Source organism: Paenibacillus helianthi (assembly GCF_001909055.1).
Lineage (GTDB): Bacteria > Bacillota > Bacilli > Paenibacillales > Paenibacillaceae > Paenibacillus_AQ > Paenibacillus_AQ helianthi.
In genome coordinates this window covers 461372-519042 of sequence record NZ_LVWI01000002.1, presented here as the reverse complement: position 1 = coordinate 519042, position 57671 = coordinate 461372, and the positions used below count along the sequence as shown (strand labels likewise).

The window sequence follows — 57671 nt, the reverse complement described above, 5'->3', positions numbered from 1 at the left end:
TGCTGCTGCAGCTTTTGACAAGAATACTGAGGGAATAAAAGCAGCTACCGTGAATCCAATCGACCACCAAAAGGCTGCATGAAATGCGTCTGCAACCGTCCGGGCATCTGGTGCTGAATGGCCCGAAAGCTGATGTGCGATGACAGTTGCCAGTATGGCCGCTCCAAATGCTCCCCCGATGGTCTGGAAAATCCGTATTGAAATACTTGCATGTGGAACCTGATCCTTGCGTAATCCGTTATAGGCCGAAACCATAACGGGAATCAGGAGTCCGTTCAGAGCCGCGCCCCTTACCAGCAGCGCCGCTGAGAGCAGAAGCTGATTGGTGTCGGGACCCGCGAAGGCAAACGGCAGTGTTGCCGCTACTGTAACAAGTAGACTTAGGATCACGATGATCCGCGAGCCCATTTGGTCGGACAGCCTCCCTATCCAGCTTCTGGTCAGCAGCATGCCAATCCCCTGAGGGATTAGCAGTACACCCGTATAGAGCACACTTTCACCACGTACCTGCTGATAGTATAATGGCAAGAGGAGCAAAGCTCCGTTCATGACCATGCCTGCAAGGAACACTGTAGCATTCGAAGCGGAAAAAATGCGTGATTTGAAGAGACGCAGGTCAAGCAGCGGTGCTTTTTTGGTACGTAAAGCGTAGATGATAAAGGCCGTCATAAGGACGAGACTTGTCACCAGGGGAAGGATTACCCGGCTGCCCTTCAAACCGCCATAATTACTGATCTGGGCAATGCTGTAAATGAGCGTGGCGAAGGCTGGTGACAAGAGAAGAAGACCGGCTATGTCGAGTGACTGTTTGCTTGGGGACGGCTTGTCAGACGGTATTCCCCGCCAGGCCAGCAAAAGGGCAATTATAGTAATGGGAATATTCACATAGAATATCCAGCGCCAGCTTAAGGCGTTAATCATGATTCCGCCCAGGACAGGACCGAGAATGGGGCCCAGTAAGGTTGGCACACTGATAATCGACATCACCCTTCCGAGATTTCGGCCACCCGTGGTCTGGACAAGCACTGTTTGCAAGGTAGGAATCAATATCCCTGCGCCGACTCCCTGCAGAAGCCTGAAGCCGATCAGACTGCCAGGATTCCACGCCAGAGAGCAGAGAACGGAGCCTGCAAAAAATACAACGAGTGCAAACATATATACCTTTTTGCCGCCAAAACGATTGACAGCCCAGCCGGAAACCGGTACTGCCATGCCCATGGTCAGAATATATCCGGTAATTACCCATTGAATGACCGAAACAGTGCTGTTCAGATCATATCTGAGTGTGTCTATCGCCACATTGACCATCGTTGAATCAAACAGCGGCGCTAGAGCACCGAATACCAGTACAAGGGCTACTTTAAGTACAGCAGGATCGAGCTTTTCAATCTGTGCTTTTTGAGGTTTGGCTTGAATATCTGACATGTAAAGACTCCTTCCACGCACCTTTTAAGGTACGGTACGTACCGTACCTTATTGATAATAAGGTATACTATCTTTACCTGAAATGCAATGAAAAAATGGTGAATATATATGAAAGAAGGAATAGCTATGGATCAAACACAAAATGATCTGTTATCTCCACCTGAGCAATCAAAGGGGGAGGAGGATCAGCCCAAGGGCGCACGCCGCCGTGGCGATGTCCTGGAGAATGCTATTTTGCAGGCTGCCTGGGAGGAGCTTGAAGAGGTTGGATATGCCCAACTGACGATGGAGAATATTGCGGTACGGGCAAAAACAAACAAAACCGCCATATACCGCCGCTGGCCGAACAAAGTCAAGATTGTGGTTGCGGCCATCGTCAAGCATGTGCCCCAACCGGATATTTTTGCCCCGGCAACAGGGGACCTTCGCAAGGATGTGATTAATCTGCTTCAGGGAATCTCGAAGCCCATGCAAAAGATTGGCGCGGAAACCATGCATGCTCTGATGGTGGAGTACCACGGCAATGACCTGTCCTCGCAGCTGATGCGTCCAAAAACTGAAGATAAGTTGAACATCGCCATGAAGAACATTTTAAAAAACGCGCAGAAGCGTGGTGAGGTCAGACTGGAACAAATCAATGAGCGGGTGATTTCTCTTCCTGCTGATTTATTGCGCTATGAAATCCTCACCACCCATGAACCGGTATCGGATTCAACGATTTTGGAGATCGTGGATGATATTTTTTTGCCGCTGGTTCGTCAATAGTTGCTGCCGATAAGCTGTATATTTGAGCGGGAGCCTATTTTGGCAATAATTGTTAGGTAACAACCATCATAGAGGACAACCAAACTCCATATGCATAACTGTAGATGATTCCATTTATGCAAGGGAGGAATAGCCATTGGATGAATTTGTGGCCCGGTCGCTAGATGAAATACGTTTTTGGTCCAGGATCATGAAGGAGCATTCCTTTTTTTTGGGTTTGGGGTTTAGGGCTGAGGATACGCAGCTCAAGAATGAAGCCAACCAGTTTTACGCTATTTTTGAGGAGATCGAGCGCAGGTCCTATGAATTCCAGATTGGGGTTGATCCCCACACCATTCAGGCTTTTAATACGGAGGTTCGTATTGCGGCGACCAATATCTGGGCGTTCAAAAGAAAGGTGCTGGGCCTGATCCTGCAATGCAAGCTCCCGGGACAAACGAATTTTCCTTTACTGGTGGATCATGTTAGCCGGGAGGCTAATTATTTCAGAAACCGCTTGGAGGAGCTGAATTCGGGAAGACTCGAACCGCTGCCTGATGCCATAATTGATGAGAATGTCTTTTTCCTGAAGATCATGGCCGATCATGCCAAATTCATTGGTCATTTGCTGGACCCATCAGAACGGAAACTGGTCGATCAAGCACGGGAATTCAGTAATGATTTTGATAAGCTACTGTTTCAGGCCATGGATTTGAGCCACATGCGACCGCAATCTCAAACACCTCCGCTCCTCAGCCAGTTCGTGGACGAAAATCGGGTATCTGTAAAATCATTGCGTGATTTCAAGAAAACCGCACGTGATCTAATCGATGAATGCCGGATCAAAAGCATCATTCACCCTTTACTGGCGGATCATGTATTCCGTGAAGCAGAACGCTTTCTCTTTATTCTCGATATGTTTGATCAATCGTTATCCGGTGTTAAAGTGAACAAACGGGAAATCCTGCATTAATATTCCGAATGAAATTAGCTGCAAAGGCTCAAAACCGCCGGCAAAAAGTCTGCGGTTTTTTTGTTTTTTGTGGAGGAAGTATAAAATTGTTTTTTTACCGTAACGATTTATGGAACAATTTCTTCATTTTTGTAATCCAAAGCTCTGATTTAACCGTTAATATGAAAAAGGGATAAAGTGAAAATTTGAAGTTCGCAGGATCATAAATTTGAGTGTTACGGGGAGAAGTCATTATGGAGAATGTATCGGCCCAGGAAGTTACAGATGCCCTCGTTATTAGAGCTTTGGAAAAAAACCTCGCCTTGATCCGCTTTAATCTTGAGCGCAAAGTGGCCTATGTCAATGAGGTTTTCGCCAACTCAATGAAGTACAGATCACAGGATATGTACGGAATGCAGCACCGTGAATTTTGTTTTCCTGAATTCGTGAATAGTCCGGATTATGAAATGTTCTGGCAGGATTTACTCTCCGGCAAGAGCTTTCAGGATAAAATCGAACGGATGGACTCCGAGGGCAATCCGGTATGGCTGGAGGCTACGTATATGCCTATTTTTGATGAGACAGACAAACTGGTCATCGGTGTGACCAAGGTCGCAACTAATATTACCTCTAGGCAAATCAACATTAGCGATGTAGTGGAGCGAATGCAGGAGATGGCCGACAGTCTGAATCAGCGTGCAGAAAAAGGGATTGAGCGGAGCCAGGAGCTGCTGCTGAGCATTGACAAAATCGCCGGAGTCTCGAGTGAGAATACCGTGACGCTGGTCAATCTGCAACATAAAGCTGGAGAAATTCAAGGTGTGGTGCAGACGATCCGGGATATTGCCTCGCAGACCCATCTGCTCGCGCTTAACGCGGCAATTGAAGCTGCACACGCCGGTGAATTCGGGCGCGGGTTCGATGTGGTGGCCAAAGAAGTCCGGAAGCTGTCGGCTATGGTTCAGGATTCTATCACTGAGGTACGTGACAGCGTAAAAGGCATTACAGAGGAGATTGGCAGAATGTCCTCAGGAATAGATCAGGTTCAAAATAGTGTAGAAGAAAGCCAGCGGCAGGTTGAGGTCGCCCTGCAGGAGTTCACAGGGATCGCCACCTCAGCGCAGGAACTGGATACCCAAGCCCGTGAAGTGCTGAATATTATCTGACCGGAGTACTATATAAGCAGCATGGACCTTTTAATGAAAGAGGTCCATGCTGTTTTTTTTGATTAATACTCCAGAAGTGAACCTTTTACGGGGCTGGTTTGTTGAATACATAGGGTAAGAAGAAAGGAGGCGCATGAGTTGGAGAGCAACCGGGAAGTGTTCGAAACCTACAATAAGGATGTGTACCGGACCTGCTATTACATGGTGCATGATGCGGCGGATGCTGAGGACCTGTGCCAGGAGGTTTTTATTACGGTTTTTCGCAGCAATTGGCAGAGTATTGATTATCTCAAAACCTGGATCATGAAAATCACGGTGAATGCCTGCCTGAATCATCTGAAGCGCAGGCGCAGCCTGCAGCACAAGTTGGCGGACAATCTTCATCTGTTTCAGGGAAGAGGTATGGCGAAATCAGTAGAAGGGCTGATCGAGCAAAAAGAAACCTCGCAGGAGTGGGTGGTTCATCTCTCTCGGCTTCCTGTGAAGATCCGGGCGGTGCTGACCTTGAGGTACATGCACGACTTCAGCCTGGCTGAAGTGTCGGAGGCGCTGTCCATTCCGCTCGGAACAACCAAATCAAGACTGCACAAGGGCCTGAAGCTGATGAAGAACGTGCTGCTGGAAGCTGGAATGCCGGAAGAGGCGTGGAAAGGAGAACCTTATGAAGCAACTGGAAGATGCACTCAAGCGTCAATTAAATGAAGACCAAGCCATAACTTATCCTGATTTCGATGAGATGTGGACACACATAGAGCAAGCAGAAAGCGACTCCTCCTGGTTACAGGCAGGCAGAGCTTCTGCTATTCCCCGCCGTCCAAGAAGCTGGAGCAAAATTGCTGCTGTAGTTTCGCTTAGTGTGCTTGTGGCTGCGGCTCCTGTATATGCGGCGATTCACTATGATTGGGGTAACCTTTTACGCAGCAATGAGGGGATTCAGGCGGCATTAGATCAGAACCTTGGACAGCATTTGGGCCAATCCATAACCAAGGATGGGGTGACGCTTACGCTTCAGACAGCCATTGTGGATGAGAACCGAACGGTCATACTTTATAGTCTAGATGTTGGGAAGCATAGAGAAACCGATTTCTGGAATGTGAAGGGTATGACCTTAAAGGGAACGAATAGCAGCTACAAGGAAGGTGAATATAACTACGAGCAGTGGGATGAGGAAAATCAGCGGTATAACGGTTATTTTGAGAGTGATTGGACACCGGGTCAGGATACAGCGAAGATTATTTTAACTGCAGACGCAATTGATTTGAAGACAGTGCAGTCCAAGGAGCTTCCCTTGAATCCCGCATCACCGGAAGTGCAGAGCTTTAACATCGGCCGGGAAGGCATGAGAAAAATAGATGTTCAGCCGTTGGTTCAAAACAAGGATAAACTGCTGCTCTTAGGGGAAGTTACCTTCGATGATCCGTTGGCCAAAGCTTGGGTCTATCCGCAGATTGCCGCATACAACGGTACAACTATGGTGAAAGAGCTGCCTGGAGGCACCTTCGGTGAGCCGGGCGATCATGGGGAATACAAATTGAAGCATTTTTTAAAGGCGGATGAAATTACCCCAGGACAAACCCGCTTTAAGCTGCAATACTGGAAGCAGGAGCGCAGCATTCCCGGGCCGTGGTCCTTTGAGCTGGAATTAAGCAAAAAGCAGATGGAGAGTGGAACGATTATTAAGAAGCTGGATGTACCGGTGGAGCCTGGAGATACCAGCAACACGATAGAGAAAATGGTGATTACTCCTACACAGATCCGTCTTTCCATAAGATATAAAGGGAATGGTGCTCAGGAGCAGATGCCCTATAAGAAATCCTTCCTGCTGGTGGATGGCAGAACACTTAAAAGTGGCTTTTACTATGGATACTCCACAGAGGATCCTAATCTGATCACGATTCGTTTTGAGCGTCCTGCAGGACTGTTGGTTGACGAGGGCACACCGATCACTTTTGTTGGAAAATATAAAGTGACGATTCATACCGAAGATAAAGCTCCGACACTTTTAAAGAATATATCCACTGAGAAACAGACCTTGATCCGCGATGTTGGCGGTTATCCTGTGGAGTGGACGTATTACATGCAGGGAAAAGACCTGTACATTGAAACTGGCAGTGACGACCCTCATTTTGGCGGGATCAACCAGACCAATATGGGGGGGAAATACAACGATCCGCTAGGCAAACCTGTAACCACTAACTTTAGAGAAGACGGAAATAATAAAGCGATTGATGTCTATAAGAATTTCAAAGGGACTGAGGCTTCTGTCTATATGTACTTCTACACGACGGACGATCCGGATAAAGAGACACGGGTACAGCTGCAGCCTTAAATCCGCCGTGAGTATTAGGGAAAATACGTAAATGGTTTTTAGCATTGGAGGTGTCCAGACCCATTGGGGGGTGAGGGCACCTCTTTACTTTTGCAACGAATCCCCGCTGACTACGTATGGTAAGGGAGGCTTTTTACTGGAAAAAATAAGGAGGAGCCCCCTATGAGCAACACCCCTTTTGCCGGCCCTGAGGTGCAGGGAGAGATCAAGTTTTCTATCTTAATTCCCGCACATAATGAAGAGAAATACATAACCAAATGCCTTCAGTCCATTGCGGCGGCGGCGGAGTCTTTTCCGGATCAGGTGGAGGAAATTGTCATTCTTAACCGCTGTACAGATACAACCGAAGAGATAGCGAAGTCTTATAACTGTATAGTTATTCACGATGACCGCAAAAATCTCTCACAGATCCGAAATGCAGGTGCCGCAGCCGCCAGAGGAGAAATACTGGTCACGATTGATGCGGATAGCCAAATGACTGCGGGTATGCTGACCGAGATGGACAGACTGCTCTCGCTGGGAACTTATATCATGAGGGGGCACAACGGCCAGATTCGAGCGAATGTCTCTGGGGATTGTGGTGTCAACGCTCATGTTGATGATCCCGCTCGTTTTTAAATACGGGGCTATATCTGTAGGGATCTTCTGGTGCTACAAGTCTGATTTTGAGGCTATTGGGGGATTTAATGAAGAGCTGCTGATGACCGAGGATGCCGATTTCGCCTTGCGTCTGAAGAAGTGGGGGAAGCGGAATGGCAAGAAATTTGGTACGATTACCAAAGCCCATATGATTACCTCCTGCCGTAAATTTGACCAAGCGGGCGATTGGGTGCTGGTGAAGCGTCCAGGGCTGCTATTGGCTTATTTAAAAGGAACGGACCCCAAATATGCCGATGAGGCTTATTACGAGAATTATGAAAGATAACTGTCTGAGCAGAAGAAGGAGAGAGCCTGATTGTGAATATTACACGCTGTGGATGGGTCAATGAAGACCCGCTGTATATGGCTTATCATGATGAGGAATGGGGCAAACCCCTGTACGATGACCGGAAAATGTTTGAGCTGCTGATGCTGGAAGGGATGCAGGCCGGATTGAGCTGGTATACGGTTCTGAAGAAGCGGGAGCACTTCCGTGAAGTGTTCGACGAATTCGATCCGCAGAAGATTGTGCTGTATGACGAAGCCAAAATCGAAGCACTGATGCAGGATACGGGAATCATCCGCAACCGGCTAAAAATTTATGCAATTATTCAGAATGCGGTAGTGTATCAGCAGATTTGCCGGGAAGAGGGGAGTTTCGCTAAATATCTCTGGACTTTTACCGGCGGAGAGCCAGTGATTAACGGGTGGGAAACACGGTCTGAAGTTCCGGCTACCAGTCCTCAGTCCGACCAGATGAGCAAAGCGCTGAAGAAGAAGGGAATGAAGTTTGTGGGCTCTACCATCTGTTATGCGTTTATGCAGGCCTCCGGCATGGTGGATGATCATACGACAGATTGTTTTTGTCACCAAAAAGGCCTGATGTCCGGGAGATAATCCGCAGTTTGGCGCTACGTGGGGAAGAAATGGTATACTGTTAAATATTCAATTGTTACAAAACTTTTAGGAGGACCCACACACATGTTATGGCACGAACTGACGGTACATACAACAGAAGAAGCACAGGAGATGATATCCAATCTGCTGTATGAAGCCGGAGCAGGCGGTGTTTCCATTGAAGAATCAGGAACGCTGAATAAGGTACGGGACACCCGTTACGGTGAACTATATGATGAACCGCTCAATGATATCCCTGAAGGGGAAGCGGTGATTAAGGGCTATTATGCCGAAACTGTCTCCATGGACGATATTATCCAAGAACTGGCTCCAAGAGTTGCGGAGCTGCGCGAGTTCGGGATTGACCCCGGCAAAGCGCTGATTTCCTGGAAAACGGTAGATGAAGATGAATGGGCCCATGCCTGGAAGCAGTATTTCAAGCCACTTCGTGTATCGGAACGGTTGACCATTAAGCCGACCTGGGAGGAATACACGCCTCAAGGCCCGGATGAAAAGATTATTGAACTGGATCCCGGCATGGCCTTCGGAACCGGAACACATCCAACCACGGCACTCTGCCTGCGCGCACTGGAAAAGCATATCCAAGGCGGCGAAGAGGTGATCGATGTGGGTACTGGCTCCGGCATTCTTGCCGTAGGTGCGATGCTGCTGGGTGCAAAATCGGTGCTGGCGCTGGATCTGGACCCGGTAGCGGTAGAAAGTGCGCGGGAGAATGTGGCGCTGAACCGGATGCAGCAAGAGATTACGGTAAAGGAAAGCGATCTTCTGTCGCTCTTGGGCGGCGAGCGGGCTTTGGATTCGGCGGCCGGAGAGATGTGGCCTTCAGCCAGACCCGGCCATGTGGCGGAACCTGAGGCTGCTTCTGCTGCTCCGTCTAACGAAGTGGGCCTTGGTGTTACCTTGCCGGTCAAAATTGTGGTCGCCAATATTTTGGCAGAGATTATTGTATTATTCACGGATGATGTCTACCGTGCACTTCAGCCGGGCGGAATCTATATTACCTCCGGCATCTATAAGGATAAGGAAGCGCTTGTTGCTGGAGCGCTGGCAGCTTCCGGTTTTGAGATTAGGGAAGTATCCCGTGAAGAAGATTGGGTGGCGTTTACAGCCGGAAAGAGGTAAAGATGGATTTCTTGCAAAGTATTATACGTATTCCGCTGCAGCAACTCCCGTTCTTTCTGATTACAATTGTAATTGCATTTACGGTGCATGAGTTCAGTCACGCTTATTTTGCCAATAAATTTGGCGATCCTACCGCACGGATGCTGGGCCGGATGACGCTCAATCCTGCGGTTCACTTTGATCTGTTCGGAATTATTCTGCTGCTCATCGCCGGCTTCGGCTGGGCCCGTCCGGTTCCCGTGAACCGCGACAACTTCAGCCGTCCCCGCCTGATGGGCGTGATCGTCTCAGCAGCCGGCCCGATTAGTAATCTGCTGCTGGGAATCTTGGGTTCCTTCATCTATGCCATATTGCTGGGAACCGGAATCATTGATTCCATTACAAACGAACAATTGCTTCGGGCGGTTGTCTGGTTTTTCGGGATTTTTATCCAGTTCAATTTCTTTCTTTTTTTGTTTAACCTGATTCCGCTGCCGCCACTGGACGGGTACCGCATTGTGGAGGATGTGGCGCCCCGTACTATCCGCGGAAGTTTGCAGCAATACGAACAGTGGTTGTCCTTTGTTTTTCTGCTGGTTATTTTCATTCCCGGGCTGCGTAACTATACAATTACCCCAATGAACAATTGGTCTATACAGATTGGGAATGATTTCCTCAAGCTGTTCCTGAAGCTGTTCGGAATGTGAAGCCTGTAACTGGGACTATTCACAGCCAGGCAAACGTTGTATGATGTAATGTGGCATTTTTAGAGGAATATAGGTGTACAGAGCGGCGGCAGGGAACCTGAGAAGCAGGAACGCTGCCGCTTTTATGCTGAATAAAGACAGGATGATGAGAAGATGCAGCGTTATTTCGTTACACCGGAGCAATTTCATCCGGAAACGGTGGTCATTAGCGGCGAAGACGCCCGTCATATCGCGAAGGTGATGCGCGGCAAGGCCGGGGACAAGCTGATTGTCAGCGATGGAGTGTCCCGTGAGGCGCTGGTGGAAATTGCCGGGATTGAAATAGGTGAAGTGAACGTCAATATACTGGAAATGCTGGATATGACGCATGAGCCGAGGATCAAGATTACCGTGGCCCAGAGTTTGCCTAAGGGAGACAAGCTAGAGACCGTGATTCAGAAATGCACCGAAATTGGTGCGGTGGGTTTTGTTCCCTTTCTCTCCGAGCGCACGATTGTTCAGTATGATGAGCGTAAGGAGAGCAAACGGCTGGAGCGATGGCGCAAAATCTGCAAAGAGGCTGCCGAGCAGGCACACCGGAACATCGTTCCGGAAGTGCACTCACCGCTCAGCTGGAAGCTGCTCTTGAAGAGCTTCAGTGAGTATGACGCCGTGTATTTCTGTTATGAAAAAGAAGAAGGCCTGCAGCTCCGAAGCGCTGCTGCTCCCTGGCTCTCCGGACTACCTCAGCAGTCGTCCGGCAAGGTGATGGTAGTCGTCGGCCCAGAGGGTGGTTTTAGTCCTGAAGAATGCCGTGCTGCCGAAGAGGCTGGAGCGGTTTCAGTCGGGCTTGGACGGCGTATTCTGCGCTGCGAGACGGCAGGCATGGTTGCCGCAGCCTGTATACTTTATGAATCCGGAGAAATGGGGGGAGTTTGAACAATGCCATCCGTAGCATTTTATACTTTAGGTTGTAAAGTGAATTTCTATGACACTGAAGCCATCTGGCAGCTTTTCAAAAATGAAGGTTACGAGCAGGTTGATTTCGAAGGGCCCGCCGATGTCTATTTGATCAACACCTGTACGGTAACCAATACGGGCGACAAAAAAAGCCGCCAAATGATCCGCCGTGCTGTGCGCCGCAATCCGGAAGCGATTGTTGCCGTTACCGGCTGCTATGCACAGACCTCGCCTGGCGAGATCCTTGATATTCCCGGTGTCGATCTTGTGATCGGCAACCAGGACCGTGAGCATATCATGACTCATGTGAAGAATATTCAGGAGTCCCGCGTGCCGGTGAACGCTGTCCGCAACATTATGAAGACGCGGGAATTCGAGGAGCTGGATGTGCCTGGCTTTGCCGACCGTACGCGGGCTTTTATGAAAATTCAGGATGGCTGCAACAACTTCTGCACCTTCTGCATCATCCCCTGGTCGCGCGGATTGTCGCGCAGCCGTGATCCGAAGTCGATCGTTGCCCAGGCGCATCAACTTGTGGAAGCCGGATACAAGGAGTTTGTGCTCACCGGCATTCATACCGGAGGCTATGGTGATGATCTGGACAACTACCGTCTCGCTGACCTGCTCTGGGAGCTGGACAAGGTAGACGGGCTGGAACGGGTTCGCATCAGCTCTATCGAGGCCAGTCAGATTGACGGGAAGCTGCTTGAGGTCCTGAACCGCAGCTCCAAAATGTGCCGACATCTGCATATTCCGCTCCAAGCCGGACATAACGAAGTGCTGAAGGCGATGCGCCGTAAATATACAACAGAAGAGTATTACGCCAAAATGGAGCTGATCCGCCAGGCGATGCCGGATGTAGGCATAACCACTGACGTCATTGTCGGCTTCCCGGGTGAAACCGAGGAAATGTTCCGCGCCGGTTATGACTTCATGAAGGCTGTCAACTACTCCGAAATGCACGTATTCCCTTATTCCAAACGGACGGGTACGCCGGCAGCACGGATGCTGAACCAGGTGGACGAAGAGATTAAGAACGCCCGCGTACAGCAGCTGATTGACCTCTCCGAAGAAATGCAGCTGGCATACGCCCGCAAGTTCGTAGGCAAGACAGTTTCCGTTATTGCTGAAAGATCAGCCAAAGACGCTCCAGAACGCAGCACCCAGCATGGCTTCAGCGATAACTATCTGCAGGTTTTCTTTGGCGGCGATGATTCGCTGCAGGGAGAGCTCTGCCAGGTGAAGATTACGGAAGCCGGAGTGAATGAATGCCGCGGTGAGCTGGTCAGTGTAAGCCGGAGCGGGCTTAGTCAGATCGTGTAGAGGGATTAGATTATGAACGGACATAGAAGAGTTCCGGTTAGTGTTACTTTTTCCAGCTTAGCTGCAGTTTAACTCTACGCCCCACTTTGTGGGGCTGTTTTTCTATTTGGGTAATAAAATCAGAGGGGCATATGCTTACGAAGTAAGTTTTGCCTGAAGCAATTCGCTGAAGTAATGCTGGCAAAACTAAGTTAATGCTTACGAAGTAAGTTTTGCCTGAAGCACAATCATGAAGTAATGCAGGCAAAACTTTTAGGAGGATGAATATGGCGTACAAGCAGATTTCAGCGGGCGGGGTAGTCTACCGGACAGGGGCTGCCGGTCTGGAAATTCAGCTTATTGTGGACCGTTATGGTAAAATTTCGCTGCCCAAAGGTAAGATGGAGCAAGGCGAGACCGTGGAGGAGACGGCACTGCGTGAGATTTGTGAAGAGACAGGGACGGTCGGAGTGATCAGAGCACCGATTGATGTTATTAAATACACGTTTCAGCATCCGGTTCACGGCATAGTGAATAAGGAGGTTCATTACTTTCTTGTAGAAGCTGTAGGCGGAGAGACCAAGGCTCAGACCGAAGAGATTAACGCTGTAGAATGGCATGAACCGGCGGTGGCCTGGACCCGTGGAACCGGGAATTCATACTCCAATAATATCCGTATTTTACGCAAAGCATTATCGATGTTAGGGATAAAGACAATATAGTTAGAAAGTCCTGAATTTGGCTTGAACTCAAAATAAAAGGAACTAAGGGTAAAGACTCGGGCTCTAATTGTCGATATAGTGGAAGAGTGTGGAAATCAAGCACTAATAATTTCAATGCCTAAGGAGAGAACAAATGACTGTGTACAGGAAAATGACGAAAATGCTCCTCATTATGATATTGCTGACTGTTGTAGCTCTTCCGGTAAACGTCTTCGCAGCTACTGGTGACATCAATTCCATTGAATTCGACAGCTCTGCAAAAATAGAGCTTACCGTAGGCCAGACACCTAAGCAGCTTAAGGTATATGCCAACGTGGAAGGCTCCTCCTCCAAAAGAGATGTGACGGCTGCGGCCACGTGGACTTCCTCCAATACGAGTGCAGTAAGTGTACTCTACGGACTATTGAAGCCCGAAGGTGCAGGTACGGCAATCATAAGAGCAACCTACAACAATGCAGTTGCTACGATTGAAGTATCTGTAAGCTATCCCTATAAGGAATTAACACTGGAGCGCAGCTCCGATGGCAACTATAAGCTGGGCGACACCCCAGAGACACTGCTGGTCAAAGCCAAAGTCGTTGGCGGAGATTCGGCCACTTCTGTAAAAGATGTGACTGCTGATGCGGACTGGACCAGCTCCAGTACCAATGTACTGACCATTGATGATGGCAAGATTACCCTTGTGGGTGAAGGATCGTCAACCATCACAGCGAAATACAAAGGCTTGACTGCCACCTTCAAAGCCGTGGTACAGCTGCCCTATTCGGCTATTGTCTTGAAGGCTAAAGACGCAGCTGTGAAAGAGCTAGAACTAGTCGTTGGAGATTCTCCGCTGCAATTGAGTGCAATGACCAAAGCCACAGAGAGCAGCCCGGAGAAAGATATTGCTAAAGATGCCAACTGGACAACCTCTAGCGAGAGCATTGCCAAGGTAGACAAAGGTATGATTACAGTACTCGGTCCTGGTAAGGCTGTTATTACAGCCAGCTTCCTGGGCGTGTCCAAATCGGTTGATGTCTATGTGCGTTCGCCGTATGAGGCGCTGCAGCTCACGCCGGATGGAGATCAATTCCTGTTCCTTGGGGAAAGTCTGAAGGTTAAATCATTTGTGCGGGATGCCGTGAATTCAACCAAAAATCAAACAGCAGGCACAATCTGGACTTCTGACAACCAACTGACAGCGACAGTAACGGCCGACACGGTAGCTTCTGAAAATGCTGTGGCAACACTAACAGCCAAAGCAGTCGGAACGGCTGTTATCAAAGGGGATTATCTGGGTGTCAATAAGTCGTTCAAGTTGACTGTATACCCGAATCTTACAGATATGACTGTAGAAAAAACTGAGCAGGAGCTCTACACGGCGGATACTGTAAGCCTGCCAAAAGTAAGCGGAACGAAATATGACGGAACGAAGCTCGACATCAGTGATCAAATAGAGTGGACTTCCGCCAACGAAGAAATTGCTCAGATCAAGGACGGAAAGCTTGTCGGCGGTAAAGCCGGTACGGTAACCCTTACAGGCAAGATTAAGGGGAATTCAGTAACTGCTCCTTCTTCTGCGATCCGGAGCAAGAGTGTTGAAGTCAAAGTGACCGTTCTGAATAAAGTGCTTGTATTGATCGGACCAGAGGAAGCACTGGGACTGGTTATTGGTGAAGAGGAGCCGCTGCCTGCAGTTCAGGCAGTGCTTGAGAACGGGGATGAGCTGGATGTTTCCGCGACGGTAAAATGGGAGCTTAGCGGCAGCAATGCTGTAATCAAGCAGACTACTGCAGGCAAAACCCTTAAGGGATTGGCCAAAGGATCTGCCACATTGAAGGGAACCTATTCCAACAAGACAATCAGTATTCCTGTAATAATTGAGCAGAAGGTCGTCAAACTGCTCATAGAGCCAAGCACACTTGAAATGAATCTCAAGTCCTCCAAAGCAATTAAAGTGACTGGAACCTTCTCTAACGGAAAAACAGCGAATTTCTCCGGTGCTATGGATTGGGTCTCCTCCAATCTCGAAGTGGCTACGGTTAAAGGAACATCTGTAAAAGCTGTTGGCGAAGGTACAGCAACACTTACCGGGTCTTACCAGGGAATCACGGCAACTGTCAAAATTACCGTGGTACCTAAGCTGACCAAGATTACCATCAGTGAAACCAGGCTGTATCTGGCAGCAGGTGCTTCCCAAGCTGTGGTAGTGACTGCTCTGTATGATACCGGCAAGACAGCCATTGTCACTGGAAGCACGGTTTGGACAAGCTCCAAGCCTTCCGTGGCCAAGGTGAACGATTCCGGAATGATCACTGCAGTTAGCAAAGGAACAACCTCTATCAAAGGCAAGTTCAACAATAAAACAGTAACAGTATCTGTTACAGTAAAATAGGATGTTTATCCGGTACAACCGGATCTTCTGACGCAGAACATCAAGACCTGTTAATCCGCCTTTATGAGGGGATACAGGTCTTTTTTCTTAGCGCTTAAACAAGCATTAGAACTGTAGGGCTGATTGAAGTATAATGGTACAGCGATAATGCATTCTGGACAGTTATCCCTGTAGCCGTTGCTCTAGCCGGGTCCATACCGGCAGGTAGCACAGCGGCAGCACGCCAAGTGAACAGACGACATTGAAGATCGTCTGGGCATGGGCGAGCTGAGCGGCAGGACCGCCGCCGATCCAGGCAGATAAGGATTGCAGCGGTTGAATGAAGGGCAGGAACAGCAGGGCGCCGCCGACATTCAGCACGACATGTGACCCGGCGACGAACTTGCCGGAAGCCGAGCCGCCGATAGCTGCGATGACGGCGGTGACGCAGGTGCCGATGTTGGCCCCCAGCACGACGGCGATGCCAAGCGCCGGCGGCATTACCCCGGAGCTTGCAAGGCCCATCGCCATGCCGATGACCACTGCACTGCTGTGCAGCATCGCGGTCAGGCAGGCTCCGGCAGCCAAGCCCCAGAGCGCACTGGTTGCCGCATGGTCCAGGAACCAGCGGAACAGGCCGCTGGCCTGAAGTGCGGGACCGACAGACTGCATGACCGCAATGCCCCATAGGACCATCGCGAACCCGGCCACTGCCAGGCAGATGAACTGCAGGGGGGTGGAAATCCTGCGTACGGCGTCCGCCAACCTTGAGCCTTGGGACGGCCGCTCGCTGAGCATAACGGCTACCGCCCACATACAGAGTGATACGACCAGCAGCGGCGCAGCCATCGAGCTAAACTGCAGGCCGATCAGCTCTGTGGTCAGGCAGGTGCCGATGTTGCTGCCCAGGATGATACCCAGCGTCCGGGCATACGTCAGCAGTCCGGCGTTAACCATGCCGATGGTGAGCACCGTTACGGCAGTGCTGCTCTGCAGTAGTGCTGACAGCAGGCTGCTGGCAATCAGGCCTTTTAGGGGCGTGGAAGTTGCTTTGTGCAGACTTCTCGTAAGCAGAGGGCCGGCGAGCCTCGCCAGCGCAGCCTCCATCAGTTTCATGCCGGCGAGGAAAATGACAAGACCATATATGACAGGGAACAGCAGATCACGGATCATAGGGACAAGCTCCTTTGAACGGGGTTGTACACCAATATATGAATGCAATGAAGTGGACATGTATACAAATCAATAACAAGAACAGGGAGTTGAAGGTATTGGCATCGGTTATTCTGGAACGCAGCCGTAAAAAAAGACTGGAGCAGGGCCATCCGTGGGTCTATGCGAGTGAAGTCGCATCCGTAGACGGAGATCCGCAGGCAGGCGGATTGGTAGATGTACTTAATCATCAAGGCAGATTTCTCGGGACAGGGTATTACAATCCTGCTTCGCAGATCCGGGTAAGAATTCTATCTCAGGGTCCGCTGGCGGCAATGGATACCGCTTTTTTTGCCGAGCGGTTTGCGAGCTGTCTGCACCATAGAGAACGGTTTCTGCCTGGAGCAGATGCGTACCGTCTGGTATACGGGGAAGCTGATTTTCTGCCCGGGCTGATCATCGACCGCTTCGGTGATGTCCTGGTAGTGCAGCTGCTGACGCTGGGCATGGACAAGTGCCGCGACCAGATTGTACAGGCGCTTGTAGAAGTTGTAGCGCCGCGGGGTATTTATGAGCGCAGTGATGTAAGTGTACGCGAGCTTGAAGGATTGGAACAGAGAACTGGCGTGCTGTACGGGGAGTGTCCGCGCCATATCACTGTGAGTGAGAACGGCCTCAAGGTGATTGTAGATATAGAAGAAGGTCAGAAGACCGGATACTTTTTTGACCAGCGGGAAAACAGGGCTTCCATTGCTCCACTGATCCAAGGCTGGGGAGGACGAAGCGGCATTACCCTCCAGGAGGTTACGGCAGAAGACGGGACGCTTCAGACTCTTCCGGTTAACAAAAGCGGCAAACCGGTCACTTTCCCTTACTGGGACGGTGCAACAGTACTGGAATGCTTCGCACATACCGGCAGCTTCACTCTCCATGCGTGCAAATACGGGGCCAAGAAGGTCACCTGCCTTGATGTATCTGCCCATGCGATTGAGAGCGCCAAAGCTAACGTGGAGCTGAACGGCTTCACCGATCGTGTGGAATTTGTGGTCGACGATGCTTTTGCTTTCCTGCGCAACCAGGTCAAAGGCGTGGAGGAACGCTCTGAGCGGGCCACCGGCAAAACGGATGCCAAGCCGGGCGCTAAAGCTGCGGCCAAAGCGGATACTGCCAAACCCATGACCGCCGGGGGCGGGCGCACCTGGGATGTTGTTATCCTGGACCCGCCTGCTTTTGCCAAGACCAAGAGTGCGGTTGCAGGCGCTTGCCGCGGTTACAAGGACATCAACCTGCACGGTATGAAGCTCGTCAACGAGGGCGGCTATCTCGTAACGGCAAGCTGTTCCTATCACATGCAGCCGCAGCTGTTCCTAGACACTATCGCGGAGGCCGCCAAGGATGCGGGTAAAGTGCTGCGTCTGATCGAGTGGCGGGCCGCAGGCAAAGACCATCCGCAAATTCTCGGTGTGGACGAAGGCCATTACTTGAAATTTGCCATTTTTGAAGTACGCAGCAAATAGATCTGTATAGAAGAGCCTCTCCGGCAGCCGGAGGGGCTCTTTCTGTAAAAAGGAGAAACCAGAATATCCTAGGTGGAGATATGCAAAGAATGGCAAACGTATGTTCTTGCTGGAAGAGGTATGCTATAATATTGGGACGGATTCACTTGAATATTTTCGGATTATAGATTGGAATATGAACAGAACCTGCTTGCATTCCTATACGCAGGTAGCACCTATAAAACTCGTAAATGATGGTATAGCATCATGTTATAGCTTTAACTATTTCTCCGCTACGGAAGGGGTTTACTGTGATGGCAGTACACTTTTTGATTGGCCGCTCAGGTAGCGGCAAGACTACGAAAATATGGGAGGATATCTCCTCCCGTCTCGAAGCGGAACCACTGGGTGTGCCGATTATTGTGCTTGTCCCGGAGCAGGGTTCCTTCGGTGCAGAGCAAGGGCTGCTGAAGACGGGCAAGACGAAGGGCAGCATCCGTGCCCAGACGCTGAGCTTCTCGCGGCTGGCCTACCGGGTGAAGCAGGAGACCGGAGGCAGCGCGAGTCTGCCGATCAGCGAGGAAGGCAAGAAGATGCTGATCTACAAGATCATCAGCCGCCGCAAGGAAGAGCTGAAGCTGTTTGGTCAATCAAGCGACAGACCGGGCTTTGTAGAACGGCTTAGCCAACTGCATACGGAGCTGAAGCGCTGCTGCCTGGGCACTGCTGATCTGGAGGAGCAGATCGCCCGAATGCGGGACTCCATAGGGCGAAGTCCCATTCTCGCAAGCAAGCTGGATGATGTACATATGGTGTTCCGAGAGTTGGAACAGGAAATGTCCCGGCTGTACATCGATGAGGAGGATCGGCTGGCTGAGCTGGCTGAACATATTCAGGAGTCTTCTTATATTCGCGGTGCGGAAATCTGGGTGGACGGTTTTCACGGCTTCACAACACAGGAATTTGTCGTGCTGCGGGAGCTGATGCAATATGCCGCTAAAGTCACGGTCGCTTTGACACTGGACCGGATATATCCTGCGGGCATGCAGCCTCATGAGCTGGAGCTGTTTCATCCCGCAGCAGTAACCTGTATCAAGCTTCGCGGAATGGCAGAGGAAATGGGCCTGACGGTATGGGATGAACTTCTGGCACCACCGGTGCTGCCGCGTTTTGCCGGAAGTCCTGTCCTTGCCCATTTGGAGAAGGGGTTTGGCCGGCGAATCCGCTGGAACGGTGCCGCTTCAGAGGTTGCAGATGCGATTACCCTTACTGCGGCAGCCTCGCGCAGAGCCGAAGTAGAAGGAAGCCTGAGGGAGATGCTCCGTCTTGCTCGTGAGGAAGGTGCAAAATACGGGGAGATGGCAGTATTTATGCGCAATATTGCCGACTATGAACAGCTTGTGGTTCCCCTGTTCCAGGACTACGGAATCCCATTCTTCCTTGATCAAAAGATGAATGAGCTGCATCATCCGCTAGTAGAATTTATCCGCTCTGCCTTTGATGTGGTACGCAGACGGTGGCGGTATGAGGATGTGTTCCGCTGTGTGAAGACGGAGCTGTTGCTGCCGATGGACTACAGTGTGACGCGCGCCGATATGGATGCACTGGAGAATTATGTGCTGGCTTGCGGTATTCAGGGCCACCGCTGGACGAATGGCCGGTCCTGGAAGGGGATTCCGAGTCTGTCGCTGGAAGGCGAGAGAGTCGTGGATGAAGTGCTCCTGGCAAGAATGGAAGCATGCCGGGAGATTATTACAGGTCCGCTTCAGGCTTTTGAGAAGCGGGTCAAAACAAGCCGCAGCGGACTGGAACTGTGCAAGGCGGTCTATTTTCTTCTGCAGGACACGGACGCCGCACGCAAGCTGGAACAGATGAGTGCCAAGGCGTTAGGGCTGGGGCAGCCTGAAGCGGCCCGCGAGCATACCCAGCTATGGGGAGCGGTACTGGACCTGCTGGATCAGATTGCCGAGATGATGGGTAACGAAAGAATGGAGTTTGACGTTTTTGCCGGGGTACTGGAGACAGGCTTGGCTGAACTGAAGATGGGGCTGGTGCCGCCTGCGCTGGATCAGGTGCTGGTGGGAACTATGGACCGCACCCGGGTATCGGGAGTCAAGTATGCCTTTTTACTGGGATTCAATGAAGGGGTTGTTCCCGCCCAATTCAAGGAAGACGGCATCCTCTCGGAAGGGGAACGTATGCTGCTGGAGAATGCCGGGATGGAGCTTGCTCCAGGTTCTTCCCGCAAGCTGCTGGATGAGCGTTTTCTGATTTACAATACACTAACTACAGCAAGCCGTAAGCTTTGGATCAGTTATGCGACAGCGGATGAAGAAGGCAAGGCCCTGCTGCCATCCGAAATGATCCGCCATTTGCACGGCATGTTTCCAGGGGCACTGAAAGAGCAGTTTGTTTCCGGATTTCCATCAGCTGCGGCTGGATCGGCAGACGAAATTGAGGCGCTTGAAGCGCTGCATACGGGTTTTGTGGGTCACCCGGAACAGACGCTGCGCATGCTGATTATGCAGCTTCGGCAGTGGCGGCAGGGCGTGGACATTCCCGCACTCTGGTGGGATGTTTATAACTGGTTTATCACGGATGAGGAGCATGGACCGAAGCTGGTAAAGCTGCTCGGTTCACTGTTCTACCGCAATGACGGAATCCGGTTGAAGCAGGAGACCAGTCTGCGCTTATACGGCGGAACAACAGTGCGGGGCAGTGTATCTCGCATGGAGAAATTCGTCGCCTGCGCCTTCTCGCATTTCGCTTCCTACGGGCTGAGACTGAAGGAACGCCAGCTCTACAAGCTGCAGGCCCCGGATATTGGTCAGCTGTTCCATGCCGCTCTCAGCGATATGGCTTTACGGCTGCAGAAGCAGGGACGCAGCTGGGGAAGTATGACGGCGGAGGAATGCCGCCGTGAGGCCGGGGAGACTGTGGACAGGCTCTCACCGCTTCTCCAAGGTGAAATCCTGATGAGCAGTAAGCGTTACGGATATATCTCCCGCAAGCTCAAGAACATCGTCGGCCGCGCCTCTGTGATCCTTGGGGAACATGCCAGACGGGGCAGCTTTGAGCCGGTGGGGCTTGAGCTTGATTTTGGACCCGGCAAGGACCTTCCGCCGCTTAGAATCACCCTGCCAAACGGCTGCGTGATGGAGGTGGTGGGCCGGATCGACCGTGTGGATATGGCCGAAGGCGAGCAAGGCATTCTGCTGCGGGTCATCGACTATAAATCCAGCCAGAAGGACCTTAAGCTGCACGAGGTCTATTACGGGCTGTCGCTGCAAATGCTTACCTACCTGGATGTTCTGCTCACCTATTCGGAGCAATGGCTCGGCAAGACTGCTCTTCCTGCCGGAACGCTCTATTTCCATGTGCATGATCCGCTCTTGACTTCAGCGAACGGCATGAACCGCGAGCAGGCAGAGCAGGAACTAATGAAGCGTTTCAAAATGAAAGGGCTGCTGACGGCTGACCGTGAAGTAGTCTCGCTTATGGATACCACTCTGGACAAGGGGCATTCCTCGATTGTACCGGTGGCACTGAAGAGCGACGGGAGCTTTTACAGCAGTGCTTCGGTCGCTACGCCTGAGCAATGGGGACATCTGCTGACCTCGGTACGCAGCACGATCACTGATATCGGGACACGCATTACCGAAGGTGATGTGGCCATTCAGCCTTACCGGATACAGCAGGAAACAGCCTGCACCTTTTGCTCTTACCGGCCGGTATGCCAGTTCGATGAGGCTGTGGAAGGCAATGCTTACAACATTCTCGGCAAGCCGGGCAAAGAAGTCATCTGGGACCTGCTATCCCGCGAAGGAGGAGAAAAGCCATGATACGAAAAGCGGAACTAGAGCCCAAACCGGAAGGAAGCCTATGGAGCGACGACCAATGGCGCGCTATCGCTGTGAGCGGTGATGATATCCTGGTCGCGGCGGCGGCAGGCTCCGGCAAGACTGCGGTGCTGGTCGAACGGATTATCCGTAAAATCAGCAGCGAAGAGAACGGGTTCAGTGTAGACCGGCTGCTGGTGGCCACGTTTACAAAGGTAGCGGCTGCTGAAATGCGGCAGCGTATCCGCGAGGCACTGGAACGAAAGCTGGAGGAGGAATCCGGGGATGAAGAAGGGAGCAAGGGCAATGAGCATCTGCGCCGCCAGCTTGCCCTGCTCGGCAAAGCTTCGATTACGACGCTGCATTCCTTTTGTCTGGAAGTCATCCGGCGTTATTACCAGCTCATTCCCATTGATCCGGGTTTTCGGATTCTGAATGAGCATGAAGCAGAGATGATGCGCCAGGAGCTGCTGGAGGAGCTGCTGGAAGAGAAGTATGGAGAAGTGAGAGAAGACGGGGAAGATACAGTTTTTGTACAGCTGGCTGACTGGTTCAGCGGTGAACGCAGTGATGATGCTGTGCATGCGCTGGTGCAGCGGCTGCATGATTTTGCGCGCAGCCATCCCTGGCCGGCGGAGTGGCTGCGGGGTACCGCTGCGGATTTCTCACTGCCGGACACGGAAGCCCTTAGCCACACGCCATGGGTCCAGAGTATTATGGCGGAAGCGAAGCTGACACTGGACGGGGCTGCGAGTCAGCTCCGCCAGGGCCGGGATATCGCTTTGCAGCCCGGGGGGCCCGCTCCTTATGCTGAGAATCTGGCTGCGGATCTGGAAATGGTGCAATCGCTGCAGGAAGCTCTGGAACTCCGTCCGTGGGCCGAGTTGTATGATATTTTTATGGAAATATCGTTTGGAAAGCTGAAAGCCTGCAAGAAGGACTCGACCGATCCCGGGCTGCAGGAGACGGTGAAGGATCTCCGTGACAGTGTGAAGAAGAACCTGCTGGAGCTGCAGAAATCCCTATTTGGGCGCCCGGCCGAGGCCTTTTTGGGCGAGCTGCATGAGGCGGCACCGCTGATGCGGGAGCTTGCGGAGACGGTAATCGAATTCGGTGAACGCTACCGGATTGAGAAGGCAGGCCGTGGCCTGGTTGATTTCAGTGACCTCGAGCATTACTGCCTGAAGATCCTGCGCCACGAGGATTCTGCACCTGGTCATTCCGTGCCATCGGATGCGGCGATGGAGTACCGGGACCAGTTCGACGAAGTGCTGCTGGATGAATATCAGGATACAAATAGCGTGCAGGAAGAAATAGTGCGCCTGATCTCCCGCGAATCCCCGGGCAACCGCTTTATGGTTGGAGATATGAAGCAGAGCATCTACCGTTTCCGGCTGGCTGAGCCGGGACTGTTTTTGGATAAATACCGGAGCTTTGGCTCAATCACAGGCAACAAAAGTGATGGCGTAACCGGGACTGGGGAGGATGCCAGGGGGGACGAAATCCCGGATCCAGGCAAGCCGGAAGGCGGCTCGGTAATCGATCTGGCCCGCAACTTCCGCAGCCGCCTGGAGGTGGTTAATGCGGTAAATATGATTTTCCGGCAGATTATGGACAGTAAGGTTGCTGAAATAAGCTATGATGAGCGCGCAGAACTGGTCTACGGAGCACATTTCCCGGGGGCTGAGGAAAAAGGGCCGGATCTTTATTTTGCCCCTGAGCTGCTGCTAATCGACCGGGGGACATCGTTGTCCGGACGCTCAGAAGAGCTGGCTGAGGACGGGGAGCTTCCTCCGCAGGAGAATGAAGCCATTGAGAGTGAAACCGCACAGCTTGAGGCGAGGGCTATTGTGCGGCGCATCTCGCAGATGACCGGCATGAGCGGCGGTGAGCCGCTGCTTATTTATGATAAAGCCCTGAAGATCATGCGCCCGGTTGTTTACGGCGATATAGTCATTCTGCTGCGGTCCGCGCGGATCTGGACACCGCTGATGATCGAGGAGCTGCGTCTGGAGGGTATCCCGGCGTATGGTGACCAGAACAAGGGTTACTTTCAGGCTACGGAAGTAGAAATTGCCCTTTCGCTGCTGCAGATTGTGGACAATCCCCGTCAGGACATCCCGCTGGCTGGCGTGCTACGTTCACCTGTGGTGAATTTGCGCGAAGAAGAGCTGGCTTTGGTGCGTCTTTGCAGCAATGGTTCATTTTTTGATGCTGTCCTTGCTGCAGCCGGGGAAGAGAACAAGGCAGACTATTCTTCAAAATCTTTACATGCGGAAATACAGCAGGCAGCAGCAGGACTGGCAAAGGCTGTTCAAGCCGAGAGTGCTGCTTCTAATGAAGCAAGCCTGGCACAAAGCGGTGGATTAGCGGAAGATAGAGCCGCTGGCGGAGGCACGCCGGAGATTTCTGTGCAGCTTCAGACGAAGCTGCAAGCTTTTCTGAAGCTGCTTGAGGGCTGGAGAAATGCCGCCCGGCAGGGCAGTCTCAGTACATTGATCTGGCGGATTTATGGTGAGAGCGGCTATCTGGAGTGGGTCGGCGGCTTGCCTGGAGGCTTTCAGCGCCAGAACAATCTGACTGCACTGTATGACCGGGCTGTACAATTTGAAAAAGACACCTCTGCGCGAGGATTGTTCCGCTTCTTGGTGTTCATGAACCGGCTGAGAGAAAACGGCGGAGACTTGGGCGTGGCGGGAGGAACGGGCGAAGAGGCCGGTGGAGTCAGAATTATGACCATTCACAAATCCAAGGGTCTGGAGTTTCCGGTGGTGTTTCTGGCCGGGATGGCGAAGCCGTTCAACCGTCAGGATTTGTACTCCCCGTTCCTGATGCATAAAGAGCTTGGATTCGGACCGCGTTTTGTAGAACGGGATACCCGGGTCAGCTACCCTACACTTCCTTATCTGGCCATTAACCGCCGTTCCCGGCTGGAACTGCTGGCAGAGGAGATGCGTGTGCTCTATGTCGGATTAACCCGGCCGCGTGACAAAATGATCCTTGTCGGCACGGTAAGAGATTTATCCCGCACCCTTGCAGGCTGGAGCAGCGTGCAAGCCCGTGAAGAATTACTGCTGGAGGACCATTTGCTGGCCCGGGGACGCAGCTATTTAGATTGGGTAGGACCGGCACTCATCCGGCATCCAGGAGCAGCTATTCTCCGTAAGCTGGCAGGAACAGAGGGATCTGTATCTGCGGTACTGCATAATGATGCTTCCAATTGGAGTATCTCAGCGGTGAACGCGGCAGAACTCAGTTCCGGCTCTCTTGCTGCGGCTGGTACAACGGATCAGAATGAGGAACGGTATACTATGCTCGAAGCATTGAAGTGCGGCCGCAGTGTGGCATTTAAGAGCACAAGTAGAGAGACTGATATCACCGCACGACTGAACTGGGTCTATCCTTATGCCGCCGCATCCGGGATTCCCGCCAAAACATCAGTCACCGAACTGAAATCGATGCTGTCCATGCAGGAGCAGCCTTCCTATGATTTGCTGGAAGAGTCCCGGCTCCCGGCTTCGGGGAACAGCCTGGCACGCGGGGTGGCAGGAACAGATAGTCTGCATCTGCGGCGCCCAAAATTTATGGAGAAACGTGGCTTGTCGTCTTCAGAGCGGGGAACGGCCTATCATACGGTCATGCAGCATGTTCCGCTGGAAGGTGTTGTAGACCGTGTTGTCCTGGAAGCCACAATAGCACGTCTTACACGGCTTGCCATTCTCACAGACGAGCAGGCTGAGGCAGTTGAGCTTGGTGAAATTGAGGCGTTTTACATGGGGGAAATGGGCCGGAGGCTAATTGGGGCTCCCTGGAAAAGAAGAGAACAGCCTTTCAGCTATATGGTTCCGGCAAGTGAGGCCTACCATGGACTCATTGATCTCAATGAAGCGGCAGCGGGACTTGAAGCTTCTGAAGTAAGCCCGGTCATGGGGGAATCCGTCCTGATTCAAGGTGTAATCGACTGCCTCTTCCGGGAGGAGGGACGGCTGATTCTGCTGGATTACAAGACGGATGCTGTTCTGGAGCATCAGGGCGGAATTGATTCTCTGAAAGAAAAGTACCGGTTTCAGCTGGAGCTGTACAGCAAGGCGCTGCTGAATATTCTCGGGGAGCCGGTCAGCGAGATTTGGCTGTACTTTTTTGACGGCGGTCATGCTGTAAAGCTATAAATCGATCCATATTTGTGCCGATGAAACTATAAATCTATCAATCGAGAAATACCGCATGAAGGCGGGGAAAAGAGGACGACAATGCGCATATTGCATACGGGGGACTGGCATCTGGGCCGGACGCTGGAAGGAAGAAGCCGGCAGAAGGAGCAGGAGCAGTTCATCGATGAGCTGGTAGAGATTGCCGATGATTCCCAGGCAGATCTTATTCTGATGGCGGGAGATGTCTATGATTCCGTGAATCCACCGGCAGCAGCAGAGCAACTGTTCTACGATGCTGCCGCCAGACTTACGGCAAATGGCCGGCCGCTGGTGGTCATTTCCGGCAATCATGATCAGCCTGAGCGTGTAGCCTCCGTATCCCCGCTTGTCCGCAGACAGGGCATTACACTGGTGGGTTTGCCTACCTCTGAGCCGGTGACGGTCCACGCCGTACGTACAGGAGAAATCGCCAAAATCGCTGCCCTTCCATATCCTTCCGAAGCCCGGCTGGGCGAACTGCTCGCCGGGGATAGCGGAGAAGATGAGCTTCGTCTTGCCTACAGCGCAAGGGTAGGCAGGCTGATGAACATGCTAGGGCGGGAATTCACACCTCATACGGTCAATTTGGCGATGAGTCATATCTATGTCCTGGGCGGGGTAGAGAGTGATTCGGAGCGTCCTATTCAGGTCGGCGGGGCGTACACCGTTGATCCCTCAGCGCTGTCATGCGGCGCACAATATACAGCGCTTGGGCATCTTCACCGTGCCCAGCGTGTGAAAGGCGACGGCATGATCCGTTATAGCGGATCGCCTCTGGCCTACAGCTTCTCTGAAGCGGGTCAGGCCAAGTCCGTGGCGTTGCTTGAGATTGCACCTGGCGGAGAACCTTCTTTTGAAGAAATCTATTTGCGCTGCGGCCGTCCTCTGGTGAACTGGAAGTCTTCCGGCGGGTTACAGGAAGTATACAACTGGCTGGACGAAGGCCGGGATGCAACAGCTTTTATTGATCTGGAGCTCCGCCTGACGGAAGCGATGTCGCTGAATGATATCCAGCGGCTGCGCAAATCCAGAGAGGGGATCATCCATATTCGTCCGGTGTATCCGCAGATGGAGCAGGAGCTTGAGGAGATGGCCCGCTCGCGCATGCCGGTGCAGGAGCTGTTCCGGAGATTCTACCAGCGGCAGACCGGCGGGGCAGAGCCTGAGGACAGCCTGATTGAACTGTTCCTGGAGCTGGCGGAAGAAGAGCGGCGCGAGCCTGCGGAAGGGGAGGACAACTGAAGTGAAGCCAATTCTACTAAAGGTAGCCGGGCTGCAAAGCTATAGAGAGCAGCAGGAGATTGATTTTGCGAGTCTGACCGAGACAGGACTATTCGGTATTTTTGGGCCTACGGGAAGCGGCAAATCCAGTTTGCTGGACGCGATCACACTGGCCATGTATGGCAAAGTGGAACGGGCAGTGAACGGGACACAGGGAATCATGAACCATTCCGAGGACCAGCTTAGTGTGGCATTTACTTTTGAGCTAACTTCCTCAGCCGGCCCCCGCCGTTACCGGGTCGAACGGAAATTCAAGCGGACCGGGGACCAGTCCGTGAGCAATACAATCAGCCGTTTCATCGAGGTTGCGGATGACGGTGATCACGTGATGGCCGATAAGCTCGCAGATGTTACACGCTGTGTAGAGGAGCATATCGGACTTAAAATGGATGATTTCACCCGGGCCGTTGTGCTGCCGCAGGGTAAGTTTGCTGAGTTTCTGTCACTGCGCGGTGTAGACCGCAGACAAATGCTCCAGCGTCTTTTTCATCTGGAGCAGTATGGTGACGGGCTGGCGCTGAAGCTTAGCCGCCGGGTGAAGGAGAATGAGGCTGCGCTGCGCGCACTGGAGGCTGAGCAGCAGGGGCTGGGCAGTGCAGGCAAGGCGGATGTTGAGGCTGCTGAGCAGCGCCTGCAGGAAGCGGTCCTCCAGGCGGCAGATTGCCGCAAGCGGCTGGATGAGGCGGTGCTGCGGGCGGAACGCTATGCCCGCATCCGTGAGCTGCAGGACGAGCGATCCCGCCGTGAGGGTCAGCGGGAGGCTTTGCTTGCGCAGGAGGCAGATATCCTCCTGCTGGAGCAGAAGCTCGGCAAGGCTGACGAAGCCGAGAAGATGCTGCCCGCGCTGAAAACATGGCGCAACGCGGAAGAGGCCTGGAAGAGCCGATTGGACCGTGCGGAGGGCCAGGAGGTGCAGGCCGCCGCAGCCGAGCGGAAGGCGGCGGAGCTGGCCACGGCGGAAGCGGCGGCGCAGGCCGCGCTGGCCGCGGAGGAGCCCGCCCTCCGGCAGGGGGCGGATACCTACCGCCGCGCGCTCGAGCTGGAAGCTGAGCTGGGCGGACTGCGGCGCGAGCGCACAGCGGTGCTGGAGCGCCGCGATGAGGCCTCCCGCGGGCTCGCTGCCCGGCGGGAGAGCATGGCCCGGGAGCGTGAGCTTTTGGCCAAGGGCCAAAAGCGCCAGCAAGAGCTGCAGCAGAGCCTGCAGCCGCTGGCGGTCCGCTCCCAGGAGCGGCAGACGCTGCAGGAAGCCATGCAGCGTCTTCAGGGCCTGCGTTCCGCCTCCTCCCAGCGGGAGACAGCGGAACGGGAACGCGCCGAGCGCGCCGCGGTGCTCGCGGCGGCAGAGGCGCGGCTCGCCGCCGCCGGCGACCGGCGGCGCTCGCTTGAGGCGCAGCGCGGCGCGGGAATCGCCGCCGCAGCGCTGCACCTGGAAGAGCTGCGCGCCGGAGAGGCCGCAGCGGGAGCCGCCGCCGATCAGCTGGAGCTTCACGGAAGCACGCTTGCGGCGGCGCTCAAGGGCCAAGAGCGGCACCGGCTCTCTCTGTCGCTCGCCAGTGAACTGCAGGACGGGCAGCCGTGTCCGGTCTGCGGCAGCCAACATCACCCCACCCCTGCGCTGGCAGAGGACAGCGGGGAGCGGGAAGAGCTGGAGCGCCAGCTTGAGCAGTCCCGTGCGTTAGGCAGACGGGCGCTTGAAGCGCGTCATCTGTTCCGCAGCCTGCTGGAGCAGGATGTGACCTGGCTGGAGCAGGTGTACGGCGAAGGGGCAGCAGAATCCTTCGCAATACCTGCAGCTGCGGGGCTGGAACAAGGCAGCGCTATCGGCTCAGCCTCGTCTTGGACCTCGGCATCTTCAGATCGCCCTGTAGCCCCGGTTCCATCGGGTCGCCTTGAAGCTCTTGCATCTTCAGATCGCCCTGTAGCCCCGGTTCCATCGGATCGCCTTGAAGCTCTTGCATCTTCAGATCGCCCTGTAGCCCCGGTTCCATCGGATCGCCTTGAAGCTCTTGCTCCATCGGATCGCCCTGTAGCCCTGGCCAATCCATCTGGAGCTTCGGCTCCTGCCGGTCTCTCTTCTGATCCTGTTTCATTCAGCACTAATACAGTTTTGGCTGAGCAGGCATTATCCGGATTGGAAAATGATTATTCTGCTCTAAAAATCCGCTCCGGCGAGCTTCGCCGAAGTGCGGCAGAATGGCAGCGCTCCTTGCAGGAAGAGCAGCAGCTGACTCACAAGGAAGCAGCGGCGGCGGAAGCCGAAGCAGCTTGGGTGCAAGGCATTACAGCCAAGGCCGCGGATCTGGCACGGCAGCTGGATGAGCTCCATAACGAATGGACGCGGCTCTTTCCGGAGCTGGCTCCGGATGATGCAGAGCATGCCTACCGTGAAATGCAGAAGAAGGATGAGCAAGCTGAAGAAATCAGGGGACGGCTGGAGATTAGCGTCAAGTTTCTGGATGACAAGAGCACTTCCGTACAGGTGCTTCAAGAGGAAATAGCGTCCTTAGACAAGGAACTGGCCCAGTGGAACGCACAGCTGGAAGGCAAAGAGGCGCTGGAGAGCGAGAAGGAGCAGCGCCTCCTGGAGTGGACTGGCGGCAGGTCTGCTGCCGTTTTGCTGGCGGAATGCGAGCAGCGCCTGCAGGCGCTGCAGGCGGGTCTGGACAGCAGCAGGCAGTCTCACCGGACAGCAGCGGAACAGGCACAGCATGCGGTGAAGGAAGCAGCTATCAGCCGCCAGGCGGCGGAGTCTGCCCGGGAGCATTATGCTGCGGCTGCCTCGTATTGGGAAGACAGTTTGAAGGCCTCGCTGTTTGCTTCAACCTTTGAGGTAGAAGGTGCGGCGCTCACCCCTGAAGAGCGGACGGAGGCGGGAGCCCGGGTGCGGGCCCACCGTGATGGTGAAGCAGAAGTTACGCTGCAGCTGCGGAATATTGAAGAGAAGCTGGGAGGGACTGTTCTAAGCACAGAGGAATGGCAAGAGAGCCAGGAAACCCTGCGCAGATGCAAGGATGACGATGAGGCCGCTTTGCAGGGCCGGGCACGTGCTGAACGTGATCTGGAAGACTTGCAGCACCGCCACGTCCGATGGATGGAGCTTGAAGGGAAGCGTGCGGAGCATGCTGAGCTTCAAGACCGGCTGTCCAAGCTGCAGACCGTGCTGAGGGGAAACGCCTTTGTAGAATATATTGCGGAGGAGCAGCTCATGCAGGTATGTCAGGCAGCATCACAACGGCTTCGTTTCCTGAGCAAGCAGCGTTATGCGCTTGAGGTGGATTCCGGCGGCGGGTTTGTCATTCGTGATGACGGGAATGGCGGAGTAAGACGACCTGTATCCACCTTATCCGGCGGAGAAACGTTCCTGACCTCTTTGTCCCTGGCACTGGCGCTTTCGGCTCAGATCCAGCTGCGTGGGCAGTATCCGCTGCAATTCTTTTTCCTGGATGAAGGCTTCGGTACATTGGACCCGGATCTGCTCGACACAGTAATCACATCACTCGAAAGACTGCATAACGACCAGCTCTCCGTTGGGATCATCAGCCATGTTCCTGAGCTGAGGGCACGTCTGCCCCGCAAGCTCGTTATCGTTCCGGCAGAGCCGGGAGGCGGAGGTTCGAGGATTATTTTGGAAAAAATGTGATGCCTGATATACAATGTGATAACTGTCACAGATACAGTATCATACCCTTGTTATAATACAGCTAAGCCGACATCATTTTGAAACACCTCGGCGGACGTATGACCGGGAGTTTTGCTCCTTTTCATACGTCCGCCGCCGAATCAGCTTTTTGAGCTGATAGGGTGTTTCTTTTTTTTGTCTTTTTTTCATGGCAGAAATGTATAATGAATTCCCAGCAATCTGTATCTATAACAGAGCTGATGATCTTCAAATTCCATGATTTATATAAAATGAGTTTTTGAATTTTCTATTATGGATCTGCTGTGACTACAGACAGTCCACATTCCTACTCCCTATGCTTCCACATTCTCCCTGAGCCAACTCCCCGTTGCCACCGTTATCGTCACTGTCACAGTCACCTGTCTTTCCCAATCCGCAATTATCCTGTATGATAAGAGACATAAAAATAATGATGCCGCGAAGTAAGCCATTCTCGAGCACGGATTAGCACAAGCTGGATTCACCTGCTGGCTTTTCACCACAACTATAGGAGGAAGCGTCCCGATGGAAACCGTGTTTAGCAAAATCATTGAAGGTTCGATACCTTCCAAGAAGGTATTCGAAAATGAACGGATTCTGGCTTTTTATGATATTGAGCCTGCAGCTCCGGTACATGTGCTGATTATTCCAAAGAAGTTCATAGCTTCCATGAATGACGTTGCACCTGAGGACCTGCCGCTAATCGGTGAGATTCATGCCGTGGCACAGCAAATTGCTGTCCAGCTTGGGATTGCAGACAGCGGATACCGCCTGATTAACAATTGCGGACCGGACAGCGGACAAGCCGTGCCTCATCTCCACTATCACTTGCTTGGCGGGGCCAAATTAGGCGCACTTGTCGGAAATTCGGCATCTCACGCCTGACAGATTTTAAATACGGAAATACCTGGCCGAAAAAAAGAATAACACGAAGGTTGACACCATATTTCGCTTTGACCTATAATGAAATTTGATGAACCGTGTTGTTATGCTCTTGGACGGTCTGGTCGGAGGGAGGGAAAACTGGTGTCTGAAACGAAAGTTCGCAAAAACGAGACAATTGATGCTGCACTTCGTCGCTTTAAACGTTCCATTGCTAAAGATGGTGTCTTGGCTGAGGTGAAGAAACGCAAGCATTATGAAAAGCCAAGCGTAAAGCGCAAGAAGAAGTCTGAGGCTGCTCGTAAGAGAAAGTTTTAGGAGGATTACCCACGCATGAATCTTAGCGAACGATTAAACGAAGATATGAAGCAAGCGATGAAGAGTAAGGACAAGTTCACACTCTCCACGATTCGAATGGTTCGTTCTACAATAAAGTATCTTGAAATAGATTTGAAGAGAACATTAGACGACAACGAAGTGCTTGATATCCTTAGTCGTGAAATCAAACAGCGCAAAGATGCCCTCCAAGAATTTGAATCAGCGGGTCGCGACGAGCTTGCCGCGAGTACGAAGGCAGAAATCGAGATTATCATGAAATACCTACCTGAACAGCTTTCCGAAGAAGAAATTAAAGTAATTGTACAGCAGACCATCCAGGAAACCGGTGCTTCTTCGAAAAGTGAAATGGGTAAGGTGATGAGCGCACTGATGCCTAAGGTAAAAGGTCGCGCCGATGGTAAACTCGTGAACCAGGCGGTTCTGCAATTTCTGCAATAATATAACGCTAGCACCCCTTTATTAAGGGGTGTTTTTCATTTTTCGGGGAATTTATGCATGTATAGGTTTATAAGATTATGTTAGGGACACATTCTAAGAATAGACTTTGATGTGTCTCTTTTTATGCTGCATTCTTTAACTTCGTTTGAAACGCTTGTGTCTAAGGGGCGTACTATGCACTAAGAGCTGGAATTATGTGAAGAGGAGGTAGAACCTTGGACAGATTTCGTAAAATCGCGGTATCCAGTATTTCCTTTCTCCTATTACTGCTGCTGCTGCTGATACCGATAGCGGGTGTGGCAAGCGCAGATAAGGCTTCACCGCGTACATCAGCAGCTGCGCCTGTGTCCAAGAATGGGCCTGTATTTATCATTCCGGTAGATCAGGAAATTGAACGTGGGCTCCAGAGCTTTCTGGAGCGGGGATTCCAGGAGGCGGCAAACTACGGGGCTGTTCTGATTTTGCTGGAAATAGATACACCGGGCGGACTCGTGGATTCAGCCGAACAGATCGGCATGATGGTACGCGACAGTAAAATTCCGACTGTAGCCTATATCAGGGGGGATGCCGCTTCGGCAGGCAGCTACATTGCGCTGAACGCAGGAAATATCATTATGAAACCGGGTAGTATGATTGGTGCGGCTTCCCTGGTGGACGGCAGAGGAAATAGTGTGGAAGACGCTAAGATCACGTCCTATTGGAAATCAAAAATGGTCGGTGCCGCTGAGCTGAACGGGCGTGATCCGGAAATAGCTGCCGGGATGATGGATAAGAATATTGTCGTCAACAAGCCCGAGCTTGGTGTGAAAAAGGCACAGGGCGAGATTATCGCACTAAGCAGCGATGAAGCGCTCAAAGCCGGGTACGCAGACAGCATCGCAAGTACGCCTGAAGAAGCGATTACCTCACTGGGCTATTCCACAGACGACATTTTTCGCGTGGAGCATACCGGTGCGGAAAAAATGTCGCATTTTCTGACCAATCCGATTGTGATGACGATTCTGCTCTTCATCGGAATTGCGGGAATTGTCATTGAGATGCTGGTTCCGGGCTTTGGTGTTCCGGGGATTATCGGCACATTGGCCTTTGCGCTTTATTTCTTCGGTAATTACGTGGCGGGCTTTGCCGGTGCAGAGACCTGGCTGTTGTTCATTCTGGGACTTGTGATGCTGATTCTGGAGCTGTTTGTCCCGAGCTTTGGCATACTCGGTATCCTGGGCTCAGTACTCCTCGTAGCGGGCGTAGTAAGGGCTGCTTACAGCTATACACATGCGTTGTTCAGTCTGGGCATTGCTTTTGCGGCAGCGGCAGTAGTCATTATTGCTGTGGCTGTCACTTTCAAGGAGCGGGGGATATGGAACCGGTTTATTCTGAAGGACAGTCTAACCAAAGAGCAGGGATTTGTGCCTGTATTGGAGAAGCTTAGTTTGATTGGAGCCTCTGGCGTCAGTATAACACCGCTTCGTCCGGCAGGAACGGCTAGTCTGAATGGGGAGCGGGTGGATGTGGTTACCGAGGGCTCCTTTATTGACACAGGTGTTTCCATTTCGGTGATCAAGGTCGAAGGCGGACGAGTGGTTGTGAAGGAAGCCGCGAAATAAGAATTGTGAAATTACATTTTAACGGAGGTTGGAAGAGGTATGATTGAAGCGTCTACTATTACGATTTTGCTGATCGCGGTTGTTGTAATTGTTGTATTGAGTGTGTTTTTCAGCTTTTTCCCGGTCATGTTATGGGTTTCAGCCTGGGCTGCCGGAGTGAAAATCAGTATTATTACCCTGGTGGCGATGAGACTTCGGCGGGTTACGCCAAGCCGGATCGTCAATCCGCTGATCAAGGCAACCAAGGCGGGGCTTGGCGTGAATATTAATCAGCTCGAAAGCCATTATCTGGCGGGCGGGAATGTAGACCGGGTTGTGAATGCGCTAATTGCCGCGCAGCGTGCAGACATTCCGCTGGAATTCACACGTGCCGCTGCAATCGATCTTGCTGGACGCGATGTGCTGCTGGCGGTGCAGATGAGTGTTAATCCGCGCGTGATCGAGACTCCGATTGTAGCCGCAGTAGCCAAGAACGGTATCGAGGTTAAGGTAAAAGCGAGAGTAACCGTACGCGCCAACATTGACCGCCTCGTCGGCGGTGCAGGTGAAGAAACCATTATCGCCCGTGTAGGGGAGGGGATCGTCACCACAGTAGGTTCAAGTGATTCCCATAAGGACGTGCTGGAGAATCCGGATTCCATCTCCCGGACTGTATTATCTAAGGGACTAGATTCGGGGACGGCTTTTGAAATTCTGTCCATAGATATCGCGGACATTGATGTAGGGAAGAATATTGGTGCCTATCTGCAGACCGAACAGGCTGAGGCAGATAAGCGCATTGCCCAGGCCAAAGCAGAGGAGCGCAGAGCAATGGCTGTCGCCCATGAGCAGGAAATGAAGGCCCGTGTCGTTGAGATGAAAGCACTTGTAGTCGAGTCCGAGTCCAAAGTGCCGCTGGCTATGGCGGAAGCGCTGCGCTCTGGCAAACTTGGAGTTATGGATTATATGAATCTCAAAAATATCGAAGCTGACACCCAAATGCGCGGCTCGCTTGGCAAACTAAACGACGGTGATGACAACACCCGTCCAACCAATAAATAAGGGGATGTGAGTCCCATGGGCAGCTTGATTTATGTAGCAGCGATTATCATCATCGCAATCATTTCGAGTCTGAATAAGGCGGGTAAAAAGAAGGGGGACCCCGCTCCGCGCGGAGGAATGCCTACTTTTGGCAGTGGAGGCGGGAATCCCCTTCAACCTTCCGGGCGAACGCAGAGCAAGCCGAAAAATGAGCGCAGTGGTTTTCCTGTTCCCGGAGGCGATTCCCCTAACCTTAGCAGGCCTTTGGCTTCCTTCCCGGAAACGGGGGATGAGGCATCTCCGGCATGGCCGGAATCTGCAGAGTCGCCATCCCCCGATTACCAAACCGGTGAAGGTGTTTCTTTAGAGCAAGCCTGGGGAGATGGCGTACAAGTCCGTGCAGAGCGGATGGAGCGGGAGTTGAAACGCTTGGAATCGCAATTTACCGGAAGTGCGTCCACCGTGAGCTCTGGAAACGCCGGTAAACGGCCTGATGCCGCCCAGGAGGTTGACCGGGATTTCAGGGCAGACCGCAAGGCGCTGCAGGACGGTCTTCGATGGGCGGAAATACTGGGTCCCCCGCGATCGCGGCAGCCCCGTACTTTTCGCAGATAACCTATGAGCTTCGGATTCCTATGAGGGGTCCGGAGCTTTTTTGCTTCATGTTAACCTGCACTTGTTATTCGCTTCCCGAGTTCTTCTCATAAACAAAAGCGCTCCCGCATAAGGTGTACAGAAGGCAGGAAGGGGGAGAAGTCTACTTATGACCCGTATAGGCCGCAGGCTGCGGGGATGGACAAACGGGGTGCTGGATCTTCCGCAGGACGTACTGCAGGAGCTGCCCCGAATCACCCTGATCGGCAATAAAGAACTGTATATTGAGAACCATCGCGGTGTGCTGCATTTTTCCTCCGGGCAGCTGAAGCTGGCGTTAGTTAACGGTTCGCTGGAGATTTCCGGCGAGGGGCTGATGATACGCAATATATTAGGCCAGGAGCTGACGGTAGAGGGAGTTATCGGAGAAATCAGATATAAGGGAAGCGAGGAGAAAACATGAAGGAACCGCCTCTGTCATCACTGCGGGGGTTCGTTACACTGCATGTGACGGGACCGCAGGTGGAAAAGTTTATCAACGCCGTAACCGAAGCAGGAATCGTGATCTGGGACGTGAGGCCTGCCGGCAACGGTGCTTCCCTGAACCTGTTACTGGATGACTTTTTTGTCCTTCGGCCGCTCTTGAAAAAGACAGGCTGCCGCTCGCGGGTCACAGCCAGATACGGACTGCCGTTCCGGGCGGCCAGGCTGTGGAAACGGAAGTTTTTTGCCGCAGGCGTGCTGCTGTTCGGAATTGGCCTGCTGCTGTTATCCTCGATGGTATGGACCATTCGAATTGAAGGCAACAACCGGATTGCTTCTGAGGATATCCTGCAGGCCGCACGACAAGAGGGGGTATACCCCTTCCAGTGGATTTGGCGAATGAATGATCCGGACAAGCTCTCCAAAGCGCTGACCTCAGAGCTTCCGGGTGTCTCCTGGGTAGGGGTGCAGCGGACTGGGACGAGCGTCAAAATCCAGATTGTGGAGTCCGACCAGCCGGAGAAAAAGCCTCTGCTCAGCCCGCGGCACCTGGTCAGCAGGACCGATGCAGTGGTCAGCGAAATCTACGCGGAGCAGGGCAGACCTGTAGTAAGCCGAAACACACGGGTTAAAAAAGGGCAGATATTGATCTCCGGCACACTGGGTGATGAAGAAAATATGGAATCTGTTGTTGCTAAAGGCGAGGTGAAAGGGCTCGTCTGGCATGAATACAATATAGAGGTACCGCTGAAAAGATCGGGAAGCTCCTATACTGGAGAACGGAAGGACCGCACCTATCTGGTGCTTGGCAAATGGGCGATTCAGCTGTGGGGATACGGTGTTTCCGGCTTTACAGAATCACGTACGCTTACGGAGCATGATCCGCTGACGTGGCGGTCATTCCAGCTGCCGCTGGGGCTGATGACCGAGAAGGAGATGGAGGTCCGTAGCACAACTGATACACTGACACCCGAGGCTGCGCGGCAAGAGGGGATTACGGGGGCGAAGAACGATATTTTGGCCCGTTACGGCACGGACAGCACCATAAAAAGTCAAAAAATTTTGCATGAGAAGAAAGACAATGGTAAAGTTTATATGAAAGTGCTCTTTGAAGTGGAAGAGAGAATCACGGAAGAACTTCCGATAGTAAACAACTGAGGAGAATGAGGCTACTTGTCAGAACAGACTGCAAGCATTCGTATATCTTTGCAAAATGCGGGAGAAGCGCAATCCCTGTTCGGCCCGCAGGATGGTTTTCTGAAAATAATCGAAAGTGAAATTCCTGCCGTGATTGACTCGCGTGAAGCTGAAATTACGGTTCGCGGAGCGGAGCGGGAAGTGGACATGCTGGAACAGCTGTTTGGTGTGCTGCTCTCCCTGATCCGCAGCGGCTACATACTCAGTGAACGGGATATTCAGTATGCGGTGGAGCTGGCCAAGGATTTCCGGGCCGACCAGCTGCTTGATTTGTTCAAAGGTGAAATCACGACCACCTTCCGTGGCAAACCTATCCGGGTCAAAACGATTGGCCAGAAGCATTACGTAACTACCATCAAAAAGCGGGACATCGTCTTCGGCATCGGTCCAGCTGGTACCGGCAAAACCTATCTTGCCGTTGTGCTGGCTGTTACAGCGCTGAAGGAAGGCTCCGTCAAACGTATAGTCCTTACACGCCCGGCTGTGGAAGCAGGAGAGAGCCTGGGCTTCCTTCCTGGCGATTTGCAGGAAAAGGTAGATCCGTACCTCCGTCCTCTTTACGATGCCTTATACGACGTTATGGGCCCCGATCAGGTCGCTAAGGCATTGGAACGTGGGTTGATTGAGATCGCTCCGCTTGCTTACATGCGCGGGCGTACGCTGGATGACTCCTTTATCATTCTCGACGAAGCCCAGAATACAACCCCGGAACAGATGAAAATGTTCCTGACCCGCCTTGGATTTGGCTCCAAGATGGTAATCACGGGGGATGTCACCCAGATCGACCTGCCGCGCGGCAAGAAATCGGGCCTGATCGAAGCCAAAGCGATTTTATCCGGCATTGATGAGCTGGGTTTTGTCTATTTCGCAGAACAGGATGTAGTCCGGCATTCCCTGGTACAGAAAATTATCGTCGCCTATGAACGCTCTGCCGAAAACCGCGAATAAAAAAGGGGACTGTCTTCATGGCCTCAAAGCAACCATCCAAATTAAGCGGATTTGTATACAGCAACAACGGCTGGAAGTATAGCGCGGTAACGCGCTATGCTCTTTTCCTGTTACTTGGGCTCATTTTCTACTTCAGCCTGTCGTCAGATCTGGTACCCAAGAAGTATGATATCAAAGAGGGAACCCACAGTGCCAAGGAAATCACAGCACCCAAGCAAATCCTAGACACCAAAGCCAAGCTTAAAGCCCAGGAAGAAGCGGCTGAGAATGTAACCAACCGTTATGCAATCATACCAATGAGAGCGGATAATCTCGTAACCTCCCTGCTCGACCGGATTGACCGGCTGAACCAGGATGATCTCATCTCGCAATCCGACAAAACGGCTATTTACCGGGAGGAGATTCCTCAGCGGGCCAATGATTTTATTTTGAATTTTGTGACCTCCAGCCGAAGTTCCGGTACCTATTCCGAACATCTGCTGGATGAAATGCAGTCAGTGATCAAGGATCAGACGTATGTTATTCCAGAAGAGACCTTTATCAAGATTCCGCGTCTGACCTCTCAGGATATTATCGAGATGAAGCCGGTTGCCCGGGATATCGTAACGAAACTAATGAACGATCAGATTACAGACGCCCAGTCTGCACGTGCCAAAGTGGCTGAACAGGTCAGCGTCAGTTCGCTTAGCCAGCGCACGGCCCGTGAGGTTGTGCAGGAACTGGTGCGGCTCGTGATTACAAGCAACAAGTTCTACGATGAGGATGCGACCAAAGAAGCCAAGGTACAGGCCCGGGAGAATACACCTGATGTGTTCATTGAGCAAGGGGATGTACTTGTTGCCAAAGGGGAGCTAATCACTCCCGAGTTATATGCACTTCTGGATGACAACGGCCTGCTGAGCAACGAGGTTAATTATTGGCCGCAATTTGGTCTGCTGCTTCTTTCGGCTATGTTATCCTTTGGCCTTTTGACCTTCATCCGTTATAACGGGGGAACCTCCGGCTTTAAGTACAATAACTCCCAGCTGCTGATGCTGGTGCTGGTATTCATAATTACGATAATTACGATGAAGCTGGCTGCGTTCCTGCAGACAGATGTACGTTCTTATGTCGGTTTTCTGGCCCCGGTTGCTATTGGTGCAATGTTAATCACCATGCTGCTGGATATGACCCTGGCATACTTTTGTTCCATTTTGATCAGTATACTTGCCAGCATCATCCTAAATGTGCAGCAGAACACCGTATTTGATTTCACCTTCGGGTTCTTTGCACTTATCGTTTGTTATGTCGCCATCTTTGCCACACACCGCGCGGGACAGCGTTCCACGCTCCTCAAAGGCGGGATCATGGTATCCTTGTTCGGCTGCTTGACTGTATTTATGCTTACGGTGCTTGGCGGAGGCGTCTGGAATCAGACGCAGACGCTCTATGCGATTGGCTTCTCTTTTGCCAGCGGTCTGCTGACTGCCGTGCTGGTTATCGGTCTGATGCCTTTCTTCGAGGCTACCTTCGGTATCCTGTCGGCGCTGAAGCTCGTCGAACTGTCCAACCCGAACCATCCCCTGCTGCGCAAGCTGCTTACGGAAACGCCAGGTACTTATCATCACAGCGTGATGGTCGGCAACCTGTCGGAAGCGGCGGCGGAGGCTATTGGAGCAGATGGACTGCTCTGCCGGGTCGGCTCCTATTATCATGATATTGGCAAGACCAAACGGCCGTTTTATTTCATAGAGAACCAGAACAACATGGAGAATCCACATGATTCGATCGAGCCGATGCTCAGTAAATCAATCATTGTGGCGCATGCAAGGGATGGGGTGGAAATGCAGAAGGAGTACAAGCTGCCGAAGCCAATCCGCGATATTGCTGAACAGCATCACGGCACAACATTCCTGCATTATTTTTACCACAAGGCACTGAAGCTGGCTGAGGAAAAGGGGGTGGAGCCCGATTTCACCGAAGAGGACTTCCGGTACCCCGGACCGAAGGCACAGTCCAAAGAATCCGCCGTGGTCGGAATCGCCGACAGTGTGGAAGCCGCCGTCCGCTCGCTCCGCAAACCTACAGTTGTGCAGGTGGAGACGATGATTGAGAAAATCATCAAGAGCCGCCTGGACGATCATCAGTTCGATGAATGCGACCTCACGATCAAGGAGCTCGATATTATCGCGCGGACACTGAAAGAGACGGTAATGGGGATTTTTCACTCACGGATTGAATATCCCGAGGATGTGAAAAAACCGAAAAAAGAGGAAGGGGCCGTAACAACATGAGTTTAGCAATCGTTTGGAACAACGAGCAGGAAGAGCATCCTATAAGCGATGAGCTGATCACCCTACTGGAGAATATTCTGCAAAAGGCAGGACAAATGGAAGGGATTGACGAAGGCGAAGTGGATCTTACTTTTGTCAATAATGAGCGTATCCACGAATTGAATATGGAGTACAGGGGGATTGACCGTCCGACGGATGTACTCTCCTTTGCCATGAACGAAACCGGAGAAGATGAGCCGGAAATTATATATGTTTCCCAGGACAATGGGGAAGGAGAGGATGTGCCTTATGTTCTGGGCGACATCATTATCTCTGTGACCCGGGCGCAAGAGCAGGCGCTGGAATATGGACATTCCCTGGAACGCGAGCTTGGTTTCCTGTTTGTCCACGGTTTCCTGCACCTGCTGGGCTATGATCATCAGGATGAGGCTTCGGAGGCTGAAATGATGTCCAAGCAGGAGCAAGTGCTGGTCCAGGTCGGGTTGACCCGCTAATGGTCAAGAATACAGCGGTAGGCCATAAAAAGTTCTGGCACTCTTTTCGATTTGCTGCGCATGGCATTGCTTCGGCGTTCAAATCCGAGCTGAATATGAAGGTGCACAGCACTTTAGCTGCATTGGTGCTTGTTGCCGCTGTTCTATTCAGACTTCCCCTGTCCAGCTGGATGCTGCTGTTGCTTGTGATTACGCTCGTTTTGACCGCTGAGCTGCTGAATACCGCCATTGAGGCGACGATTGATCTGGTCTCCCCTGAGATACATCCCTTGGCTAAAAAGGCGAAGGATACCGCCGCAGGTGCTGTACTGCTCACAGCGGTCTTTGCGGTCATCGCCGGAATCTATGTATTTTATCATCCTGTGATGGACTGGATCACCGGACTTATGTCATAATCAGTGTACAACTTGAGCTTATGGGAGAGGCGGACCCGCGTTTTGCGCTCCGTCTTTCATTGTCTTTACTTCAAAGCCAGTTTGTACGAAGTTATTCAGTGAAGTAATCCTAACAAACTCTTAGGAGGACAACTATGGAATCTGCCCTACTCTTACAAGAAGCGATCAAAGCTCGGGCCAATGCCTATATCCCCTACTCCCGTTTCGGTGTCGGTGCAGCATTGCTGGACCAGGACGGCCACGTGCATCATGGCTGCAATGTTGAGAATGCCGCCTTTGGGCCGACAAACTGTGCCGAACGGACTGCGCTTTTCCGCGCCATTGCGGACGGCCACAAGGCTGGAAGCTTCAAAGCGATCGCAGTCATTGCGGATACAGACGGACCAGTATCGCCTTGCGGCGTCTGCCGCCAAGTGATGGTAGAGTTATGCCCTCCAGATATGAAGGTCATTCTCGGCAACCTGAAGGGTGACATTCAGGAAACCACGGTGCGGGATTTGCTTCCGGGCGCGTTTGGACCCGCCGATCTGGAGCAGGGCCAGGCTCCCGAGTGAGCCGGGAATTACGGATCGATTCAGGGACTTACTAAGCGTATGCTACACTTCTTACAGCAGAGTTCGAGAATACAATAGATTGGTTAATCAGCCTTTTAAATGCGAATTCTAATGGGCAAAGTGCAGCAGAATAAGAATTGAGCTTCAAATGAACAGAAGTATTCATTCAGCACTTTAGTAAATTTGTTCCACAGTCAAGCGTGTTCCCGTAGGGAACGTAAGCGTTCCAACCGTCAACCTCATTCCCATGTGACCCCAAGCTGCTCATTCGCCCATTTCCGGGTGTCCAGAGGGCCGGGGCCCTTGGGGTCCCCCTTAGCAAAGGGGGATTTAGGGGGATCGAAACGCCTTTAGGGGGATCGAAAAAGCTTTTGCAAAAGGGTTAACTCATGAATTCAGGAAGGAAGATCATATGAAATTCAAATCAGGGTTTGTCGCCATTATCGGCAGACCGAACGTAGGCAAATCGACACTCATGAACCAGGTGATCGGACAGAAGATCGCCATCATGTCGGACAAGCCGCAGACAACCAGAAACAAAATACACGGGGTATACACCGCTAATAATTCGCAGATCGTATTCCTGGACACGCCGGGTATTCATAAAAGACAGTCTAAGCTGGGCGACTATATGAATCAGACGGCGATGAGCACACTGCATGAGGTAGAAGCCGTGCTGTTCCTGGTGGACGCTTCCGAAGGCATGGGCGGTGGTGACCGCTATATTGCCGAGCAGCTGAACGGAATCAAGACGCCGGTCATTCTCGTGATGAATAAAATTGACAAAATCGAGCCGGAAGCTCTCCTTCCGATGATCACCGAATACAACAAGCTGCATGAGTTCGCTGAAATTGTACCGATTTCAGCCAAGCTCGGCAGTAACGTGAATACACTGCTGGATCAGGTGGCGAAATATCTGCCGGAAGGCCCGCAGTATTATCCCGATGATCAGATTACCGACCATCCGGAGCAATTCGTCTGTGCGGAATTGATCCGTGAGAAAATCCTGCATCTGACCCGCGAGGAAGTGCCGCATTCCATCGCGGTTGCGATTGAGGACATGCGTGTCGAATCCAATGGCGTTGTACATGTTTCGGCTGTCATTTTTGTCGAGCGTGATTCCCAGAAGGGGATTATTATCGGCAAGCAGGGTGCTCTGTTAAAAGAAGTGGGCAGACGGGCCCGTACGGATATCGAGAACCTGCTGGGTTCGAAGATTTTTCTGGAGCTGTGGGTAAAAGTGAAAAAAGACTGGCGTAACCAGGACCGCGTTCTGCGTGATTTGGGCTTCCACAAAGACCTTTAAGATCCGCATCTGCGGCTTTTTTGAAATATACTTGGCAGGAATTGCAAGGATAGATCCTGGCCTATCGCACATCCTATTTCTGAAGAGACATCGTGTTTCCGAAGAAAGGATGAATACGAATGCGAGACTTTTCGTGGAAGTATTTTGCAATGACTGGAGATGTCGATGCTTATCTGCTGTACAAAGAAGCCGCAGATCCGCTTAGTGGCAGTATAGAGCTGCCCGCGGAGGAAGAGAAGGTCCTTGATGAAGAAGCACAATAAGGACTGGTTGCTTGCCGAGTGGTTGGGGGAAGAGGCATGCTATACAGGGTGGAAGGGATCGTCATCCGCAGCATGGACTACGGCGAGGGGAACGCGATTATTACGCTTTGCACCGAGAACGCCGGCAAAGTAGGCGTTCTTGTGCGCGGTGCCAAAAAGGTTAAAAGCCGCCATGCTGCCTTGATCCAGCTGTTCACTACCGGAGAATTTGTGTTTTTCCGCAACAATGGGGGACTCGGAACACTGAATGCCGGGGAGATTACGAAGTCTCATCATCCGCTTCGTGAGGATCTGGTTAAAGCGGCCTATGCTTCATATGCCTGCGAGCTGCTCGACCGTGTGCTCCATGATGAGGAAACCGGCAGCTTCTGGTACCGGCAGCTCTCGGCTTGTTTGAATGCGATCGAGGAAGACAAAGAGCCAGGTATCATTACTAATGTTTTTGAAATGAAAGTTCTGCAGGCAGCAGGCTATGGCCCGCAGCTGGATCATTGTATTGTTTGCAGCTTGGACAAGCCTGACGAGGAACTCCGGCTCAGCCCCCGCCTCGGCGGTGTCCTCTGCCGCAGTTGCAGGCATAATGATCCTCCGGCAATGGAGGTCTCCCCCCGTGCACTCAAGCTGCTGCGTTTATTCGCTGCTCTTGATCTGACACGGCTTGGCAGCGTAGATGTGAAGGAAGAGACACGGGCTGAACTCAAAAAGATTATGCGGGCCTTTATGGACCATCAGCTGGGGCTGAAGCTGAAGTCGCAGAATTTTCTGGATCAGCTTGATAAATACAAGATTTGACGAAATGCAAAAAATCCGTTACTATAGGTTCAGTTTCTTTTATAGTTGCGCCGTTGTAGCTCCTAACATGGAGTAACGTGCAGTGATCGGGAAAGTAATGAGCAGCTTGTCGCTTAAGCGAGCCGGGGGTAGTGGAAGCCTGGCGGGACAACGTTCATGAACATGGCACCCGGGAGTACGCAAGCGGCCAAATGAAAGTGGATTTCGTCTTTATTGATGAGATCAAGTAGGGTGGAACCGCGGGAGTAATTTCAAGCTCTCGTCCCTATGTCTGTATATCAGGCATGGGGGCGGGAGCTTTTTTGCCTTGTGATGAGCAAGGATAGAAAAGTGACGCCTCCATCGCACAGCAGGCAAGATGACCCATGGCAAGAGGCGCAGTTAAACTTGTGAAGCGAAGGAGTCGGTAGTATGAATTTTCAGCAGATGATTTTGACGCTGCAGCAGTTCTGGTCTGCACAGAACTGTATTCTCGTCCAGCCGTATGATACGGAAAAAGGAGCAGGAACGATGAACCCTATGACCTTCCTGCGTTCGCTCGGACCAGAGCCGTGGAAGGTTGCTTATGTGGAACCTTCACGCCGTCCGTCAGACGGACGTTACGGGGAGAACCCGAACCGCCTGTATCAGCACCACCAGTTCCAGGTGATTATCAAGCCTTCGCCCGACAATATCCAGGAGCTGTATCTGGACAGTCTGAAGGCACTTGGGGTAGATCCACTTCTCAATGACATCCGTTTTGTAGAAGACAACTGGGAGAATCCGTCGCTGGGCTGCGCAGGCCTCGGCTGGGAAGTATGGCTGAACGGCGAGGAGGTTACACAGTTTACCTACTTCCAGCAAGTCGGAGGAATTGAGACCAAACCGGTTGCGGTTGAGATCACTTACGGAATGGAACGGCTGGCCTCCAACATCATGAAGAAAGAAAATGTGTTTGATCTGGAATGGGTGGACGGCATGACCTATGGTGATGTATTCCATCAGCCGGAGGTTGAGCACTCGACCTATACCTTTGAAGTCTCCGATGTCAAAATGCTGTTCACACTTTTTAATACCTACGAAGAGGAAGCACGCAGAGCTATGGAGCGTCATCTGGTATTTCCGGCTTACGATTATGTGCTGAAATGCTCGCATACCTTTAATCTTCTGGATGCGCGCGGAGCCATCAGTGTAACCGAACGAACGGGATTTATTACCAGAGTCCGCAATCTTGCCCGCACCGTAGCGGCAACATATCTGGAGGAACGTGAGAAGCTTGGCTTCCCGCTGCTGAAGAAAGAAGGTGTTGATCTTGTCTAAAGATATATTGTTCGAGATCGGTCTGGAAGAGGTTCCCGCACGCTTTATCCGTGCTGCTATGGAGCAGCTTCAGGACAGAACATCTAAATGGCTGGAAGCTTCACGCATTTCCTATGGCGGAGTCAGCGCATATGCAACACCGCGGCGTCTTACGGTTTTGGTGAAGGATGTTGCCGAGAGACAAGAAGATATTAGCGAAGAGGTGAAGGGGCCTTCACGCAAAATCGCGCTTGACGCCAGCGGCGAGTGGAGCAAGGCGGCACTCGGCTTTGCCCGCAGCCAGGGGGTATCCCCGGAGCAGTTAACCTTCAAAGAGTTGGCCGGAGTGGAATATATCTACGCGACCAAAAACAGTGTCGGTGTAAATACCTCCTCGCTGTTGTCTGAAGGACTCAGCAGCATTGTCAACTCGATGACCTTTCCCAAAAATATGCGCTGGGGAGCGTATGATTTCAAATTCGTCCGTCCGATCCGCTGGTTGGTTGCCCTGTTCGGTCAAGAGATTATCGATCTTGAAATCACCGGTGTCAAAGCCGGAAATGTAAGCCGGGGACACCGGTTCCTGGGAACCGAAACAGTCATCGCCGAGCCGTCACAGTATGTGGAGACTATGCGCAGCCAACATGTACTGGTGGATGTGAAGGAACGTGAAGAACTGATTCTGAACCAGATCCACAAGCTGGCTGAAGAAAAGAACTGGACCATCGCGATCAAGGAGGACTTGCTGGAAGAAGTATTGTTCCTCGTAGAAACTCCGACCGTCTTGTTCGGTACGTTTGATGCTTCCTTCCTGAACATTCCTCAGGAGGTGCTGATCACCTCGATGCGTGAGCATCAGCGTTATTTCCCGGTTTTTGACGCGTCAGGTACGCTTCTGCCATTCTTTGTGACTGTTCGCAATGGTAATGCCCAGTCGCTGGACGTGATCGCCAAGGGAAATGAGAAGGTGCTGCGTGCCCGCCTTTCGGATGCGAAGTTCTTTTATGGAGAGGATCAGAAGCTGCAGATCAGTGATGCGTTGGCCAAGCTTGAAAACATCGTGTATCACGAAGAGCTCGGCAGTGTCGGAGACAAGGTTCGCCGGATACGGGCCATCTCTGATCGTTTGGCCACTAAGCTTGCACTAATCCAGACAACAGCTGCTGAAGTAAGCCGGACTGCCGATATTTGCAAATTCGATCTGGTTACACAGATGGTCTATGAATTCCCTGAGCTTCAAGGCACCATGGGTGAGGATTATGCGCGCAAGGCGGGAGAACCTGAAGCGGTTGCCAGAGGAATCTTCGAACACTATCAGCCACGGTTCGCAGGAGATGCGGTCCCTGCCTCTGAAGTAGGAATGGTTGTCAGCCTTGCGGATAAAATCGACACCATTGTCGGCTGCTTTTCGATTGGTATTATCCCGACAGGTTCACAGGACCCGTATGCACTTCGCCGCCAGGCGGCAGGTATTGTGCAGATCGTACTTGAGCATAAGCTGGCCATCTCTTTGCAGGAAATTTTTGATGCGGCGGTGGATGTGCATGAAAATTTACGCAAAGAGAAACATTTTACCCAAGACCTGCGTATAAACCTTTACGAGTTCTTCGGACTGCGAGTGAAACGTCTGTTATCCGACAATGTGCGCTATGATGTTGTGGATGCGGTGATTGCTGCAGGTTTTGATGATATCGTGGCTGTAGTAGGCAGAAGCCGTGCGCTTATGGATACTGTGAATGGTCAGGCTGATTTCAAAATCACCGTAGATTCACTGACACGGGTAAGCAATTTGGCAGCCAAAGCGGCTGAAGGAACCAGCGTAGATCCTACTTTGCTGAAGGAAGAAGCGGAGCTCACGCTTTATGAAACTTGGCAGGCTATTCACACGCCGTACCAGGATGCGCTGAGTGCCAGAAATGCAGAGGAAGCATTGCGGATTCTGTCCGGTCTGAAGGATGCAGTTACCGGGTTTTTCGATTCCGTAATGGTCATGGCCGAGGACGAACAGATTCGTGCGAACCGTCTGGCGCTGCTGGCTGGTATTGATGCGGACTCCAAAGCCTTTGCCGATTTCGGTAAGCTGGTGTGGTAATCTCTTCCTGAGAAGACCCGTATGTCTGTATCGGAACCGAAAAAATGTACAACTTTGTGCAGTTATGGTATAGATCGATGGTTTGGGGGATAAATATACGGAACGGTGCCAATGCGTAAGTTGACATCCGTTCCGTATTTATGCTTTTCAAAGCAGGATTTCTGTTCGGCAAAGCGTATATATATTACACGGGAAATTGGTGATGCTCATGGAAGGTTCCCAGGAAAGAAAGATCGTAGTTGACGGGGATGCTTGTCCGGTGAAGCAAGAAATCATTACGGTCGCCCGAAGCTTCAGGATCCCGGTAATCATGGTCTCATCCTACGATCATGTGCTTAAGGGTGAAGAAGGCGTCTCCATCGTTCAGGTGGACCGTGGGGCAGATAGCGCTGACCTGTATATCGCCAACCATATTTCTGCAGGAGACATTGTCGTTACGCAGGATTTTGGCCTTGCTGCACTTGCGCTTGGCAAACGCTGCAGGGTTTTGTCTAACCGCGGACAGGAATATGACGATTCCACAATGGATTTTATGCTGGAGGGCAGGCATGCCAGGGCCGTGGAGCGCCGACGGGGACACTATTCCAAGGGACCTAAAGCGATCACTACGGAAGAAAAAATTTATTTTCAACATAAACTGACAAAACTTTTAACACTTTTGCAGGAGAATGTACAGCTATAGCGAATTATATTTACTTGTTAAGAGATGAAGGTGGTTGAAGTGGCTAGCGGACAAGGTAATATTCCGGAAGAGGTTATCGAGAGTGTGCTCGCACGGCATGACATTGTCGATACAGTCGGTAAGGTTGTTCATTTGTCCAAGCAGGGGAAATATTTATGGGGCCTCTGCCCGTTTCATTCGGAGAAAACTCCTTCCTTCACTGTAACCCCTGATAGGGGTGTCTTTCATTGCTTTGGCTGCGGTATGGGTGGAAATGCCATCAAATTCAGGATGGAAATCGAAGGATTATCCTTCCCCGAAGCAGTTCGAATCATGGCGGAAGAAAGCGATATATCTGTTCCCGAAGGAGCAGGGGGGATTCAGTCTCCTCCTGACCCTGAGCGTGACCGGCTGATTCAGGCCTATGAGCTGTCGGCAAAATTTTATCATTTTCTGCTGAAGAATACGGAATACGGCACTGCCGCCATGGATTATTTGAGATCCCGGGGCTTCAGCGACAAAATGATCGACCAGTTCCAAATCGGCTACGCACCGGACCGCTGGGATACACTGCTGCAGTTCCTCGAGAAAAGAAATTTTGATCTCGCTGAGATGGAAAAGGGCGGACTGCTGTCTGCCAGAGGCGAGGGGAAAGGGTACGTTGACCGCTTCCGCGGACGTGTCATTTTTCCGATTGCGAACCGCACAGGGAAGGTAATTGCTTTTGCCGGAAGAATTCTCGGAGAGGGTCAGCCGAAATATTTGAATTCCCCGGAGAGCAGATTATTTAACAAAAGCCGGATTCTGTACAATTTGCACCAATCCAAAGCATCCATCCGCAAAACGCGGCAAATCGTCCTTTTCGAAGGCTACGGGGATGTCATTTCGGCTTGGGAAGCAGGTGTGCATAACGGCGTAGCTACCATGGGCACCTCACTTACAGATGGGCATGTGGCGTTGATGAAGAGCCTGGGTGATGAAATTGTTCTGGCGTATGACGGCGACAAGGCGGGACAAGCTGCTGCGATTAAGGCGATCCCGATGCTGGAGGACAATGGCCTGCGGGTAAAGGTTGCCGTGCTTCCGAGCGGACTCGATCCCGATGAGTTCATCTCCCGTCATGGCGGAGAGCGTTTCAAGGATCAAGTCATTGATTCAGCGGTCTCATCGATTAAATTTAAGCTTATATATCTGAAAAAAAACCATATACTCCTAGAGGAAGACGGCAAAATTGCCTATGTCAAGGAGGCACTGGAGATTATTGCATCACTGCATTCCTCCACAGAGCGCGAGGTCTACCTGCGTGAAATCTCCTCTGAGCTGGAGCTGTCATATGATAGCTTGAAGCAGGACTGCAATTTACTTCGGGCTTCGATGCAAAAAAACATCCCCGAAGGGGATAATAACGACAAAAGGTGGAATAATGGTAGGCATAAAAAAGGGCAAGTGCAAACACCGACTTTGCTGCCGGCTTACCATGTTGCCGAAAGGCGCCTGCTGTCTTTGATGATACAGGACCCGGAAGCTGCCGCATATGTAGGCGAACGCCTCGGAGAAGAGTTCAACATCGATGATCATGCGGCAATAGCCGCTTATCTATATGCCTATTACGCGCAAGGCAAACCACCCGGCATCAGCCGGTTTCTATCATCACTTCAGGATGACCGTCTGGAAAAGACTGCAACAGCCATTTCCATGATGGACACTCCTCCGGACTGGAATACGCAGGTCCTGGATGATTGTATCCGTGAAGTGCGGAAATACCCCGTGCAACGCGGGATGGAACAGAAGCGTGAAGAGATGATTCAGGCTGAGAAATCAGGCGACTTTTTGCGTGCGGCACAAATTGCAAGTGAGATTATAGCCCTAGAGAGACAATGAGCAGTTGACAGGATGTACCTAGGGAGGAGGGAGTCGAATTATGGCGAACGATCAGCACACTGAACTGGAAGCGGAATTTACTCTGGATCAGGTGAAGGACCAGCTTATTGAGCAAGGCAAGAAAAGATCATCATTGAACTACAAAGATATTATGGAGAAATTGTCGCCGTTTGATCAGGACCCCGAGCAAATGGAGGAGTTCTACGAGCAACTGAGTGATTTGGGTATCGAGGTTGTGAATGAGAATGACGAAGAGGTGAACAGCCTCCGTCCAAGTGAGGATAATGAGGACAAAGACAGCGATGATTTCAGCTTCGACGACGATTTGTCACTCCCGCCCGGAATTAAGATTAATGACCCGGTCCGGATGTATCTGAAGGAAATTGGACGGGTGCCGCTGTTGTCGGCTGACGACGAGGTAGAACTGGCGATGAGAATCAAAAACGGGGATGAGGAAGCGAAACGCCGTCTGGCTGAAGCGAACCTGCGTCTCGTAGTTAGTATCGCCAAACGGTATGTCGGACGCGGAATGCTGTTCCTGGACCTGATTCAGGAAGGCAATATGGGTCTGATCAAAGCCGTTGAGAAGTTTGACCATAACAAAGGATTCAAATTCAGTACGTACGCGACCTGGTGGATTCGTCAGGCTATCACACGGGCGATTGCAGACCAGGCCCGTACGATCCGTATTCCGGTACACATGGTAGAAACCATTAACAAGCTGATCCGGGTATCCCGTCAGCTGCTGCAGGAGCTTGGACGTGAGCCGTCGCCGGAAGAAATTGCCGCCGAGATGGAACTGACAGTTGAAAAGGTCAGAGAAATTATGAAGATTGCCCAGGAGCCGGTATCGCTGGAAACACCGATTGGTGAAGAGGATGATTCGCATTTGGGTGATTTCATCGAGGATCAGGAGGCCCTTGCGCCTGCGGATGCGGCTGCTTATGAACTGCTGAAGGAACAGCTGGAGGATGTGCTGGACACGCTAACCGAGCGTGAAGAGAATGTGCTTCGTCTGCGTTTTGGCCTGGATGACGGACGGACGAGAACGCTCGAGGAAGTCGGCAAAGTGTTCGGCGTTACCCGTGAGCGGATTCGCCAGATTGAGGCGAAGGCCTTGCGTAAGCTTCGCCATCCGAGCCGCAGCAAACGTCTTAAGGATTTCCTCGAATAGTTGTTATGAACCGACCTTCTGCTGCACGGTGGCAGGAGGTCTTTTATCTTGAATAGAAGCAAGTGCCAGAGTCAAGGTCCGAAAGAGGGTTGAGCCGTTGAACTTGGAAAAACGTGAAATTATTTTAAGAGAAATTCAGTACTGGAGAAGAAGTAAAGTGTTGCCGGAGCAGTATTGTGATTTCCTGACCAACCTCTATGATGATGAGGCAGAGGCGAAGGACAGCAATCCGATTTCATTCCGCAATCTTCAGCAGGGAAGCATCAAAATTTGGCTGTTTGGTTTTGGAATTATTTCCTTGATTTTCTTGATTAGTCTTTATTTTAGCGTTTTTCCCTGGCCTTTGCAACTTGCAACAGCACTCTGTGTCCTAATTGTTTGTTATGGCTACTCCGCCATTTACCGGGACCGGAACAACATGATCAGTCTCATGCTCGCAGGGATAGGCAGCATATTAACGCTGGGATTCGGATTATGGCTGATTGCACTACATAACCTGGACCCGGACTTCTGGAGGCCTTTGCTGATTGCAGGCTGCGGACTGCTGTGGGTCGTTCTTGGTTTTCTCCTCCGCATTAGCCTTTTGCATTTTTGCGGCTTTGCTTTCTGGACCCTGCTCTATGCCGGATTCTTCGGTCAGGTGCGTCCGGATGCCTCTATTCTTGAACTGGAGCTGCTGTATCTGCCGCTGTGTGTGCTTATGGTATGGCTGAGCTGGCTGCTGCATCACCGGGTGAATGGTGTTTCAGGAGTCTACCTGGGCGTTGGTGTTTTGCTGTGGATTATGCCTGAGATCGACGCATTGCTGCTGAGACCTGATTTTCCACAGTGGGTTTCGCTAATACTGATATTGAAGATCGCGGCAGGTCTTGCTCTGCTGTTTATATTTCGTAAAAAATGGATACCGTGGGTGACTTCATGAATAACAATAAATTATCAAGACGGCTTCAGGTTGTACTGGAGCAAATTCCGCAGGGCAGCGTGGTCGCCGATATCGGATCGGATCATGCGCTTTTGCCTGTAGCGGCTGTTGGGAGCGGACGGGTACGGTCTGCTATTGCAGGAGAGGTGAACCCGGGGCCGTTTGAAGCTGCCCGAAGAGGGGTTGCAGAGGCCGGACTCGGGAAGGCGATTGCCGTACGACATGGGGATGGGCTTGAGGTACTGGAGCCTGGAGAAGTGGATTGCATTACCATAGCAGGTATGGGGGGAGCCCTCATTGCTTCGATCCTGGATCGTGGGTTGAACCTTGGCAGGCTGGAAGGTGTCAAAACCCTCGCGCTGCAGCCGAATGTGGGAGAGGATATTCTCCGCCGCTGGCTTTTGAACCACGGGTGGGTACTTACCGCCGAGCATATTCTGGAGGAAGACGGCAAGATCTATGAAATTCTGACGGCAGTGAGGGAAGCGGCGGCTGCCGGAATTACGAATGAACAGCTGTACCAGGAGCTTAGGTTGTCTTCCGGTGTGGTATGTGACCGTGAGCTGCTGCTGGAGATGGGACCTTGGCTGCTTCAGGCGCCCAATGAAGCCTTCTTCGCCAAGTGGCAAGGGGAGATTGATAAGCTCGAAGGTATTCTAACTTCTCTGTCACGCTCAGAGCTTGAATCTGCAGAGGAGAAACGCGGCAAGATCAAAGCACAGATCAGACGAATTACGGAGGTGCTGGAATGTTTGCCAAAGGCCAAACGGTAATCGGTTATATGGAGCAGCTTGCTCCCAAACATCTGGCGGAGGAATGGGATAACGTAGGCCTTCAGCTGGGATCTCTGCAAAAGGAAATTACCGGCGTCCTTGTGGCGCTTGATGTGAATGAAACCGTTGTGGACGAGGCTATCGTCCGGGGTTGCAATCTGATCATCGCCCACCATGCGATTATTTTCCGCCCGATCAAGGGAATTCAGACCGATACTCCAATGGGCAGGCTCTATGAGAAGCTGATCAAAAATGATATTGCCGTCTATATCAGCCATACGAATCTGGATGTGGCAGAAGGCGGCATGAATGATTGGATGGCTGAAGCTCTCGGCATTCAGGAAGGTTCTCCGATCAAGGATATCCATACTGAACAGTTGTCCAAGCTGGTGGTCTTCGTGCCAAAGGATCATCACCAGAAGGTGCTGGATGCCATCCTGAATGCCGGTGCCGGCTGGATTGGCAATTACAGCCACTGCAGCTTCAATATTGAAGGGTACGGCACGTTCATCCCGAGAGAAGGCTCTGATCCGTTCCTTGGGGAGCAGGGCAAGCTGGAGCATGCGGAGGAAATCCGCATTGAAACGATTGTGCCCCTGCCCATCCGGAACAAAGTTGTGCAGGCCATGCTGAAGGCCCATCCTTACGAAGAGGTGGCATATGACCTCTATTCCATGGACCTCAAGGGCCGCAGCTTCGGACTGGGCCGGGTCGGGAAGCTTAAGGAGCCGACAACGTTAGGCCAATTCATTGAAACGGTCAAAAGCGGACTACAGGTGGACCATGTGCGCGTCGTCGGCGATTTGAACCGCCCCATCCGTAAAGCTGCCGTAATGGGGGGCTCCGGGGCAAAGTATTACAACAGTGCCATCTTCAAAGGAGCAGATGTGCTGGTGACTGGAGACATTGACTATCATACAGCCCAGGACGCTGCTCTGGCAGGTATCGCCCTGATTGATCCGGGACATAATGCAGAGAAGATTATGAAAGTGAAGGTAGCCGAATGGATGACGGGCAAGCTGACTGAGCATAAATATGATACAGCTGTGCATGTCTCTCAAGTGAACACGGAGCCTTTTGCATTCCTGTAAAACCACATTTTTACACTTGTGCGCCAAGGTGCAAGTCTGTATAATATACAATGTTGTTCAGGAAAGTTTGACAGACAATCGCCGGTGCGCGTGAAGACGCCGCGGGAGGAAAGTCCGGGCTCCACAAGGCAGGGTGCTGGATAACGTCCAGTCGGCGCGAGCCGAAGGATAGTGCCACAGAAATGGACCGCCGATGGCCGCTTTCGGGCGGCACAGGCAAGGATGGAACCGAGGTGTAAGAGACCCCGAGGAACGCTGGTGACTTCGTTCCTGGTAAACCCCATCTGGAGCAAGACCTAATGAGACGCAGCTTCTCCTTACGGAAGAAGCAGCCTTCGCCTGAGGCGCGTCTAGGTTGGTCGCTGGAGCTGTGCAGTAATGTACGGCCTAGATAGATGATTGTCGCTTATGGTGGGAGGGTAGTTCCCGTTTGAACCACGACGAGCACAGAACCCGGCTTACGGCAAACTTTCCTAACTGACAACTTACAAGTATTGTTGAATTCAACTGGTTTAATCATAAGACAGCGGCCCTCCTCGGAGGGCCGCTTATTTGTATAAATATAGGACTTTATATGCTGAACTGTTGTTTAATCTGCTTGAGCAATCGGCTGCGAGGCTTCTGCACTTTGCCCGTATATGTTCAGGGCTTCATCCAGCCGCTGCACGGCAATTTGCATAAGCTCAGGCGGCGTATGAGTGAAATTGAGCCGCATTGTATTCCTGTGCGGCTGCTCGGAATAGAACACCTCGCCGGGTACAAAAGCTACGCCTTGCCGGACGGCATAAGGAAGCAGCTTAGCAGCGTTAATGTGTTCGGCCAATGTCAGCCACAGGAACATACCGCCCCGCGGCTCAAGAAAATGAGTGCCTTCCCAGCCACGGGATGCCAGCTCACCGGAGAGCAGTTTCATCCGCGAATGGTACTCGCGCGAAATCAGGCGGATATGCTCCTCAAGGTCAAAGTTATGCAGCAGTTCGGACAGCGCCCGCTGGTCAATAGCGCTTGAATGCAAATCTGCAGCCTGTTTGGCTTTGGTGATCACTTGGATCAATTCAGGAGGCCCGATGATCCAGCCGGTGCGCAGCCCCGGGGCGACGATTTTGGAGAAGGTTCCTGTGTAGACTACACAGGATTCGCCTTCACCGCTTCGATCAATCGCTGCAAGAGTAGGAGGGTATGCGCCTTGAGCATCATCGAAGGTAATTTCCCCATACGGATTGTCTTCAAGAATAAGAACATTGTAGCGCCGGCATAATTCTACTGTCTGTTCGCGGCGTTCCCTGCTCCAGGTGGCACCCGAGGGATTGTTGAAGGTAGGAACGGCATACAACAGCTTGGGCCGCTGGATGCGAAGCTGCTCCTCCAGATGATCCGGGAGCATACCGTGTTCGTCACTCTTGACAGTGTGGATGTCCGCACGGTAAGAGCCAAGCACCTGAAGCGCAGCCAGATAAGTAGGCGCTTCTACAAGCACACTGTCGCCAGGGTCGAGCATAATTTTGCATAGCAGATCCAAAGCCTGCTGCGAGCCTGTAGTCAGAATCATGTCGGAAGCAGACACAGCAATCCCCTGTCCGGTGAGTCTTGCAGCGATTTGTTCACGAAGCGGCAGATAGCCTTCGGTCAAGCCATACTGAAGGGCTGAAGTATCCGCAGCTAGCGCCTTGTTGTAAGCATCCCGGACCGCCTGCATCGGAAATAATTCTTCTCCGGGCAATCCCCCGGCCAGCGATATTATATTTTTACCTTGGGTTACCTTTAGTATTTCACGGACTGCCGAGGAACCCAGGTGTTGTGCCGCAGTTGAAAAATTAATCTTCATAAAAAAATACGCCCCCGCTGCTTTGATTTTGTTGTATCATAACGGCATAGCGGTATAACAGTAAAGCGCTGAATATAACAGTTGGGAGGACGGAAGAATGCATATCGATTTGCTCCGCAGCGGCAGCAAAGCCTTGCCGCAGCAAATCAGTGATACGCTGGCTCAGCGGATCACTTCCGGGCTCCTGCAGCCGGGAACCCGGCTCCCCTCCGTCAGGGGACTGGCAGTTACACTGAAAGTAAGCCAGGTTACGGTGAGCAAAGCCTACGCTGATTTGGAGAAGAGGGGACATATTGTATGCAGCCAGGGCAAAGGCTGCTTTGTAGCGGAGCATGAGCCAAGCGGAGCAGGGAACGGGACACGCTGGCAGGACAGATACGATGATTATTTGCCGCGTGCACAGCTGTGGCGCAATTTTGACTACACCGAGGTGGAATTCCCATTCCATCTGGCAGCGATTCATAGTGAACTGCTTCCTCTCGAGCCGATTGGTTCGACCATGGCAGCATTGGTAACGGGCCAGCCTGAATTGATGGCTTCCTACGGCAATTTTCAGGGTGATCCAGAGCTGCGTGAGATCATGCGCAGGCATTTGCAGCCTCGCGGCATACACATCAGTTCCGCCGAGCTGATGATCACCAGTGGAACACAACAGGGGATCGATCTTGTAGCACGGACCTTTGTGGGTCCGGGGGATACTGTATATCTGGAAGCGCCTAGTTATACCGGGGCTATAGATGTTTTTGCCGGAAGAGGAGCGGAGATGATCTTTGTGCCTATGGATCATGAGGGGATGCGGGTGGATGTGCTAACCCGGCTGTGTGATGCCAGGCCGCCCAAACTGATCTATACCAACCCTACCTTTCAGAATCCTAGCGGTGTCACTATGAGCATAACAAGAAGACAGCGGCTGCTGGAGCTTGCCCGCAGCTACCGCTGTCTGATTGTGGAGGACGATCCGTTCAGCGACCTGTATTTCCGCACACCGCCTCCCCCTTCAATCAAGTCAATGGATGAGGACGGGCATGTAGTATATATGAAAAGCTTCAGCAAAGTCATTGCCCCGGGCTGCCGGATCGCCTGTGTGGCTGCTGAGGGGAACATTCTGTCCAGGCTGATCGCTGCCAAGTCGGCCAGTGATCTGGGAAGTCCTCTGCTTACGCAGGGGGCTATACTCCCGTTCATTGCCCATAAATATGAGGATTATGCCCGCAAACTCCGGATTGCCCTCCGGAGACGAATGGAGAAGGCTGCCAAGCTGCTGAAGCAATATGCCCCACCGGGCGTGACATGGGTTCTTCCCGAAGGAGGATTGAATCTTTGGCTGCAGCTTCCTTCCGCATCCGGTATTAAGAAGCTCCATGAGCTGGCGGAGCAGGAGGGCATTTCTTTTCTGCCCGGCGATGTGTGTTATGCCGGTGATCAGCCTTCAAGACATATCCGCTTGTGCTATTCGCAAATGAAGGAAGCGGATATGGAGCG

Annotated in this window: 45 protein-coding genes, 1 other RNA gene and 1 pseudogene (2 of these 47 running past the window's edge); 44 read left to right on the top strand and 3 right to left on the bottom strand. The window is 52.1% G+C overall.

Going from position 1 to position 57671, the window contains the following annotated elements; all coding sequences use genetic code 11:
• Positions 1 to 1425: the 5' portion of an MDR family MFS transporter gene (locus A3844_RS05015; RefSeq protein WP_074106765.1), read on the bottom strand. The gene continues 12 nt to the left of window position 1, outside the view; the window shows 1425 of its 1437 coding nt (coding positions 1–1425); it begins with the start codon at positions 1423 to 1425; its stop codon lies beyond the left edge, outside the window.
• Between the two features lie 126 nt (positions 1426 to 1551).
• Between A3844_RS05015 and A3844_RS05010 the strand changes: the two genes are divergently transcribed.
• From A3844_RS05010 to A3844_RS04950, 13 genes and pseudogenes are all read left to right on the top strand, one after another.
• Complete coding sequence (locus tag A3844_RS05010) at positions 1552 to 2190, top strand: TetR/AcrR family transcriptional regulator (protein WP_074085724.1); 639 nt, start codon at positions 1552 to 1554, stop codon at positions 2188 to 2190.
• A gap of 136 nt (positions 2191 to 2326) precedes the next feature.
• Entirely contained in the window at positions 2327 to 3142 is an 816-nt protein-coding gene (locus A3844_RS05005; RefSeq protein WP_074085723.1) for a DUF2935 domain-containing protein, read from the top strand.
• A gap of 233 nt (positions 3143 to 3375) precedes the next feature.
• On the top strand, positions 3376 to 4287 hold the full coding sequence (locus A3844_RS33700) for a methyl-accepting chemotaxis protein (protein WP_074085722.1): 912 nt from the start codon (positions 3376 to 3378) through the stop codon (positions 4285 to 4287).
• Positions 4288 to 4425: 138 nt separating this feature from the next.
• Positions 4426 to 4989 carry an RNA polymerase sigma factor gene (locus A3844_RS04995; protein ID WP_074085721.1) on the top strand — a complete coding sequence of 188 codons (564 nt, stop codon included), beginning with the start codon at positions 4426 to 4428 and terminating at the stop codon, positions 4987 to 4989.
• On the top strand, positions 4949 to 6616 hold the full coding sequence (locus A3844_RS04990) for a DUF4179 domain-containing protein (protein ID WP_074106764.1): 1668 nt from the start codon (positions 4949 to 4951) through the stop codon (positions 6614 to 6616). Before A3844_RS04995 ends, A3844_RS04990 begins: the two co-directional genes overlap by 41 nt.
• Positions 6617 to 6778: 162 nt before the next feature.
• Positions 6779 to 7541 (top strand): annotated as a pseudogene (locus A3844_RS04985) (glycosyltransferase).
• A gap of 32 nt (positions 7542 to 7573) precedes the next feature.
• Entirely contained in the window at positions 7574 to 8152 is a 579-nt protein-coding gene (locus A3844_RS04980) for a DNA-3-methyladenine glycosylase I (protein WP_074106763.1), read from the top strand.
• 84 nt (positions 8153 to 8236) lie between these two features.
• Entirely contained in the window at positions 8237 to 9295 is a 1059-nt protein-coding gene (prmA, locus tag A3844_RS04975) for a 50S ribosomal protein L11 methyltransferase (RefSeq protein WP_074106762.1), read from the top strand.
• A gap of 2 nt (positions 9296 to 9297) precedes the next feature.
• Positions 9298 to 9981: a site-2 protease family protein gene (locus A3844_RS04970; protein WP_074085718.1), complete on the top strand. Its 684-nt coding sequence runs from the start codon at positions 9298 to 9300 to the stop codon at positions 9979 to 9981.
• A 153-nt stretch (positions 9982 to 10134) separates the two neighbouring features.
• Positions 10135 to 10899 carry an RsmE family RNA methyltransferase gene (locus A3844_RS04965; protein WP_074085717.1) on the top strand — a complete coding sequence of 255 codons (765 nt, stop codon included), beginning with the start codon at positions 10135 to 10137 and terminating at the stop codon, positions 10897 to 10899.
• A 3-nt stretch (positions 10900 to 10902) separates the two neighbouring features.
• Entirely contained in the window at positions 10903 to 12243 is a 1341-nt protein-coding gene (mtaB, locus tag A3844_RS04960; protein WP_074085716.1) for a tRNA (N(6)-L-threonylcarbamoyladenosine(37)-C(2))-methylthiotransferase MtaB, read from the top strand.
• A gap of 266 nt (positions 12244 to 12509) precedes the next feature.
• Positions 12510 to 12944, top strand: a complete 435-nt coding sequence (locus A3844_RS04955; RefSeq protein ID WP_074085715.1) for an NUDIX hydrolase — start codon at positions 12510 to 12512, stop codon at positions 12942 to 12944.
• Between the two features lie 133 nt (positions 12945 to 13077).
• Positions 13078 to 15318: an Ig-like domain-containing protein gene (locus A3844_RS04950; protein ID WP_074085714.1), complete on the top strand. Its 2241-nt coding sequence runs from the start codon at positions 13078 to 13080 to the stop codon at positions 15316 to 15318.
• A gap of 162 nt (positions 15319 to 15480) precedes the next feature.
• Here the strand turns inward: A3844_RS04950 and A3844_RS04945 are convergent, their stop codons facing one another.
• Positions 15481 to 16470: a Na/Pi cotransporter family protein gene (locus A3844_RS04945; RefSeq protein WP_074106761.1), complete on the bottom strand. Its 990-nt coding sequence runs from the start codon at positions 16468 to 16470 to the stop codon at positions 15481 to 15483.
• Between the two features lie 98 nt (positions 16471 to 16568).
• Here A3844_RS04945 and A3844_RS04940 point away from each other — a divergent pair, with 98 nt between their 5' ends.
• The 30 genes from A3844_RS04940 to rnpB all read left to right on the top strand — a co-directional run bounded on the left by A3844_RS04940 (position 16569) and on the right by rnpB (position 54840).
• Positions 16569 to 17966, top strand: a complete 1398-nt coding sequence (locus A3844_RS04940) for a class I SAM-dependent rRNA methyltransferase (RefSeq protein WP_074106760.1) — start codon at positions 16569 to 16571, stop codon at positions 17964 to 17966.
• Positions 17967 to 18259: 293 nt separating this feature from the next.
• Positions 18260 to 21787, top strand: a complete 3528-nt coding sequence (addB, locus tag A3844_RS04935; protein WP_074106759.1) for a helicase-exonuclease AddAB subunit AddB — start codon at positions 18260 to 18262, stop codon at positions 21785 to 21787.
• Positions 21784 to 25953 (top strand): UvrD-helicase domain-containing protein, encoded by a 4170-nt coding sequence (locus A3844_RS04930; RefSeq protein WP_074106758.1) that lies wholly within the window; start codon positions 21784 to 21786, stop codon positions 25951 to 25953. Before addB ends, A3844_RS04930 begins: the two co-directional genes overlap by 4 nt.
• An 81-nt stretch (positions 25954 to 26034) precedes the next feature.
• On the top strand, positions 26035 to 27216 hold the full coding sequence (locus tag A3844_RS04925; RefSeq protein ID WP_074106757.1) for an exonuclease SbcCD subunit D: 1182 nt from the start codon (positions 26035 to 26037) through the stop codon (positions 27214 to 27216).
• Between the two features lies 1 nt (position 27217).
• The gene (locus A3844_RS04920) at positions 27218 to 30895 is read left to right on the top strand and encodes an AAA family ATPase (protein ID WP_074106756.1); all 3678 of its coding nucleotides are present in this window, start codon (positions 27218 to 27220) and stop codon (positions 30893 to 30895) included.
• Between the two features lie 543 nt (positions 30896 to 31438).
• Complete coding sequence (locus A3844_RS04915) at positions 31439 to 31798, top strand: histidine triad nucleotide-binding protein (protein WP_074085707.1); 360 nt, start codon at positions 31439 to 31441, stop codon at positions 31796 to 31798.
• A 141-nt stretch (positions 31799 to 31939) separates the two neighbouring features.
• A complete protein-coding gene (gene rpsU, locus A3844_RS04910) occupies positions 31940 to 32113 on the top strand; it encodes a 30S ribosomal protein S21 (protein WP_005547957.1) in 174 nt (57 codons plus the stop codon).
• A 15-nt stretch (positions 32114 to 32128) separates the two neighbouring features.
• Positions 32129 to 32572 carry a GatB/YqeY domain-containing protein gene (locus A3844_RS04905; RefSeq protein ID WP_074085706.1) on the top strand — a complete coding sequence of 148 codons (444 nt, stop codon included), beginning with the start codon at positions 32129 to 32131 and terminating at the stop codon, positions 32570 to 32572.
• 215 nt (positions 32573 to 32787) lie between these two features.
• On the top strand, positions 32788 to 34173 hold the full coding sequence (locus A3844_RS04900; protein WP_074106755.1) for an NfeD family protein: 1386 nt from the start codon (positions 32788 to 32790) through the stop codon (positions 34171 to 34173).
• 39 nt (positions 34174 to 34212) lie between these two features.
• The gene (gene floA, locus A3844_RS04895) at positions 34213 to 35214 is read left to right on the top strand and encodes a flotillin-like protein FloA (protein ID WP_074085704.1); all 1002 of its coding nucleotides are present in this window, start codon (positions 34213 to 34215) and stop codon (positions 35212 to 35214) included.
• A 15-nt stretch (positions 35215 to 35229) separates the two neighbouring features.
• On the top strand, positions 35230 to 35808 hold the full coding sequence (locus tag A3844_RS04890) for a hypothetical protein (protein ID WP_074085703.1): 579 nt from the start codon (positions 35230 to 35232) through the stop codon (positions 35806 to 35808).
• A gap of 148 nt (positions 35809 to 35956) precedes the next feature.
• A complete protein-coding gene (gene yqfC / locus A3844_RS04885) occupies positions 35957 to 36250 on the top strand; it encodes a sporulation protein YqfC (protein WP_074085702.1) in 294 nt (97 codons plus the stop codon).
• Positions 36247 to 37428, top strand: a complete 1182-nt coding sequence (gene yqfD, locus A3844_RS04880; protein WP_074085701.1) for a sporulation protein YqfD — start codon at positions 36247 to 36249, stop codon at positions 37426 to 37428. The genes yqfC and yqfD overlap by 4 nt, the downstream gene beginning before the upstream one ends.
• 15 nt (positions 37429 to 37443) lie before the next feature.
• A complete protein-coding gene (locus tag A3844_RS04875) occupies positions 37444 to 38415 on the top strand; it encodes a PhoH family protein (RefSeq protein WP_074085700.1) in 972 nt (323 codons plus the stop codon).
• A 17-nt stretch (positions 38416 to 38432) separates the two neighbouring features.
• The gene (locus A3844_RS04870; RefSeq protein ID WP_074085699.1) at positions 38433 to 40688 is read left to right on the top strand and encodes an HD family phosphohydrolase; all 2256 of its coding nucleotides are present in this window, start codon (positions 38433 to 38435) and stop codon (positions 40686 to 40688) included.
• A complete protein-coding gene (gene ybeY, locus A3844_RS04865) occupies positions 40685 to 41182 on the top strand; it encodes an rRNA maturation RNase YbeY (RefSeq protein ID WP_074106754.1) in 498 nt (165 codons plus the stop codon). Before A3844_RS04870 ends, ybeY begins: the two co-directional genes overlap by 4 nt.
• Complete coding sequence (locus A3844_RS04860) at positions 41182 to 41577, top strand: diacylglycerol kinase family protein (protein ID WP_074085697.1); 396 nt, start codon at positions 41182 to 41184, stop codon at positions 41575 to 41577. Before ybeY ends, A3844_RS04860 begins: the two co-directional genes overlap by 1 nt.
• 134 nt (positions 41578 to 41711) lie before the next feature.
• Positions 41712 to 42131, top strand: coding sequence for a cytidine deaminase (cdd, locus tag A3844_RS04855; protein ID WP_074085696.1), 420 nt, complete (start codon positions 41712 to 41714; stop codon positions 42129 to 42131).
• A gap of 412 nt (positions 42132 to 42543) precedes the next feature.
• Entirely contained in the window at positions 42544 to 43437 is an 894-nt protein-coding gene (gene era, locus A3844_RS04850; RefSeq protein WP_074085695.1) for a GTPase Era, read from the top strand.
• Positions 43438 to 43556: 119 nt separating this feature from the next.
• On the top strand, positions 43557 to 43700 hold the full coding sequence (locus A3844_RS04845) for a YqzL family protein (RefSeq protein ID WP_074085694.1): 144 nt from the start codon (positions 43557 to 43559) through the stop codon (positions 43698 to 43700).
• Between the two features lie 36 nt (positions 43701 to 43736).
• A complete protein-coding gene (recO, locus tag A3844_RS04840; RefSeq protein WP_074085693.1) occupies positions 43737 to 44492 on the top strand; it encodes a DNA repair protein RecO in 756 nt (251 codons plus the stop codon).
• Positions 44493 to 44903: 411 nt separating this feature from the next.
• Entirely contained in the window at positions 44904 to 45791 is an 888-nt protein-coding gene (glyQ, locus tag A3844_RS04835; protein ID WP_074085692.1) for a glycine--tRNA ligase subunit alpha, read from the top strand.
• The gene (glyS, locus tag A3844_RS04830; RefSeq protein ID WP_074106753.1) at positions 45784 to 47862 is read left to right on the top strand and encodes a glycine--tRNA ligase subunit beta; all 2079 of its coding nucleotides are present in this window, start codon (positions 45784 to 45786) and stop codon (positions 47860 to 47862) included. Before glyQ ends, glyS begins: the two co-directional genes overlap by 8 nt.
• A 202-nt stretch (positions 47863 to 48064) precedes the next feature.
• Positions 48065 to 48544, top strand: a complete 480-nt coding sequence (locus A3844_RS04825) for a YaiI/YqxD family protein (protein ID WP_425270594.1) — start codon at positions 48065 to 48067, stop codon at positions 48542 to 48544.
• Positions 48545 to 48583: 39 nt separating this feature from the next.
• A complete protein-coding gene (dnaG, locus tag A3844_RS04820; RefSeq protein ID WP_074085757.1) occupies positions 48584 to 50404 on the top strand; it encodes a DNA primase in 1821 nt (606 codons plus the stop codon).
• Between the two features lie 40 nt (positions 50405 to 50444).
• A complete protein-coding gene (gene rpoD / locus A3844_RS04815) occupies positions 50445 to 51578 on the top strand; it encodes an RNA polymerase sigma factor RpoD (protein WP_036683799.1) in 1134 nt (377 codons plus the stop codon).
• 97 nt (positions 51579 to 51675) lie between these two features.
• Positions 51676 to 52500 (top strand): hypothetical protein, encoded by an 825-nt coding sequence (locus tag A3844_RS04810; protein ID WP_074103297.1) that lies wholly within the window; start codon positions 51676 to 51678, stop codon positions 52498 to 52500.
• Complete coding sequence (locus A3844_RS04805; protein ID WP_074103296.1) at positions 52497 to 53273, top strand: tRNA (adenine(22)-N(1))-methyltransferase; 777 nt, start codon at positions 52497 to 52499, stop codon at positions 53271 to 53273. Before A3844_RS04810 ends, A3844_RS04805 begins: the two co-directional genes overlap by 4 nt.
• Positions 53249 to 54364: a Nif3-like dinuclear metal center hexameric protein gene (locus A3844_RS04800; protein ID WP_074103295.1), complete on the top strand. Its 1116-nt coding sequence runs from the start codon at positions 53249 to 53251 to the stop codon at positions 54362 to 54364. The genes A3844_RS04805 and A3844_RS04800 overlap by 25 nt, the downstream gene beginning before the upstream one ends.
• Before the next feature lie 62 nt (positions 54365 to 54426).
• An RNA gene (rnpB, locus tag A3844_RS04795) (RNase P RNA component class A) lies at positions 54427 to 54840 on the top strand.
• A 113-nt stretch (positions 54841 to 54953) separates the two neighbouring features.
• Here rnpB and A3844_RS04790 read toward each other — a convergent pair.
• The gene (locus A3844_RS04790) at positions 54954 to 56189 is read right to left on the bottom strand and encodes an aminotransferase-like domain-containing protein (protein WP_074106752.1); all 1236 of its coding nucleotides are present in this window, start codon (positions 56187 to 56189) and stop codon (positions 54954 to 54956) included.
• Positions 56190 to 56286: 97 nt separating this feature from the next.
• Here A3844_RS04790 and pdxR point away from each other — a divergent pair, with 97 nt between their 5' ends.
• Positions 56287 to 57671 carry the 5' portion of a MocR-like pyridoxine biosynthesis transcription factor PdxR gene (gene pdxR, locus A3844_RS04785; protein WP_074106751.1) on the top strand. 55 nt of this gene lie beyond the right edge of the window, so only the first 1385 of its 1440 coding nucleotides appear in the window; the start codon lies at positions 56287 to 56289; its stop codon lies beyond the right edge, outside the window.

What these genes read in the sequence shown, in the direction of transcription:
- A3844_RS05010 (WP_074085724.1), top strand. Translation starts at nt 1,552, where the DNA reads ATGGATCAAACACAAAATGATCTGTTATCTCCACCTGAGCAATCAAAG.
- A3844_RS33700 (WP_074085722.1), top strand. Translation starts at nt 3,376, where the DNA reads ATGGAGAATGTATCGGCCCAGGAAGTTACAGATGCCCTCGTTATTAGA.
- A3844_RS04990 (WP_074106764.1), top strand. Translation starts at nt 4,949, where the DNA reads ATGAAGCAACTGGAAGATGCACTCAAGCGTCAATTAAATGAAGACCAA.
- prmA (WP_074106762.1), top strand. Translation starts at nt 8,237, where the DNA reads ATGTTATGGCACGAACTGACGGTACATACAACAGAAGAAGCACAGGAG.
- A3844_RS04970 (WP_074085718.1), top strand. Translation starts at nt 9,298, where the DNA reads ATGGATTTCTTGCAAAGTATTATACGTATTCCGCTGCAGCAACTCCCG.
- A3844_RS04965 (WP_074085717.1), top strand. Translation starts at nt 10,135, where the DNA reads ATGCAGCGTTATTTCGTTACACCGGAGCAATTTCATCCGGAAACGGTG.
- mtaB (WP_074085716.1), top strand. Translation starts at nt 10,903, where the DNA reads ATGCCATCCGTAGCATTTTATACTTTAGGTTGTAAAGTGAATTTCTAT.
- A3844_RS04955 (WP_074085715.1), top strand. Translation starts at nt 12,510, where the DNA reads ATGGCGTACAAGCAGATTTCAGCGGGCGGGGTAGTCTACCGGACAGGG.
- A3844_RS04950 (WP_074085714.1), top strand. Translation starts at nt 13,078, where the DNA reads ATGACTGTGTACAGGAAAATGACGAAAATGCTCCTCATTATGATATTG.
- A3844_RS04945 (WP_074106761.1), bottom strand. Translation starts at nt 16,470, where the DNA reads ATGATCCGTGATCTGCTGTTCCCTGTCATATATGGTCTTGTCATTTTC.
- addB (WP_074106759.1), top strand. Translation starts at nt 18,260, where the DNA reads ATGGCAGTACACTTTTTGATTGGCCGCTCAGGTAGCGGCAAGACTACG.
- A3844_RS04930 (WP_074106758.1), top strand. Translation starts at nt 21,784, where the DNA reads ATGATACGAAAAGCGGAACTAGAGCCCAAACCGGAAGGAAGCCTATGG.
- A3844_RS04925 (WP_074106757.1), top strand. Translation starts at nt 26,035, where the DNA reads ATGCGCATATTGCATACGGGGGACTGGCATCTGGGCCGGACGCTGGAA.
- A3844_RS04915 (WP_074085707.1), top strand. Translation starts at nt 31,439, where the DNA reads ATGGAAACCGTGTTTAGCAAAATCATTGAAGGTTCGATACCTTCCAAG.
- A3844_RS04905 (WP_074085706.1), top strand. Translation starts at nt 32,129, where the DNA reads ATGAATCTTAGCGAACGATTAAACGAAGATATGAAGCAAGCGATGAAG.
- floA (WP_074085704.1), top strand. Translation starts at nt 34,213, where the DNA reads ATGATTGAAGCGTCTACTATTACGATTTTGCTGATCGCGGTTGTTGTA.
- A3844_RS04890 (WP_074085703.1), top strand. Translation starts at nt 35,230, where the DNA reads ATGGGCAGCTTGATTTATGTAGCAGCGATTATCATCATCGCAATCATT.
- yqfC (WP_074085702.1), top strand. Translation starts at nt 35,957, where the DNA reads ATGACCCGTATAGGCCGCAGGCTGCGGGGATGGACAAACGGGGTGCTG.
- yqfD (WP_074085701.1), top strand. Translation starts at nt 36,247, where the DNA reads ATGAAGGAACCGCCTCTGTCATCACTGCGGGGGTTCGTTACACTGCAT.
- A3844_RS04870 (WP_074085699.1), top strand. Translation starts at nt 38,433, where the DNA reads ATGGCCTCAAAGCAACCATCCAAATTAAGCGGATTTGTATACAGCAAC.
- ybeY (WP_074106754.1), top strand. Translation starts at nt 40,685, where the DNA reads ATGAGTTTAGCAATCGTTTGGAACAACGAGCAGGAAGAGCATCCTATA.
- A3844_RS04860 (WP_074085697.1), top strand. Translation starts at nt 41,182, where the DNA reads ATGGTCAAGAATACAGCGGTAGGCCATAAAAAGTTCTGGCACTCTTTT.
- cdd (WP_074085696.1), top strand. Translation starts at nt 41,712, where the DNA reads ATGGAATCTGCCCTACTCTTACAAGAAGCGATCAAAGCTCGGGCCAAT.
- era (WP_074085695.1), top strand. Translation starts at nt 42,544, where the DNA reads ATGAAATTCAAATCAGGGTTTGTCGCCATTATCGGCAGACCGAACGTA.
- A3844_RS04845 (WP_074085694.1), top strand. Translation starts at nt 43,557, where the DNA reads ATGCGAGACTTTTCGTGGAAGTATTTTGCAATGACTGGAGATGTCGAT.
- recO (WP_074085693.1), top strand. Translation starts at nt 43,737, where the DNA reads ATGCTATACAGGGTGGAAGGGATCGTCATCCGCAGCATGGACTACGGC.
- glyQ (WP_074085692.1), top strand. Translation starts at nt 44,904, where the DNA reads ATGAATTTTCAGCAGATGATTTTGACGCTGCAGCAGTTCTGGTCTGCA.
- A3844_RS04825 (WP_425270594.1), top strand. Translation starts at nt 48,065, where the DNA reads ATGCTCATGGAAGGTTCCCAGGAAAGAAAGATCGTAGTTGACGGGGAT.
- rpoD (WP_036683799.1), top strand. Translation starts at nt 50,445, where the DNA reads ATGGCGAACGATCAGCACACTGAACTGGAAGCGGAATTTACTCTGGAT.
- A3844_RS04805 (WP_074103296.1), top strand. Translation starts at nt 52,497, where the DNA reads ATGAATAACAATAAATTATCAAGACGGCTTCAGGTTGTACTGGAGCAA.
- A3844_RS04800 (WP_074103295.1), top strand. Translation starts at nt 53,249, where the DNA reads ATGTTTGCCAAAGGCCAAACGGTAATCGGTTATATGGAGCAGCTTGCT.
- A3844_RS04790 (WP_074106752.1), bottom strand. Translation starts at nt 56,189, where the DNA reads ATGAAGATTAATTTTTCAACTGCGGCACAACACCTGGGTTCCTCGGCA.